The organism is Lacrimispora sp., assembly GCF_047605665.1.
Taxonomy (GTDB): Bacteria; Bacillota; Clostridia; order Lachnospirales; family Lachnospiraceae; genus Lacrimispora.
In genome coordinates this window covers 57672-102454 of record NZ_JASGFH010000018.1, presented here as the reverse complement: position 1 = coordinate 102454, position 44783 = coordinate 57672, and the positions used below count along the sequence as shown (strand labels likewise).

Here is a 44783-nt window from a genome sequence, read left to right as displayed (position 1 = left end):
CCTGAGCGCCGGTAGCACCGGTTGCGCCAGTAGGTCCGGTTGGTCCCTGAGGTCCGGCAGGTCCCTGAGCGCCGGTAGCGCCAGTTGCGCCAGTAGGTCCGGTCGGTCCCTGAGGTCCGGCAGGTCCCTGAGCGCCAGTTGCGCCAGTAGGTCCGGTTGGTCCCTGAGGTCCAGCAGGTCCCTGAGCGCCGGTAGCACCGGTAGCGCCAGTAGGTCCAGTTGGTCCCTGAGCGCCGGTAGCACCGGTAGCGCCAGTAGGTCCGGTCGGTCCCTGAGCGCCGGTAGCACCAGTAGCACCGGTTGCGCCAGTAGGTCCGGTCGGTCCCTGAGGTCCGGCAGGTCCCTGAGCGCCGGTAGCGCCAGTAGCACCAGTTGCGCCGGTAGGTCCAGTCGGTCCCTGAGCGCCGGTAGCACCAGTTGCGCCAGTTGGTCCGGTAGGTCCAACGGGTCCCTGAGGTCCAATTTCACCGCTAGGTCCGGCTGGCCCAGTTGGTCCCTGAGCGCCGGTAGCACCAGTTGCGCCAGTTGGTCCAATTGGTCCCTGAGCACCGGTAGCACCAGTTGCGCCGGTTGGCCCAATTGGTCCCTGAGCGCCGGTAGCGCCAGTTGCGCCGGTAGGTCCAGTCGGTCCCTGAACGCCCTGAGGTCCAGCGGGTCCTACAGGTCCCTGAGCGCCAGCAGGCCCCTGAGGTCCCTGAGGCCCCTGAGGTCCGGTAGGTCCAGTTGGTCCCAAAAATCCTCTTGGTCCCTGAGGTCCTGTTGGTCCAGCGAATCCCCTTGGTCCCTGAGGTCCGGTTGGTCCTATGCAGCCTCTGGGCCCTTGGGGACCGGGACAGCCTCTAGGCCCCTGAGGTCCTGTTGGGCCGCAGCAACCGCAGTTGCGGTTATCGTCCCAATTTCTACAATTACTCATTAGAGTTCCCTCCTGTCAAGGTTTAATATTGTGATTTTCTTATCCGCGTGGTGAGCTGTAGAGCGGAAATCATAATATAAAGGGTTCTTGCAATCCTTTATAGTTTATGATATGTGGTTTATATCAAGTTTGTTAGAAAGTAAATAATCATGATGGTGCTTAAATATTCGCATAAAAAAGCCGCTCCGCTGATTCCAATCAGCAGGGCAGCCTTATGGTACCTTAAAAGCTGCACTCCCGCAGCGTACTCTATCCGCCATGATCAATAGACGCTGCTCTTGATGGCGCCAATCAATGCATTAAGCCCCAGTTCATTGCAATCGTTGATCAGCCCCATAACAATAAATTTGCTCAGGGATTTTTTTGTCTCTGCAAGATCGTTGAGGCTAAACTGCCGGATCGTTTCTTCAATGAGTTCTGCAATTTCTTTGTTCGCTTCATTTTTATGGGTGAAGCTTACAAATAATTTCTGCAGTTCCTTGATCACCTGTTCGTTTGCTCCTCTTGCCACTACATTGAGCACCTGTATTTCTTCTCTGACTTCCTTTGGCGGTTCTTCGCTGATGACCTTTCCGTCACCTGCAAAGCTGAGCTGAAGATTTGCATCCCCTCTGCCCCCTGCGATGGTTTCACTGATCAGTTCATAAGCCTGGAGGGTAAATCCGTCATTTTCTGAAAGAAAGGTGTAGACCTTTCCGGAATAGCTCTCAAAATGAATGCCTTTAGTACTCTTCTTTTTTCCATTCCGGTAAGACCAGGATGCCAGGTATAGAGCAAGAACAGCCAGCATACCAATGATACTGACGGGATTGGAGCCGGATAGGGCTATGAAGAGCAGGAGCAGCGAAAGACGGACCGGAAAGCTTTCCTTTTGCCCATTTCCCATCCATACCTGAGAAATGGTCGAGGTCTTCAGCATGTGATTTTCCCATCTGACGGTATTTCCTTCGATAACCATAGTAGAATCCTTAAATACCATATTCTTTTGACTTGTCATGAGATTCCCCCTTATATTATTTCACTGTTCATTTTCTATAATAAATGCAGCAAGGACGGGATTTGTAATCATCACAGTGCCTACCGTGTCAAATCCCATGACTTCTATGCGTATGCTGTAGTTGCAGCATTCAGACGTCATCGAGTCTAAGTCCCAGGCTGTTAATGAAAACGGGTTGGTTTCAGTGCTTTCTTCATTTCTTGTGAAGATGAAGCCAGAGCCAACGGGAAACGGATTGGTCTGATTTTTTTCTTGTTTAAATAACTGGAATTTTAGATGCAGCCTTGCCCCGGTTGCAGCAACGCTGCAGGAAAAGTTAAAATGCATGATAAAGTTCTTATATTCAGAGGTATCAAGGTTGATGGAAGCTACCGTGTAAACCGCATTTTTATCTGTATTTTCCGGCAGAAAAATACCTCCGGAAGAAGAACCCTTTAACATCATCTTGTTTGGAGCAGAAACAACCTCCAGGCTTTCAGGAAGACTTTGTACCATCAGCTTTTGGTCGAACTGTCTGGCCGGAACAGGGTGGTGGGTCCGGTTGAACGTGTTGCGATATGGGACATTCCTGGGATAAGGCATACCAAATAAGCAATGATTCATGTCCACAGCTCCTTAAATGAAAGCTCATAGATAGAGCATTCAGTAAAATCACCAAATACCCTATCTATGAAAGAAGTTAGTTTATGCAGCTATTTGTATCAAAGGCTCCAATTAATAGCAATCTGTGTTATCTACAACGATTGCAGAAAGAGTAGCGTTATTGATAGCAGTAACACCAACAGTAGCAACACCGGCAACCGTAGCGACTACGCTGTAGGTGCAGCACTCTTCGTCACAGATATCGCAATCGCAGACGAAGAAGGAGAAGCTATTGCTGTCCGTAACGGCTACAAGGCGGGCAAATGTCCAGATCGGTCCTACTGGAATAGGAGTGAGCTGGCCTTTACACTGTTTGAACACCTGGAAGTTAAGAGAAATAACTGCTGCGGTGGTTACAACGTTACTGGCGAATTCAAACTTGATACATGGGTTCTTTAAGCCCCTGGTATCTACGGTTACAGTAGATAAAGTAAAGGCAGCGCCTGCAATAGTAGCTAATGGGAGAGTTACGGCTCCCTGGCTTCCGCATTTTAACATTGATCTGTTTGGCTTGGGGTATTTCTTTTTGCGCTCACATGTGCAGCTGCAGTTGCATGTGCAATCCTGCTGACACTCGTCACAATCGCATTCGCACATTCTCATATCTTGATCCATCATGATGTGACCTCCATTTTGCTTAATAAGTTAGGTTGTTTAATTATACCTTCTTGGTATACTATATTATATTAAGGAGAAAAGATTGTGCTACAACCCAGTTTCAATATTACACCGGCAGGGCAGGAGGGGATGGGGGGATTAAAAAATCACCTCCCTTTTTTAAAGGGAAGTGATGGAAACTGCAGAACTGAAATAAAGAATAATAAAAAATATCAGATTGAGCAAAGTAAAAGTTGTCAGATAAGAGCGCATATTAAAAGGCATTTCCTTCATATAGAATTTCAGAGAAATCAGGCTCGCCAGAGATGCGATGGGAGTGCCTAAGCCTCCTAAATTGGTTCCTACAAGCAGGGCTTTCCAGTTCTCCGTAAAGCCGGAGAGAAGGACGGCAGCCGGAACATTGCTGATGAACTGGCTGGCGGCAGCGGAAAACAGGACAGGGTTTATCTTTAACATGCTTCCAAGGATACGCTTCATTCCTTCCATCTGCCCCATATTGCCTGCAAATATGAAAAATGCCACAAAAGTCAGTAAAAGCAGGTAATCGGCGGCCAAAAACAGATGGCGGTCAAAGATGAAAAGACTTAAAATCACGGCTCCCAGGACGATTTCATAAGGAAGGACCCGGAATACGGACAATAAGCATAACAGAAAAAGAAAAGCAAAGAGCAGAAGCTTTCCGGAAGATGGCAGAGAATTTCCGGTTTCTTCAAAATGAATTTCCATGGACTTTTTGGGAAGCCCTAAAACCGACAGAGTCAAAAGCAGAAAGCTTAAACCGGTGAGGGGCAGCAGCAGGGCGAAAAAGCTGCCCGCCGAAATAGCATACTTTCCATAGAGAAACAGGTTCTGCGGATTGCCTATGGGAGTTGTCATGCTGCCTAAATTGGCCCCAATGGTCTGAAGCACCACGATCTGAGCCAGGTGTTCTTTTTGTCCCGTCATTTTCAATATGAGAATGGCAAAGGGAACAAAGGTGATGAGAGAAACGTCATTGGTGATCACCATGGAACTGAAAAACGGCAGCATAATCAGCATCCAGGCAAGAAGGCGCAAGTTGTTGTTTCCGGAAAGAAGCTTTCTCGCCGCAAAAACAAAAAGGCCGCATTCCTGAAAGCCTGCAACCACTGCCATAAGGCAGAACAAAAGGGCCAGAACCTTGAAATCAATATAATCAATATAGTCTCTTGATGGGGGAACGAAGATCATGGACAACAGGGCGCAGATGGTGGAAACGGATAAAATGGCATCTTTTCTGATCCACCCTTTAAGCAGTGTTCCCATACGGGCAAAGCGGTATATCATATGTAAATCTCCTTCTGAGTGTGAGTGACGAAATAGCCGGGGCTAAATCCAAATACAAAGGTAGCTTATTTCTTATAAAATGTCAATAAGAAAGCGGAAGCTGTTTTTCCGGATATTTCAGCGGCTGTTGATAAAAATAATCAGGAAATTTGACCCATATTGTACTATAATATGATTTGACCGGAAGAAAACCAATTGATCAAGCATGAGCAGAAATGGAGGATACAGAAATGTCAACTGCAATTATTTGTATTATTTTAGCTGTACTTTGTTTTTTCGGAGTGAGAAGCACCATAAAAAGGACGAAATACGGATGCTGCGGAGGCAGCGGCGGCGGTGAAGAGAAGAAGGTTAAGGTAGCAGATAAAGATATTTCCCATTACCCCTATTCAAGCACCGTAGAGGTGGATGGAATGACCTGCGGAAAATGTCAAAACAGAGTGGAGAACGCTTTTAACAGCCAGGATGGAGTCTATGCTTCGGTGGATTTGGATAAAAGGCAGGCAGTGGTCCGCATGAAAAATCAGATGTCTGAGGACGAACTGAAAGAGATCGTAAGAAAGGCTGGCTACATGCCGGGAGCCGTAAAATAAATGAAACGGGCAGAGATAGAACCGCGGCTTTGACGGGCTGCGGTTAGATGGGAAACATTTAATGAGAAAGCCGGTATAGCACATTAAGTTATGCCGGCTTTCTCTCTTTTGGTGTTTCGCAAATTTTGGTTTACTTACGCCGTCTTACAAAAGTGACAACGCCGATAACGGCAGCGGCCACGATAGCGGCAACAGTGATAACAGCAGGGTTCATGGTGACTCCTCCTTTCGTATTTTTGCAGCTTTATTTGGAAAGCAGACCGTTTGCTTTTTCACAAATCTCGTAAATCTCGTCATACTTTCCGTCAATCAAAGGCGTTACTTTCTCCGCCTTTTTCTTGCTGATATGGACATAGCATAAATAAGGGATGATCCAGCCGACAAAGCCGGGAATTGCCAGAATGACCATCAAAGGAAGCATATCTGCTAAATATGCAAATACCGAACCGGCCATGAAAGCAGTGCCGATTACGCCCGTCACATAAGCCACCGTGGCGGCGGCAATGACCTTTGAATTTTCCAGCGCAATGATTTCATTTACGCAAGCGTCAAACTGCCGCTGCAGGCGGGTCAGTTCCGCTTTATTGCGGATTTTGCGGTCACGTTTTAATTTCAGGGTAACCGCACCGACCTTTTGTACAGGGTGAGAAGTCCCTTCCAAAACCCAGCCAAAGTTGGTATATCCGTCTGTGTATACGGAAACCATGTCATCTTTAACTGTCACATCTTTATATTCATAGCCGATAAAAGCGTTATCGCCCATAAATGCTTCATTCACCATAATCACTCCTGTTCATCGTCATCGCTGCTTTGCGTCCCGGTTTCGGGGCCGCTCTCGTCCGGCGTCAAAAAAGCATCAACAAATTCATTTTCGATTTTTTTATATTTCGTTACAACGGTATCTTCAATTTTCTGATAGCCGGACACCACGCTGTTTTCAATTGCTTTATAACCGCCAACCACAGCTTTTTCGATTTTCTTTTGAGTTCTCATTATTTTATTCATAAAACCACCTCCTGTTTAAACTGTTTTAATTCCTTTGATAAGCGGAATAAGTGAAAGTAACGCGATAATACCGACGATACCAACGACGATACCCAGGACCATCTTTCCCCACACCATTGCAAGGCACATGCCAACACCCAGTACGAGTGCACCTGTCACACCGAGAATGCCGGCCAGAATTGTTTTTCCGTTTAAGCGTATTGGGGATTTGTGTTCCATCCTGCGCCATGTGGTCACTGCCGCAAGCAGTACAGCCAGTCCGGCACACCCTATCACCACCCCTGGCTTAAATGCATTCCATTCAGGCAGTAAGCTCATGCACATGCCGATGGCAGTTAAAATACCGCCGATTGTTCCCATAATCATTGCTATAAAGCTGCTTTTTTTCATTTCTTTCATCTCCTCATTTGGTTTTGATACCCATACTTTACCTCGCTGTTGTTTGCGAGATAATGAAATATTGTTTGCAAAATATTAAAATGAAAAACCGGCGGTCACTCCCAAAGGAAATGAACGCCGGTTTCTTCTGAATATGATGTCAATAATTTAAAGGGATTGTCACCGTGAATGTACTGCCTTTTCCTGGTTCACTGGTAACGTTCAACTGTCCCCCTGATTTCTCAATCACCCTGTATGCGAGGGCGAGCCCCAGGCCGTTGCCCTCGCTGGAATGGGAAGTATCGCCCTGGTAAAATTTGTCGAAAATATGCCGCATGGTATCTTTGCTCATGCCGCAGCCTGTATCAGAAACGGAAACAGTTATGGTGTCATGGTCAGAGGTTTGCACCAAAGAAATCCTGCCTCCCGTTTCCGTGAATTTAAGGGCATTGGAAAGCAGGTTCTGCCATACAATTTCCAGCATGCCTGCGTCTGCCCGTATCATAGCCTTATCCTCAATATCAGCGGTAAAATCAATGTCTTTTTCTTCCCATAGATTTTCAAGCTGCAAGGCACAGTCACATAATTGCTTGCATACGTCGTAAGGCTCTTCCGGCAAGGTGATATTCTGATTGTCCAGCTTATTAAGGCGCAGGATGTTTATAACGAGAGTATTCAGCTTCTGAGAAGCGGTAATAATGGTATTGCTATAGTCTTTTCGCACTTCCTCCGGCAGACTGTCATTTTGCAGGGCAGCGGCGTAATTCTGAATGATGGACAAGGGCGTTTTGATTTCATGGGAAACATTCGCAATAAAATCATTGGTCAGGGTTTCTATGCTTCCAAGCTCTTCAACCATTTTGTTAAAGTCCGTATACATGACATCTACATAGTCGTATTGATCCGAAGTGTGAATCGGCTCCAAGTATACAGAAAAATCACCTTCGGCCACTTCTTTTGCTGCTTTGCTTATTTTCCGCATGGGTGCGTCAAACTTGATGCGTATCTGTCTGTGGGTGATCAGGATAAAGGAAGCGGACACAAGCCCCCAATAGCCCAGCATGCCAAAAATATATTCCATGGGCATTGTTCCAAAGTCTATATATTCAGCATAAATCAGCCATTGACCGGCTGAAAGGACGAGCAGAACAAAATAGGTTATCAGATAGGCTTTTAAGGAAAAATGTATGGATTTAATGCGTTCATCCGGACGTTCTTTCACTTTCTTCATTTGAGCACCGCCTTATATCCAAGCCCGTGAACCGTAACAATCTGAAAATCCTCACAAACCGAAAACTTATCCCTCAACTTGGTAATATAAACATCGACGGCACGCAGGCTGGTATCACTGTCGACTCCCCAGAACTCGTCCATGAGCTGCGCACGGGAAAACGTCTTTTTGGGATAGGACAGCAGCTTGAACAGGATATTGAACTCACGGACAGTTACCGGGATTTCTTCGTCATAAATGCTTGCTGTAACTGCATCGGCATCTAAAGTGAGGCTGCCGACAGTCAGCTTTTTTTCGTCCATGATGTTTGCACGGCGCAGGAGTGCAGCAACCCGCAATACGAGTTCGTCCAAATTAACCGGCTTAACCATGTAGTCATCAATCCCGGCGCGAAAGCCCTTTTGTTTGGAGGCAATATCATCACGTGCCGTCATAAACAGGATGGGGATCGTTTTATTCAGAGAGCGCACGGTTTTAGCAAATTCAAAGCCATCGATCTCCGGCATCATAATATCGGAAATAATCAGGTCATATAAGCTGCCGTACATGAAATTATATGCCTCATTGGGATTAAGACAGCCTTTTGCAGCATATCCGTTGTCAGAAAGATAAGCGCATACGATTTGATTCAGTTTTAAATCGTCTTCTACTACTAATATATTTATCATTATGAAACCTCCGGTATAAAGAAAATTAAATGATTATATCATGATGTTGTTTGAGAATTGTTAAAGTTTCTTTGCCCCTTTTAACGGCTCTTTTGCAATACCTCTATTAAAATTATACTGCTGATAAAAGAAGATTACAAACGATTATAAAATCTCAGGCTCAGACGGCCGGCGGAAAAGGGATTGACCGGACCGGTGAAATGCAATAAAATAGAAGGCGAGGTGAAAAAAATGACAGAAGGTGCATTGGTTTTAGAAGGCGGCTCTTTAAGAGGAGTATTTACCGCCGGAGTTCTGGACGTATTTATGGAAAAAGGAATCAGCCTGTCTTACGTAAATGGTGTGTCAGCCGGCTCCATGGCAGGAATGAGCTATGTAAGCGGCCAGATCGGGCGTACCATAAAAGTGGATTTGGATTATGTCAGAGACAAACGGTTTTTAAGCTTTCGGAACATGGTGAGAAACCGTTCCATCTTTAATTTTGATTTTCTCTTCGGGGAGCTCAGTGAAACCCTGGTCCCCTTTGATTATGATAGTTTTTGGAAATCTCCTCAGAAGTTTGAGGTGGTTGCCACCCGTTGTAAGACGGGAAAACCGGAGTATTTTGAAAAAAGCTCCAGTGATGATTTCATCAGCGTGGTCAAGGCTTCCAGCAGCATTCCCATCCTTTCCGGGATGGTCAATGTCAACGGAAAGAAGTATTTGGACGGCGGCTGTTCCATGCCCATTGCCTACCAGAGGGCCATTGATTTAGGATATGAGAAAATCATTTTGATTCTGACCAGGGAAAAGGGATACCGGAAGCCGCCCTTGGATAAATGGACAAAAAGAGGGTATGAGCGTTATTTTGCGCCTCTTCCTGAGTTTTTAAAAGCCTTGAAAGAGGTTCCGGACCGGTATAACCGGATGCAGGATGAAATTGACAAGCTGGAAGAGGACGGAAGGATTTATGTGATCCGCCCGGATAAGCATGTGACGGTACAGAGGACGGAACAGGATAAGCGGAAGCTGGAAGCTCTTTATGAGGACGGGAAACGTCTGGCAGAGGAGAATCTGGCAAAATTGAAGCATTATCTGGGAATTTCAGAGTAAGGGATGCCTTGCAGGAAGGAAAAACGGTATAGTTTATGAGCATTTATGATACATTGAATCCAATGCAGAAGGAAGCGGTACTTCAAACCGAAGGCCCGCTTCTTGTGCTGGCAGGGGCCGGGTCGGGAAAGACCAGGGTTCTGACCCACCGCATTGCTTATCTGATAGAAGAAAAGGGGATCAACCCATGGAATATTCTGGCAATCACCTTTACCAATAAGGCGGCGGGAGAAATGAGGGAGCGTGTGGACCGTCTGGTTGGCTTTGGTGCCGACAGCATATGGGTTTCCACCTTTCATTCCTCCTGTGTCCGCATTCTGCGGCGGCATATTGAAAGCCTTGGATATACGACCAATTTTACCATCTATGATTCTGACGATCAGAGAACCCTGATGCGCCTTGTTTTAAAGAACTTGGACATTGATCCCAAGCTTTTTAAGGACCGGGCCATGCTGGGGCTTATTTCCACGGCAAAAAATGAACTGATAACAGCCGACGAGTTTGAAAAAAATGCTTCCTCTGATTTCCGGCAGAAAAAAGCGGCTTCGATCTATAAGGAATACCAGAGCCAGTTGAGAAAGAACAATGCTCTGGATTTTGATGATCTGATCATGAAAACCGTACAGTTATTTCAGCAGAATCCGGAGATACTGGATTACTATCAGGAACGGTTTAAATATATCATGGTGGATGAGTACCAGGATACTAATACGGCTCAGTTTGAGCTGATCAGCCTGCTGGCCGGAAAATATAAAAATCTCTGCGTGGTGGGAGATGATGACCAGTCCATCTACAAGTTCCGGGGGGCGAATATTGAAAATATTTTAAATTTTGAAAAAGCTTATCCCGGTGCAAAGGTGATCAAACTGGAGCAGAATTACCGTTCCAGCCAGAGCATATTGAATGCTGCCAATGAGGTGATACGCCATAACAGAGGCCGGAAGGACAAGACCCTTTGGACTGCCAATGATGAAGGACCTCTGGTGCAGTTTAAGCAGTTTGAAAATGCCTCTGAGGAAGCGGAGGCCATTGTACGGGATATTTTAAACAGCGCTTCTGATTATCAGGACAATGCAATCCTTTACCGGACCAATGCCCAGTCCCGTCTGCTGGAAGAAAAGTGCCTTCAGCACAACGTTCCTTACCGCATGGTAGGAGGTGTAAACTTCTATCAGAGAAAGGAAATCAAGGACGTGCTGGCTTACTTAAAGACCATTGCCAATGGAAGGGATGATCTGTCGGCTTTGAGAATCGTCAATGTGCCAAAGCGGGGCATTGGAGCCACCAGTTTGGGAAAAGTGCAGGCATTTGCATCGGAACACGATTTTTCCGTTTACGATGCCTTTTGCCGGGCAAAGGCTGTGCCGGGGCTGGGGAAGGCTGCGGACAAGATTCTGGGCTTTACGGCTCAGATCGAGGACTTTCGGGGAAGGCTGGAAGAAGAGGCGTATTCCATCCATGATCTGATTGAAGATGTTTTGGATGAAACGGGATATTTAAAGGAGCTGGAGGCAGAAGGGGAAATCGAATATCAGACCCGTCTGGAAAATATTGAGGAATTGGTCAATAAAGCGGTCAGCTTTGAGGGAGAGCATGAGCATCCCGACCTCAATGAATTTTTAGAAGAAGTGGCTCTGGTGGCTGATGTGGACCGCATGGACTCGTCGGAAAACAGGGTGACTCTTATGACTTTACATAGTGCCAAGGGGCTGGAATTCCCGCGGGTGTATTTAAGCGGGATGGAAGATGGACTGTTCCCAAGCATGATGTCCATATCTTCGGATGATAAGGAAGATGTGGAAGAAGAGCGGCGTCTCTGCTACGTTGGAATTACGAGAGCCCAGCAGTTTTTGATGATGACAGGGGCGAGACAGCGCATGGTCAATGGGGAAACCAGGTATTCAAAAGTAAGCCGCTTTATCGAAGAAATCCCGGCACACCTTCTGGATTCTTCCAAACTGGAGTCCAGACTTTTCTCCACCCGGAGCGCTTCGGATTTTGACGACAGCGCTTTGCCCTGGGGGGGCGGGAAAAGTGGGGGACGGCCTCTTGGAGTCAACCGCTTTGGACCGGATCATGGAAGTTCCGCCCAGCCTGCCTTTGGAAAGGCTTTTACAGTGGAAAAGGCCGGCTCTCTCGATTATAAAGAGGGGGACCGGGTCAGACACATGAAATTCGGAGAAGGTCAGGTCATGGAGATCAAGGACGGCGGAAGGGATTTTGAGGTGACAGTGCAGTTTGATCAGGCCGGAGTGAAAAAGATGTTCGCTTCCTTTGCAAAGCTGAAACTGGTGTAAGAAAGAGCTGTAATACGATTTTTACAAAATTTATAAAATTTATAAAAAAAGGCAAAAATGATAGTAAAATAATCAATATAATGGTATAATAACTGCGATAGGCAGAGAAACTAAAACTTTGCCGGAAGGTAAGGAAAACGCCTTACAGCATATTTTAAAGCTTTGAAAAAGGGCAAAAAAAAGAAAGCAGGGCTCTCAGAAAGGACGTGGACACATGAACAGATTTGATGCAATGAGCAAAGAAGCGATGAGCAAACTGGAAGATATGATAAATTCAAGCAGAGTGAACGAATTGCTTCATAGGAGGGAACAGGAAGAAAAGAAGAAAAACTGCATCCTTTGGGTATTGGCTATCATAGGTGCAGTGGCAGCAGTGGCAGGAATTGCCTACACTGTATACCGCTTCTTTACACCGGATTATCTGGAAGATTTTGAAGACGATTTCGATGATGACTTTGACGATGATTTTTTTGAAGACGATCAGCCGGGCGAAGGTTCTGAAGAGTAAAATTTGCATTTAAAACGAGCAAAAGCGTGCCTCAGAAAGTGAGACACGCTTTTTTGCCTGAAAATTAAGATAGAGCAGGATAGGAGTCAGAAACGTGAAAAAGGGTGAAATATACGAAGGTACAATAGGAAGATTTGATTTCCCGGATAAAGGAGTTATTGAACTTCCTGAAGGAAAAATTGCGGTAAAGCACAGCCTTCCCGGTCAGAAGGTAAGGGTTATGATCAATAAGAAAAGAGGCGGGAAGTGCGAAGGACGGATTCTGGAAGTGTTGGAACGCTCCCCACTGGAAACAGCGGAGAATCCATGTTCTCATTTCGGAAACTGCGGCGGATGCACATATCAGACGATTCCATATGAAAAGCAGCTTAAGATTAAAGAGCAGCAGGTGAAAGCTCTTTTGGATGGGGTCTGCGAGGGTTATGAGTTTGAGGGTATTAAGGGCAGTCCCATGGAAGATGGGTATAGGAATAAGATGGAGTTTTCCTTTGGAGATGAGTATAAGGATGGACCTCTTGCGCTGGGAATGCATAAGAGAGGAAGTTTTTACGATGTGGTGACTACAGAGGACTGCCGGATTGTTCACCCTGATTTTTGTTGTATTTTAAAAGGGGTAAAGGAGTATTTTGAAGTCAGGGGAATTGGATTTTATAAGAAAATGCAGCATACGGGATATCTGCGTCATTTACTGGTGCGCAGAGCTGTAAAGACAGGGGAAATATTGGTGGATCTGGTGACGACTACTCAGGAAGAACTGGATTTGAAACCGTTTGCGGATATGCTTTTAGGGCTTGAACTGGAAGGGAAGATTGTTGGGATTTTGCATACGCTCAATGACAGTCTGGCTGATGTGGTGAAGAGTGACAGGACTGATATTTTGTATGGGCAGGATTTCTTTTATGAAGAGCTTTTAGGATTGAAATTTAAGATATCGCCTTTTTCTTTCTTTCAGACGAATTCTCTTGGGGCAGAGGTATTGTATGAGAAAACCAGGGAGTATGTGGGGGAGACGAAGGACAAGGTCGTGTTTGATTTATATAGCGGAACAGGAACGATTGCGCAGATCGTGGCTCCGGTTGCTAAGAAGGTTGTGGGAGTGGAGATTGTGGAAGAGGCTGTGGAAGCGGCGAAGGAGAATGCGAAACTTAATGGGTTGGAGAATTGTGAGTTTATTGCCGGAGATGTATTGAAGGTGATTGGAAGCCTTGAGGATAAACCGGATCTTATTATTCTGGACCCGCCGAGAGATGGGATTCATCCGAAGGCTTTGGGGGCGATTATTGATTTTGGGGTGGATAGGATGGTTTATGTGTCTTGTAAGCCTACCAGTTTGGTTAGGGATTTGGTGGTGTTGCAGGAGAGAGGGTATCGGGTGGAGAGGGTTTGCTGTGTGGATATGTTTCCTTCTACGGCTGGAATTGAGACAGTTGTTGAATTGTGCCGAAATTAGTGTTATAAGTTACTTATCATTGTATATGGGCCAATATTATAAAACAAGGGGCAGGAATCATAATCTGTGCCTTGTTTTTAATTGTATCACCGTAAAAATGCCCCCTGCTATTCTTGCAGAAAACTGGTTGAACGAGTTGTAAAAGAATATTATTCAGGTAAAACTCTTTTTTGTATAAAGGTAACTTTTTTTGATTATATATGGTTTAAATTGTGATTACACCGGTTTTTGAGTCTAAATAGTTTAATTTCTGCTAAATTGATTTTCCTTAAGTATATTTTAAAAATCCAGATAATACATTAACAACAAAAGCGTTGATGAAAGGCATCCATATATGTCTGATCAAACAGTTAATTATCTGACAAATCCAAGTGATTCTACAAGATATGAAATATTAAGAAATGCTTTTACAAACGCGGGCCGGCCAGAAGATTTTGAAAATGTTGTTGAACTATTAAATCCCCCGCCTGATATTACCTCTTATGCGGCTCCCGGAGCACATAAAAATATTAAAGTAGGTATAATCGGTGCAGGTTTGGCAGGTTTATCCGCTGCCTTTGAATTAAGAAAAATTGGAGTAGAAGTTACTCTGTATGATGCCATGGAAGACCGCATAGGTGGAAGGGTATATACTTATTATTTTGATCAGGACAGGCGGTATTATGGAGAATTTGGTGCTATGAGAATCCCTCTGTCCCATGGCACAACCTGGCATTATATAAATTTGTTACATCTGAATACCATTTCGCTTACTTCACCTTTTCCCAACAACTTTATATACGTTCATAATACCAGAATACGGAGAGATCGGGACGGGAGTAATATAACGAAATATTTATATCCCTTATTTAATCTTACGGATTATGAAAAGTCTTTGCCATGGTCAGAGTTAAATGATTATGCCTTTGATTCTGTCTTACGAAGCCTGGCTCCGTATACCCGGAGAGAATTGCTGCAGATTCTGCCGGCGTATTCGCCAGAGTATTCCTTTTATATAAACAACAGTATCAGGGATATACTGGAGATGCGCGGTTTAAGTCAAGACGCCATAAACTTGATAGCCAGTGTGGACCCTCTGATCGGAGGACTGCTTAACACCAGTTACAGTGAATCCCTGCAGGAGTTATATTCCATGGATTTTCTGAATACTTACCGAATAGCTGGAGGTATGATCAACCTTCCTTTGGCTTTTTATAATTCGCTTACGTCCCCCAATCCGGGAGAATATGATATTGCACCGGATCTGCTTGGGAATGTTGATATTAAACTTGGTCATAATGTAACCGGAATTTATCAGAGTTCCCCTGAAAGTAAAGTTATTCTAAGATATAATAACACTTACATGACAAATGCATATGAAGAATTTGATTACGTTATCTGTGCCATCCCATTCTCCACTTTACGGGAAGTAGATATAAAACCATTTTTCAGTAATCAGAAAATGCAGGCTATCCGGGAATTATTTTACACGGATTCCCTTAAGGCTGCCTTTTTCTGTAATCGGCGTTTTTGGGAGGAAAATACGATATATGGAAACATGAACGGAGGTATTTCTTTTACTGATCTGCCGATTCAGTCCATTATATATCCCTCCGACCATATCCAATGTACGGAGCCCTTATCCTGCTCACCATTAGAACCCGGTGTATTAGTTGCCTCTTATAATGTGAATCAGGATTCTATACGGGTTGCGAATCAAAGCGAAAGCAGGCGTTTTTCGTTGATTAAGAGAAATGTGGAAGAGGTACATGGACTGCCGGAGAATTTCTTGGATTCTATTGTGGAGCATTATAAAGTTGTAGATTGGAACCACCAGCAGTGGTTTCGAGGGGCATTTGCTGTAAATCTCCCCGGTCAAAAGATAAATTTCGCCCATACCATTCTTGAACCGGAATATAATAACCGTGTATTTTTTGCTGGAGAACACACTTCTGTAAAACCTGGCTGGATGCAGGGAGCCTTATATAGCGGTATGCTGGCGGCTAATACACTGGCGATGAATCTGAGATAATATAGAATTGGAATATTAAATATAAACATATACAATATAGCTTTCCAATAATTATTCTAATGTTGTATTTTAGCGCTGCTTTTTTAACTTTATTAATCTTGATAAATTGATTGAGGAATATCAAAGTTTTAAATCAATTATGGATTACTTAAATTGTAATGATAAATGATAATAGAATCAGAGAAGGTGTTTTCAACTGAAAACTGCCAGCAATAAAACCCTCATCAGTATGCTGAGGGTTTTATTGCTGGCAGTTTTTATCTTTATTAATATATATCGATAAATAGGAGCTGCTATGTTATAATTAGAATAGTTGACTTATAAAAAAAGGGTATGAGCGTCAGAATTATAGCAACAAGGAATGTTGAGACGTTATTTACCGTGCTGATGAAAAGCCGACAATCATTGTAATTGATATTGATTTGGAAATAAACAAAAGTATCCGAAGTCGATTGCCTCTTTTGAGTGCTAGAAGAACGGACCTATACAAAGTTGAGGAAATATAGACTAAGCTATATGCATCCGATGTAACAGAGTCATTCAAAAAGAGACTTAGAATCTATTTTTTGTGGAATAGTAAGTGGTTCGCCAAGGCCAAACCACGCCTTTCGGGAATCAGAGTCACAGCTTCAACAAATACAGAGGTCTGCTGCCTTTTGAAAAGGAGATAAAAACATGAAAGAAGTAAATAAACCTTCTGTTAAACTAAAAACGTATTTAAGTGAAAAAGATTACGAACTAATCGCTGCGCTTGAGAAAGAGTGCACCCAAAATGACCAGACGACTTTAAAGCTTGAGCTTGATTATAAGCTTGGGGTTGCTTTGTCAGATACAGGGAATCTTGATAATAAAGAAATTAATGAGTTCCTTTACTTTAACGGTCAAAAGCTGATCGGCTATATAGGAATATGTGGTTTCGGCGGAGCGGGAACGCCGCTCGAAATAACTGGCATGGTACATCCGGAACATAGACGTAAGGGTATTTTTACTAAATTGTTTGAATTAGTCATGGCAGAATGCCAAAAAAGAAATTCAGACGGTGTTCTTCTACTCTGTGACCGCAAATCTGCTTCTGGTCAGGGCTTTCTGAAAAGGAACGGTGCAGACTACAAATATTCCGAATTTGAAATGTACCTTATGGCGGAGGTATCTGCAGTTTCGCAAGAGCATATGTGTGGCATTACTTTAAGAAAAGCGGTAAATTTTGATGCTCGTGAGATTGCAAGGCAAAATGCCATTTACTTTAGTGACACTACAGAATTTACAAATTCTGATCTAGAAGAAAACGACTCAGATTTAGTCATGCCTGAAGAAGAGGAAAAGCGGGGGATGACGATTTATCTTGCTGAGAAAGACAAGCAAATAGTCGGAAAAGTTCACATGCAAATCAATGCAGCAATTAGTGGTATTTATGGACTGGGCGTGCTGCCGGAGTTCCGCGGAAAGGGCTTTGGGCGGGCGATACTTTTAAGTGCGGTGAAAAAACTTAAAGAATCACAGACAAACACAATTATGCTTCAAGTTGCAGCAGAAAACGCAACTGCCTTAAATCTCTATAATTCCTGTGGATTTAAGGAAACCTCGGTAATGGATTATTTCTGTTTGAAGTTATAATGCGTACAGCACCTGGTAGAACACCATTTGAATCAATATAGGAAAGAGGTAATTATGCAAACAAAAACTGTTATAGCCCCCCATCATTCTAATATTAATAAAATTCTTGAATTTGTTGAAATACGCACTAAAATTACAAGCGTGTTTCCATTTTTCATGTCTCTGGCTTACCTGTTTTACCGCAGACAGCCGGTGAATGCAGAGCGCACGCTTTTGTTCTTTAGCTCCATGTTCCTGTTTGACCTGACTACAACTGCAATCAATAATTATATTGATACCAAAACCAATGGTCAGAAACTGCCCTTCTCCCGCAGCATGGCAAAGCTCATCATATATCTGCTGCTTGGCATAAGCACTGCTTTAGGCCTTGCGCTGGCATATCGTACGGATCTGGTAGTGCTCCTCCTTGGAGGGGTGTGCTTTCTTTGCGGAGTGTTCTACACCTGGGGACCAATACCTATTTCCCGTTTACCCTTAGGCGAAATTTTTTCGGGACTGTTTTATGGTTTGTTTATTCCTTTTCTGATGCTTTACATGAACATGCCTGCCGGAACGTTCCTGGCCTTAGCGACAGACTGGCATGTAGTCCGGCTGGACTTAAACCTTGGTTTTATGATTTTCCTGCTTTTGTTTTCCGCTGGCCCAATCTGTGCCACAGCCAACATTATGCTGGCTAATAATATCTGTGATGTGGAAAAGGATATTACTGTTGGACGGTATACCCTGCCTTATTATTTAGGCAAAAAAGCGCTGAGTGTTTTTGCTGGTCTATATTATATTACTTATTTGACATGGGCAGCGTTGGTAGCGTTAGGATTCCTGTCCCCGGTCTGCCTGCTGGCATTGTTTACCATAATTCCTGTTTATAAGAACAACTGCCGCTTTAAGAAGGAACAGATCAAAGAAAAAACATTTGTCCTTTCGGTGCAGAATTATGTCATCATTGTGGGAGCGCAAACGGTGACGATATTTTTAAGCGGTTTGATTCTTTGATAATTCTCCTGCTGTATTGCAATCATCAGAGGAAAAGGAAAACAGACGACGAGACTTCGGGATTGCTCATATATAAAACAAAAGATACTGTAATGGCCGAATTACTCATTAGAGGCAAGCGGTCAACCCGTTAGTATTTTGAAATATAAGCTGAAAGATTTATTTCCGAATGATTATGAGAGTAGCCTGCCTTTTATAGAGGAAATAGAAAAATCTTTAAAAGATTTATGGGAATAAAGATTTAGCATCTAGTGCAGAAGTAAGATTTCATAGAAGTTATATTCTAATATGAGTATCGGTTAATTTTATTAAAGAATAATTAACAAAGATTCAGTTGTTAGACAACATGCTTCCTGATATGATTAAATCAGTAAAGGCCATTACTTATTGAACTAAAATTCAGGAGATCATTGATATGCAGATTGGTGAAGTAATACGGAAACACAGGAAAATAAAAAATATAACTCAGGAAGAAATGGCAAATATTCTGGGAGTGACGGCACCGGCAGTTAATAAGTGGGAAAATGGAAACTCAAATCCAGATATTATGTTATTAGCTCCCATTGCAAGACTGCTTGATATTACCCTGGATACACTGTTATGTTTTCAAGAAACACTTACAGAGGAAGAAATAAACCATATTATATATGAAATAGACTCCAGGCTGAAATGTGAACCTTTTGAAGAAGTATTCCAATGGGCAAAAGGTAAAATCGAACAGTATCCTAATTGTGAACAGCTAATTTTGCAAACAGCAGTGATTTTTGATGCATGGCGTCTTACAAGAGATATTCCAGACTCGGAAAAATATAACGATTATATTAATCAATGTTATGTCCGCGCACTGGCCAGTGAAGATGAAACGACCAGGATTCTTGCTGCGGATTTCCTGTTTGAATTCTATTCAAGAGAGGAACAATACGAGAAGGCAGAGGAATATCTGGCTTACTATTCAAAACAAAATCCAGAGCGGAAGAGAAAGCAAGCAGTTATTTACAGCAAGACCAACCGAATGAACGAAGCATATAAAACATACGAAGAATTATTATTTTCAGGTTATCAGATGATAAATATGATATTTCACAGTCTGTATATGCTGGTAATGCGTGATAAAAACATGGAAAAGGCTCATATGTTTGCTGAAAAACAAAGAGAACTGGCGAATCTTTTTGAAGTAGGGGAGTACCATGCGGTTCCCGATGCACTTGATCTGGCAACAGTAGAAAAAGATGTAAAAGCTACAATAGAAATAATGGAGCGGCTGATAGCCAGCCTGGATAGTATATGTGATTTTACGAAGTCAGCTCTTTATGAACATATGGAATTTAGAGAAACAGGTAAGGAGTTTAGCAGAGAGCTGCATGAGAACTTGCTGACGTGTTTCAGGGATGAGGAAACATATGACTATATGAAAAAGAATCAGCGTTGGAAGGAACTGGTAAGGCAGTAAACCGGTATTATGATAATGATGCTTATCAAAATATCATTCATGCGGATTTTGTATACAAATAGTAGGAGGTAAGTATGGATATTACAATTTGCCAAGCGACTGAAGACCAGGCTGAAGCGGTATGGCAACTGATGTATGCTCTTGATTTTGAAACAAAATATATGATGTACGAACCAGGTGAAAGATCAAAAGACATTGAACGGGTAAAAGATATTATTAATACGGCTGTCCATGGAGATAACCTCTTTCTGGTAGCTGAAGATAAAGGCGAATTAATTGGATATCTTTTAGCACAAAGAGGCAGATGTAAAAGAGTATATCATTCAGCATATATCGTTGTAGGAGTTCGTGCTGCATACCAGAATTATGGGATTGGTTCAAAGCTTTTTGCTGAATTGGATTACTGGGCGAAGAAGAATCATATTACCCGGCTTGAACTGACAGTTATGTGTCAAAATGAGGCTGCAAAGCATCTCTACGAGAAAAATGGTTTTACTGTTGAAGGGATAAAGAAACAGTCTATGATTGTAGACAATGAATATGTTGATGAGTACTATATGTCTAAGCTTTTTTAGATTATAAATACAAAACTGATCAATTCTGATTTGCAGAGGATATGAGTCATGAGCAAAAGAACTGTTATGATTTTTCCTGAATTTGAAAACATCGATATTATTAATCATATCCGCAAGAAATATGACCCATTGGCAGATTTAGTATCACCGCATATTACTTTGGTTTTTCCTTTCGATAGCCAGTTAACGAAAGAAGAACTGCATTTACATTTAAAAGAATGTTTAAGTGATATAGAACCATTTAAAATTAAATTAAAAGGATTCAGTACGCATATAAATGAATATGGAAATTATTTGTTTTTAAATATAGTAGAGGGAAAAGATATAATTAGAAGTATTCATGATAGGTTATATAATGGAGAACTAAATCAATCTGATGCGTCGTATCATTATGTTCCGCATATGACAGTTGGGAAAGTACCTTCCGTGGAGTCTCTCGATGAAGCATTTGATGATGTGAACCAATGTGATACTGAATTCAATACCGTGGTCAAAATGATATCAGTTGAAATGATTGGTGAGAATGAAGAATCAATTATTATAGAAGAGTATGAATTGCATAGCTAAACCCAAATTTTTCACTTTGCAGAAAGGCAATGATGCATATAAAAAGAAGGTTCAGTTTGCTGTTAATCAGCCTGTTGGTACTGGTTCTTTGTTCCTGTTCCAATAATGGAACTGTCAGGAACGGGGTACCACATCCCCCTAATCAGAACAGAACAACCAGTTGATGAAGTCCATAAGTCCAAGGAAATGACAGATTTAGATGATTCACTTGGAATCACGGTATATAATTATCCTGTCATTAATGGCTCAATTTCAACATTAATTTTTGTACAGGCTATATATCAGGAAATGTACAGTGAAGAAGGATATACAGACAGTATATACTCTCCAAAAGCGTCTAAGACCGTACCATCTTACCTACATTTGATCGGTGGAGATATGGTCATGTTATAATCAATACAAACCTGGATTTTGTAGGCAATAGATGGACAGACGTTTTTCCTCTCAGATTAACTTAAGGCGTGCTTTTGCACTTAATTGAAGTGAGATATGTTTCCGATTACTGTGGTGGGATAGGGAAAGGAAACGTTTTGGAAAAAATAGATAAGTAATAAACTGTAGAAACACCAGTCCTGTTTAGGCATATGACTGGTGTTTTATTATAGTTGTGTGAGCTGCAAGCCAGAGTGAATTGACTCGCTATTATATATTTTAGAGTTATCAGAAAATATTGATAACATCCATGTCCGAAAATTGCCAGATATTTTGAATTAGTATGATATACTTAAATAAAGTTAACTCTCAAGAGAATCCATTGAATGAAAGAAGTATATTATTATGTAAAAATGACCTTACGTAAGCAGTCACTCAAAAAAAGAGTAACTTCCATGTTCATAACAGGAGAAAATAAAGAAATGAAAAATGATGTTGGATTATATGCAGCATTTAAAGCAAAGGACGTAAGATTTGATGGCCGCTTTTTTATGGGAGTATCATCAACAGGAATATATTGCCGCCCCGTATGCGGAGCGAGAATGCCAAAAGCCGAAAACTGCACCTTTTATTCTTCCGCAGCCGAAGCAGAACATGCGGGATACCGCCCCTGTCTGGTATGCAGACCTGAACTGGCACCAGGGGTATCCATAACGGATGCTTCTTCTGTGTTGGCGCAGCGTGCAGCAAGAATGTTAGAAGAACACTGCGGTAATGGAGAAAAGATGGAAGTATTGGCTGGACAACTTGGGTGTACCGGCAGGCATCTGCGGCGCGTATTTATGGCGGAATATCATGTTACACCGATTCAATACCTGCAAACCTGCCGTTTGCTGCTTGCCAAAAAGCTGCTTACAGATACAAATTTACCGGTAATTGATGTTGCAATGGCTTCCGGGTTTGGGGGATTGCGCCGGTTTAATGATTCATTTAAAGAACATTATCATTTGACGCCCACGGATTTGCGGAAAAAGATGTCGAAAGAAAAAAGACAGAGCGATAATATCACCGTTTATCTGGGATATCGTCCGCCTTACCGTTGGAATGAGATTCTGCGTTTTCTTGAAAACCGATCTATTCCAGGAGTGGATTTTGTCAGAGATAATATGTACTTCAGAACGGTGCACATAGTCAGCAGTAAAAAAGAAGACATTTATGGTTGGGTTAGGATTAGCCATATATTGGAAAAAAATGTGTTAGGGGTCACCATAGGCGAGACTTTACTGCCTGTTTTACCCCAAGTTCTTGGAAAAATAAGAAATATGTTTGATTTGTATTGTGAACCCGAAACCATCTACCAGGCGCTTTCAACCATGAATGATATTCGTCCGGGGCTTTGTTTGCCCGGAACTCGCCTGCCGGGCTGTTTTGATCCATTTGAGATGTCAGTGAGGGCGATTTTGGGGCAGCAGATTACTGTTAAAGCTGCAAGCACACTGGCAGGGAGGATTGTAATGGCGTTCGGAACACCGGTACAGACAGGAATTGACGGATTATTCCGCGCATTTCCCACTCCAGAAAATATAGCTGCTTTAGAAGGACCTATTGAGAATCACCTGGGACCTTTGGGGGTGATCGCTTCACGGGCAAAAACGATTGCAGCTTTGGCTAAGGCTTTTATACAGGAAGAAATAAATTTTGGATTCTGCCCTGAGCCGGAGGAAGAAATGAAAAAGCTGTTATTGATTCCTGGGATTGGCAATTGGACGGCACAGTATATTGCAATGCGTACAATGGCCTGGCCGGATGCATTTCTGGAAACGGACGTTGGTATAAAAAATGCATTGCCAGGATATACACCGAAAGAGTTGCTGAATATTGCAGAGCAGTGGCGTCCCTGGCGCAGTTATGCCACATTGAATCTTTGGAATTCACTATAGGAGGTTTTTTATGTATTATACAACGGATTATAGTTCACCTTTGGGGGTGATTACACTGGCTGCTGATGACAGGGCTCTTGTGGGATTATGGCTGGAAGGGCAAAAGTATTTTGGCGGTACAGTAAAAGAAGAAATGAAAGAGGATCATAGCCGCTCTGTTTTTAGAAATGCAGAGGATTGGTTAGACCGGTATTTTGCCGGTAAAAAACCTGCGGTTTCCGAATTGACGATAGCCCCAATTGGAGGCGAATTCAGGCAGGGAGTGTGGGAAATCCTTTGTCAAATTCCTTACGGCCAGGTGGTTACTTATGGCGATATTGCGAGAAAAATGGCAGAAAAGATGGGGAGAAGCAGCATGTCCAGTCAGGCGGTTGGCGGGGCAGTTGGCCATAATCCCATTTCTATCATCATTCCCTGTCACCGAGTTGTGGGAACCAACAGGAGCTTGACCGGGTATGCAGGCGGCATTGATAAGAAGTTAGCGCTTCTCACGATAGAGGGCGTGAATGTGGAACGCTTTTTTATTCCGAAGAAGGGGAGCGCATTATAGTAAGAATGGAAGGAGGGGGATTACATTCAGTAATCAATTGAAGATTTATTTACATATCGGTTTAGATGTGGTAAAAGTTATTCCATCTGAACTAGTCAATAAGAGTTTTTGCTATGTAATATAAAATTACTGATTGCGGGAATGTGGAGCTTGTAGTTGAATTGTGCTAAAAATAAAAAAGATGAACGGATATAATAAAGGCGTGAGCAATTATGTTTACGTCTTTATTATATCTATCGGTAAATGATTACGAATAGTATTATGGAAAAATAGATATAAAAATAGTAAGAAGCATTACTTTTCAAATAAATATCATGATATAATGTGGCTAGTGCTATTGACTACGATGAAATCAAAAATACTTGGAATAAGTTAAATAGTGTCTTTCCAATGATGAAAGATTGGTTTTTTGAATGGATATGAATATTTGATTTATGAATCATTGGAAAGATAGTAAATGTAATAGATTTCGCTTTTGAAGAGTTCAGTTTATCTGAATGATTAACAAATTAAAAAATCATGAATTAACTGAGATGAGGTATAAGTATAATGATTGAAACAGAAAGATTAATAATGAGACCATTTAATCAAGATGATTTGGACATTATTATAGGGCTTTATTCTAATGAAGAAATAATGAGATATATGCCAAATGATGTCATGAATGCAGAGAAAGCTCAAAAACATTTAAATAAAATTATATGTGACTGGGAAGAGAAACCACAAGTGAACTTTGAAATGGCAGTAATTTTGAAAGATAATCAGGAAAAAATTGGCCGTTCCAGAATTCACTTAGATTATGAAAATGATACAGCAATAATTGGTTGGCTTCTATTAGAAAAAAATTGGGGAAAAGGTTATGCAACAGAGATGACAAGGGCATTAATTGATTATAGTTTTGATGTATTAAATGTGCATAGAGTTTGTGCACTATGTCATCCTAAAAATATTGGTTCATGGAGAGTTTTAGAAAAATGCAATATGCGTAGAGAAGCACATTTTATACAAAAATGTAAATATATTAAGGATAACAATATAATCTGGGAAGATGAATTGGAATATGCCATATTAAAATCGGAAAGATAAATTCCAATATGGCGGTAGCATTAATACAGGAGAACATACACGAGGAATATTACATGGAATGCGGATAAATATACAGAAGACTTTTCATTCGCAGGAAGTTTTGTATAAGGACGACAAATGGTATGCAGATTATATGAGAATTAAAATGAAAGTCATTAAAGAATAGTATAAAAATGCAGATTATTTCTATAGAACGAAACGGGAGGGACAACAAATAGATAGAATAGGAGGCTAAATTGTAATTAATTAAAAATGATTGCAATTATCGCCATGACTATCGACCATATTGCATGGCCTATTTTTCCGGGATACCGAACAGACGTGTCACATTAATAATGCACACAATCGGACGGCTTACCATTCCGATTGTGATGTATTTCATTGCTGAGGGCTATAATATACTGGGGTTGCTTTGGCTGTTCCTTTTCTCAAAATATACAATGATCAGCGTGGTAAATGGAAAGGTATGAAGTGGTTTTTTATGTTTACTATCCTGCACCTTTAGTCATGTCATGTTTTATAAAAACATATCTTTATCTTTAATAATTGGCTTTACATCAATAATACATAGCTGGAAAATTCTAATTAAGCAAGTTTTCTCTATTGTTCATTTGATGCAAATAAGAAAATATTGAATCATGGGCCCCATCTTCTCTTTTTTAACTATTTTAAAATAAGGCATTAACATTGTCTCAAATTCATTATTTGATATATTATATCGATCAGTTCTGCCCAGATACTCTTCAATGAGTGCTGTGATTTGAAATTCAGGGCTTCCTGCATCTGGAATATCAAGTATATATTTACCGTCAGGTTTCATTATCCTATGAGCTTCTGCAATTGCCTGCGCCACAAAGTCCTTTTCAAAATATTCCAGCGAACCAATACATGCGCCGATATCAAAAAAACTTTCAGCGTATGGTGTTTCATGCATACTGCCCCAAAATAAAGAGCCAATCTCAATGTTATTATTGTGAACAAATTCCTGCAACAGTTCTATGGTCTTTTCACTTATATCAACACCATAATACGTCGATGTCCATTCATGATATCCTCGAAACATTAAGTTCAAACAACACCCAAGGTCAATAAAGTTCATACCTTTTTGGGGGGCCAGATATTCCACTATTTCCTTTTGACTGCTGTCTGAAAGTGTTTCATCCATCCGCATTTTCAGATATAAGGGGTAATTGGGGTCATTAGTAATATGTGGAGGGAGACTCTGATAAGAATCAATCCCTTTTCGTCCTAAATCAATTCCTTTATCATACGATTTGGCAACTAACTCCAAATGATCTTTCATTGTGTCCCCCCTGACTAAATTCTGATATATTTTGTTTAATAATACAACACCCTCTTCTAACTATCAATATCAAGTTTTCAATGTGTACTAATACGCCAAACCCTACCTTATCATTGAGATAGAATACTTTACGGATTTGAAAAACACCAATAGGAGGCGCGTTATGGTGGAGAAAGCAATATATTTAATTACTGGTATTATGGCATCTGGAAAATCAACAGTTGCAGAACTGCTCGCTTCAAAACTTGAGAACAGCGTGCATTTACGCGGTGATATATTTCGCACAATGATTGTATCAGGACGTGCAGAAATGTCCCCGCAGCCGTCCGACGAAGCAGTACGGCAGTTGCATCTGCGCTATCGTTTGACTGCAGATGTGGCCGGAACTTATTATGATAATGGATTTTCTGTTGTTATGCAGGATAATTACTACGGAGAAGAATTTTCCCGCGTATTAGATATGCTCGGTGATAGAAATGTTCATGTAATAGTGCTTTGCCCAAATGTGGAAACAGTAAAAAAGCGTGAGGCACTGCGGGGAAAGGTTGGATATATCGGTTTTACTCCGGAGGCTCTGTATGCGGACTTTATGAAGGAAACTCCCCAAATTGGATTTTGGATCAATACCTCAGATCAGTCACCGGAGCAGTCGGTTGAGGATATTTTATTACATTTCAAAGAGCAATAGAATTGGAAAAACAGGTTCCAATTCATTGAGCAGGCAGACTCCTTTTGAATGAGTCTGCTTTTCGTACGCCTACCTGCATGCTGCACCTCCTTAGCACATCACCCGGATGCTTTCCGGCACGAAGCGCAGCAGTACATAATCGAGAGCAGTACAGCCTTTTTGCTGAACTGAGGTATGGTTCATAGTAATGGACCAACCACACTCACTTTAGAAGTTATTTATTACAGAAATAAAAAATATATCCCTGAAATAATTAATGAAGTTTGATAATATCTACAAAAATGTGGATGAATTAGTGAAAAGAGTATCTGTCACAATCAGAGACTAGTGGCTGCTTTATTGGTAGAAGAGGTATTCATAAACACCTGAAGATTTATAAAGAGTGGCTACAGGAAAGCTTTGGCTAGCAGATAGAATCCGATAAAGAGCTATAAAAAGTTGATAATAATCGTAATGAACAGGACAGGCATAGATGGGATTTTGATGCTTGTACTGTTTCTCTCTCTATAATATATTTGCATCAACTAATTACACATGAAATTGAATTACTCTGTATTGTTGTAACCAACTGCAGAATAAAATTATAAACGAAATCTCTGCAGCCACACCAAATTGCATTTGTGCTTCTGCAAAATTTAAAGCAGTAGTTTATTGTAAGTATATAAATGTAGTGATATCATAGGGATAATTTCAGGATTACCTGGATGAATTAAAATTCAAACTTGAAAAGGGAGGGCATCATGTATATATATTCTAAATACATGATATAAGAAGATTATGATTCGTTTCGCCACAATAGGAACAAACTTTATTGTCAGAAGGTTTCTTGATGCTGCAGCCAAGAGCAGTGAACTTTTATATGCAGTTTCGTATTCAAGAGAAGAGGAGAAAGCAAAAGCATTTGCAACAGAATACGGTGCATGCAGATATTGTACCGATTTACAGGAACTTGCGGAATCAGAAGATGTGGATGCAGTATATATTGCAAGCCCTAATAGCTTACATTTTGAGCAGTCAATCTTAATGCTTTCTCATGGAAAACACGTGATGTGTGAAAAGACAATTACCTCCAACAGAATGGAACTCAATAAGTTGACAGAGGTTGCTGACAAAAACCATGTAGTTTTATTAGAAGCCATGCGTTCCGTTTTTGACCCCGGATTCGCAGTGATACAAAGAAATATAAAACGATTGGGAAGAATTCGCAGAGTCAGCTTCCAGTATTGCAAGTATTCTTCCAGATATGACAAATTTAAAAATGGCATTATTGAGAATGCATTTAACCCTGCTTTTTCTAATGGGGCTTTGATGGATATAGGAGTTTACTGTGTCCATCCTTTGGTTAAACTTTTTGGACTGCCAGAGAAAGTTATATCTGATGCGATCCTTCTGCATAACGGAGTGGATGGAGCAGGAACCATTATAGCCCAATATGAGGGAATGCAGGCAGAACTCATTTACTCCAAGATATCGGACAGTTATGTTCCCAGTCAAATTCAAGGAGAAGATGGAACCCTGGTTATTGAAGATATACCGAATCCGAGGAAAGTAACATTTTATAGAAGAAATGGTGAAAGTGAGATTTTAGTATCTCGTGGGTCGGATTCAAATATGATTTATGAAATCCAGGAATGGATTGAGCAGATTAAAGGACACAGGGACTGGCATGACCCGATGAAAATCTCACTCATGGAACTTCAGGTTATGGATGAAGTCAGGAATCAGCTTTCTATAAAGTTTCCTGCAGATGCGGAGGAGAAATGGAAGAAATATTAAAAAAGATTGAAGAGATCAAAAAGCAGCAAGAACAACTTGTATTCCAGGATTTTCAAGAAGAGACTGCATGGATAATTGGCTCTGGAATTCGGGAACGGGCAGTGGAAAAGAACTATCCAGTTTCTATTTGTATAACCTTGAACCGAAGACGTTTATTTTACTGTTCTATGCCTGGAACAGCCCCTATTAACGATGACTGGATCAGAAGAAAAGAAAATACAGTATATAAGTTTCATAAAAGTTCTTATGAAATGTCTCTGTACATGCAGCTAAAGCAGGATGAAATCGGCCGAAGGTATGGGCTTGATTGTAGTGAGTATACGGCTGCAGGAGGGGCAGTGCCTCTGATCTTAAAAAACAGCGGAGTGGTAGGAGCTATCACTGTATCGGGATTAACCGAAGGGGAGGATCATGAGTTAGTTGCAGAAGTAATAAAAGACTATTTACTTGCTCTTTCAATGGAGAGATTATAATGATAGCCGGGAAATGTTCTTGTTTTATATTTAAAAAATAATTCTCCTCTTGTATCACCATCATATTTTTACGAGTGCATATTTATTAAGTGCTTCTCAAAAGAAAATAAGTGATGATATCTCAAACAAACGAAAAGTATTAAGTTCAGTTTTAAATGAATTTAATGAAAAACAATAAAGACTATGATATAATAATAAACAATAAAGATATCATATCGGCCTAAAGCCGGAGAATGAGAGGGGATTACCGTGTTTGCAGAAGAACGCCATGACGCTATTGTTTCATTAGTCAATAAGAAAGGTTCCGTCCGGGTAAAGGAGTTAAGTGAGAAATTTGATGTGACAGAAGACAGCATCCGAAAGGATTTAACCCAGCTTGAAAAAAAGGGACTGCTAAAGAAAACCTACGGTGGAGCTATGAAAATCCGCATCAATGTTCATGATCTGGATGTGGCTCAACGGAAGGACAAGAATATTGAAATGAAACAGATGATAGCCCGGAAGGCCCTGGAGTTGATTAAAGACGGGGACATGGTTTTCCTGGACATATCAACTGCAAATTTAGAGCTGGCGAAGCTGCTGACAAAATCCATGCTCCGAATCACCGTGGTCACGAACATGATTGATGTCATGCAGACGCTGACCGCCGCCCCGACAGTAAAAGTCATATTCATTGGAGGGACATTCAGCCGTGGTCATGATGGCTTTGTAGGCAGCATTACCATTGATCAGATTGTCAATTACCGGTTCGACATCGCCTTTGTAGGGGCGGTAGGAGTGGATTTAATTGATAACAGTGTAGCCACTTATATGGTGGAAGACGGTCTGACGAAAAGTGCGGTCATAGAGGTCAGTAAGAAAGCGTATATGATGCTGGAGACCAGAAAATTTAATATGGATGGGACATATAAATATGCCAAGGTGGACAGTTTTACCGGGGCGGTTATGGATGGGAAGCCTCAGGAAGATATTGAGGAACAGATGAAGGAATATGATATCGAGTGGATTTATTGATGAAATGGATAATCTTAAGTGCCGGTGAAAGCCAGGCTTAAGATTATCCATTTTTATTTTACTTTTACATAAATAGCAATATGGAAAAAATAATAAAAATAAATAACAAATATGTTGACAACAATAATAAAAAAGAATATTATATTAATGATAAATGATGGTAACAAATAAAAAACAATAAATATCAATTAATAAGAAGGAGGAGAATCTATGACATTGGTTATGACCGACAGAATTGAAAAGCTGAAAGAAAAGATGCTTTCCCAGCCCCGTTATGCATCCATTGAGCAGGCAAAAATCATCACAGATACCTATAAGGCCAATGAAGATAAGCCCAGGATCATTCAAAGGGCCCTTGCGCTGAAGGCGGCATTGAAAAATCTGGAAATCAGTGCAGAACCGGAAGAACTGATCGTGGGAAACCGTACTGCAGGCGTCCGCTACGGAGTGGTATTTCCTGAGAGCGGAAGCACATGGGTGGATAAGGAATTTGAGTCCCTTCCGACCCGCCCCCAGGATAAGTTTCAGGTCAGGGAGGAAGACATTCACTATTTTCGCAGCGAGATCAAGCCATACTGGCAGGGGAAATCTCTGGAAGATGTATTGCGAAGCAGGTACGGAAAAGAGATTGATGAGATTGCAAAGGTAGTGAAAATTAATCAGAAAGATCATGCTCAGGGACATATTTGCCCCAACAGCGTGGAATGGCTTCACAAGGGTCCGGCAGCCATCAGGGCGGAAGCAGAGGCCAAGATGAAACTGACCTATGGAGAAAAAAGAGATTTTTATGAAAGCGTATCCATTGTCATGTCAGGAACACAGGATTTTATGGTCCGGTATGCCAGGCTTTTAGAAGAAAAAGCAGAACAGGAGCAGGAAGCTGACAAAAGAAACAACATGCTTCACGTCGCAAAGATTTGCCGTAAGCTGTCAGAGCAGGCTCCGGAAACTTTTCACGAGGCGGTTCAGTCCCTTTGGTTCCTGTTTGCTATCCTCCATATGGAATCCAATGCATCTTCCTTTTCACCTGGACGTATGGATGACTATTTATGGGAATATTATGAACGGGATTTGAAGAATGGTATCCTGGACCAACAGGGGGCACTGGAAATTTTAGAATGCATGTGGTTGAAATTTAATCAGATTGTATACTTAAGAAATGCCCACAGTGCCAAGTTTTTTGCAGGTTTTCCCATTGGCTTTAACATAGCCATAGGGGGGCAGGATAAAGAAGGCAATGATCTTGCCAATGATTTATCATTCCTCCTCTTAAAAGCCCAGGAGCATCTTGGTCTTCCCCAGCCTAATTTATCCGTCCGTCTTCATGAGCATACGGGTGATGAACTGTTAAAACAGGCTATCCGTGTTGTGGCAAAGGGGAGCGGTATGCCTCAGTTTTTCAATGATAACGCGGTGATTCCATCCATGGAAAAGCTGGGAATTTCCAGGGAAGATGCCAGGGATTATGCCATTGTAGGCTGTGTGGAACTGACCACCCAGGGAAACAACTTGGGCTGGAGCGATGCAGCTATGTTTAATTTAAACAAGGTTCTGGAGCTGACCTTAAACGGCGGAAAATGTCTGATTACCGGTGAGCAGCTGGCAGAAAATTACGGGGATATCACCACATATCAGACCTTTGAAGAACTGGAAGCTGTGTTCCAGCGATATCTGGATGAATACATGGATAAGATGATAAAAGCCTGCGAAGAGGTAGAAAAGGCCCATATCGACCTGCTCCCATCTCCATTTTTATCATCAGTCATTGATGACTGCACGGTAAAGGGAATTGATGTGACCGCCGGAGGCGCTTATTATAACTTTTCTGGAATTCAGATGATACAGGTGGCTAACTTAGCCGATAGCATGGCTGCTGTGAAGAAGATTGTGTTTGAAGATGGGAAGATCGGAAAACAGGAACTTTTAGATGCCTTGCGTGCTGATTTTAAAGGATATGAGATACAGCGTACCATGCTTTTGAACAAAAGCCCCAAATACGGCAATGACGTAGACTGGGTGGATGAATTAGGTGCAAAATGGGCCGGGTATTTCAAAAACCGTCTGTCCCGTTATACCAATTACAGGGGCGGAAAATACCATACAGGAATGTACACCGTATCAGCCCATGTGCCCATGGGGGAAAATGTGGGTGCTTCTCCTGATGGGCGTAATGCCGGGAAGCCTCTGGCCGACGGAGGTATGTCGCCGGTATACGGAAGGGACATTGCAGGACCAACTGCCGTTTTGAAATCCGTATCAAAGCTGGATAAGGATTTAACCACCAATGGCGGGCTCTTAAATATGAAGTTTTTGCCGGAATTCTTTAAGAATGACACGGGAATCGACAAGTTTGCAAAGTTTCTGCGGACGTTTGTGGATTTGGAAATTCCTCATATTCAGTTCAATGTTGTGCGCAAGGAGGATTTGATTGCGGCAAAGAACAATCCGGAGCAGTACAGAGGACTGACCATCCGGGTGGCAGGATATACGGCCTACTTCACGGAACTGGCAGGTGAACTGCAGAATGAGATCATTGCGAGAACCAGCTATGGAGATATATAGAGAACGGGAGCCGGTATATGGACAGTAAAAACGTACAGGGAACCATATTTGACATCAGAAGATTTTCCACACATGACGGCAGTGGGATACGCACAACTATTTTTTTAAAGGGCTGTCCCCTTGCCTGCGTATGGTGTCACAATCCGGAAGGCATATCGGTGAGGCCAAGGCCCCTTTATTTCCCCAATAAATGTATCCGATGTGGGATATGCGCTGCCATGGCCCAAAATGGCGGCGCAGTGCTGGAAGAAGGTGGGGTGAAGCTTCATCCGGAGAAAGACGAGGACTGGAACCGGATTATAGATGCCTGTCCTTCAGGGGCTCTGGCCTGGGACTCCAGACGGATGACAGCCCATGAAGCGGCAGAGGAACTGATGCGGGATGAGCCATTCTTTAAATATGGCGGGGGTGTCACACTATCAGGAGGAGAGCCTCTCTTACAGGATGAATTCGCTTCGGCTCTTCTTAAGGAATTAAAATCACGGGGGATACATACTGCCGTTGAAACTGCCCTTCATGTGAAACAGGAAGTGTTAGCAAAAGTGATCCCATTTTTAGATTTGATTTATGCGGATTATAAGATTTCTGACCCGGAAGCCCATAAAAAATACACAGGCGTGTCCAATGAACTGATAAAAAGCAACATTCGTTTCCTGCTGGAATCAGATAAAAGGGAATCCGTCATTATAAGAACGCCTATGATTCCCGGATTGACGGACAGCACTGAAAATATTTCTGACATCAGCCGTTATATATCAGAGATTTATCCGGAGGTTTCTTATGAGCTTTTAAATTATAATCCTCTGGCAGCGGCAAAATACCATTTGATTGACAAGGATTACTATTTTAAAGAAAATCCCAGACAATATTCCGGGGAGGAAATGGCTTTATTTGCGGAAATTGCAGCACTTAACGGAGTGAAAAATATAATCATGGAATGAGTGAGAAAGGATATTATTATGAAATTAATTATTGACGATGCGGATATCAAAAAGATCAAGGAACTTTACAGTATATTTGCCATAGACGGTGTTACCACCAATCCCTCCATACTGGCCAAAAATGGAAGACAGCCCTATGAGACCCTGAGGGAGATTCGGGAGTTCATCGGAGGAGAGGCGGAACTTCACGTCCAGGTGACGGCTGAGACTGCAGAAGGGATGCTGGAAGATGCCCATAAGATTCAGGAGGAATTGGGAAGAAATACTTATGTAAAAGTACCTGCCACATCAGAAGGATTAAAGGCAATGAAGGCTTTAAGCGCAGAAGGCGCGAATATTACAGCAACCGCTATATATACCCAGATGCAGGCATTTCTGGCAGGTAAGGCAGGCGCTCATTATGCGGCTCCGTATGTGAACCGGATTGATAATCTGGGGGCAAACGGAGTGAAGACGGCCAAGAGCATTCATGATATTTTTAAGAAAAACGGATTAAAGACAGAGGTATTGGCTGCAAGCTTTAAAAATTCCCAACAGGTCCTTGAACTTTGTGAATACGGAATCGGGGCATCCACCATTTCCCCTGACGTAATCGAGGGACTGATTAAAAATGATTCTGTTACCATGGCTGTGGCCGGTTTCACAAAAGACTTTGAGGCTCTTTGCGGAACCGGAGTGACCATGAAAAATTGCAAATAGGAGGTTCTCATGTTATCTGATAAGGCGATCCGCATTTTAAAGATTTTGGTCATCAATAATAAAGAGCCAATTACAGTAAAAATGCTGGGTGTTTGCCTGAACATGTCAGAACGGTCTGTGAGCATGTACTTAAAGGAAGTCGGTGATTTTTGCCGGCGCCACCATATCGTTTATGTGAGTAAACGGGGCTGCGGCGTTTACCTGGAACTTTCCGATGCAGATGCTTTTGTGTTGAGGGATTTGTCGGAGCCTTCCTATTATGACGGAGAATATCGGATCAGCTATATCAAACAGATTCTTTTGGAGGGCTGGGAAAGTTATACCATTTCTCTTTTATCAGAGGAACTGTTCACCTCCAAATATGTGATCGGAAGTGATCTGGATTCGGTTGAAGCCTGGTTTAAGGAGTATGGTCTGACGCTGGTAAGAAGGTCCAAAAAGAAGCTTTCCATTGAGGGAAGTGAATGGAACCGCCGCCGCGCCATCATAAGCTGGGAGCACTGGAAAAAAAGCAGGATAAAAGATGAAAAGCAGGCTGTATATGACAAGCGTTTAGATGGCTTAAGTGCTGCAATGCTGGAAGCTTACTGCGGTCCTTTAATATGCATGCGCATCTGCCGGGCCATAGAGCAGTTTGAAACAGAGGCAGGAGTCATTTTTGTAGATTACAGCTTTATTATGATGGCAGAATATCTGTGTGTTCAATACAATAGGATTCATGCCGGTAAATATATACCGGATGGGGAACTGGGATTTTCCTGTCCACAAAAATCTTTATCAGAATATGTGAAGATATTGACAAAAAATGTGGAACAGGCCATGGAAACGGAGCTTAAGGCAGGAGAGCTGGATTATCTGTGTCTGATTCTGGCAGGAGCGGAGTTCCAGCAGGCGGAGGAGGAGAAAAAACGGGAATTTTTACTGGTTTCCTCTCAGGACATATGCGAAATAAGCAGACAGATTCTGCTGTATTTATCGGATATTTCAGGATTGGAATTTGGCGAAGATGAGTGCCTGTACAGCGGGTTAGGGTCTTTTTTGCACCGCTGCATCATACGTACAAAGTTTGGACTGGAAATCTGCAATCCGTTTCTGGAAGAGGTGAAAAAAAGTTACAGTGCAATTTTTACAACGTGTTTCACCTTGGGAAATTATATCCGGAAAGAGACCGGGAACATGCCGTCGGAGCATGAAATTGCATTTCTGACTCTTCTGGTTGGCGGCGCCTTAATCCGAATGGAAAAGCAGATAAGAGCCGTGCTCATTGGGGCGGGAAGTCTTCTTCTGGCGGAAATGACTGCAAAGAAAATTGAGCAGAGAGTGTCCTGGATTAAGGTTATAGCTGTTCTTCCCATGGACTGTGCCTGTCAGACCAGCCACCTGGACTGTAGTCTGGCCATTACAACAATACCGGACTATGAAACCGAACTCCCTACGGTCTATGTGACGCCGATTATCAGTGACCGTGATGTACTAAAACTGCAAAAGGCAGTCAACCAGCTTTACACGGGCCGTTTGGGGCATCCGGAGCCCTTTTCTCTTTGCCCTTATCTGAGGCCGGAATTCATTCTGATGGATGCAGAAGCGGCTTCAAAAGAGCGTTTGATTGAACAGGGATGCAGCATCATGGAAAAGGAGAATTATGTAACAAAGGAATACTGCAGGGAGGTTCTTCACCGGGAATCCATCAGTTCAACAGAAATAGGCAACGGTGTGGCCATTCCTCACGGTATCGAAAATACAGTCAGAAAGCCGGCGGTTTTTATCATACGTTTGAAAAATAAAATGGACTGGGGAAATGGTTCGGTGGATATTATCTTTATTCTGGCGCTGAATTTCAATGATGTAGACGTCACCAGGAAATTTTTTAATTTGTTTTATGAAAAGATCGGAAATGAGGAAACCGTGGAGCAGATCAGAATAGCGGGAACAAAAGAAAAAATTATATCCATTCTGCAGTGACAGGAAAAGAGATAGATGAAGGGAGCAGCCCCGATTTTATCTCTTTTTTTGAGTTTATCTCTTTCAATCATAAAAAATGCAGTTGTATTAATGCAAAAATGGAAAGATTCATGCATTGAAAATAATACAAAGTTAGAATAAAATGATATCAATAAATAAAGAAAAATAAAAATAAATCCGAAATAAGAGAAAGGAATAGGAAATGAAAACAATCGAAGTTCACAAAAGAGCAGAGAGCCACAGGCATGACCAACTTCATCATTGGGTTGGCAGGCATTACAGAAGCAGGGATCGGCATTATAGTTGGCACGTTGATTCTGGGATTATCCAGAAAAACGATAGATGAATCATAAGGAGGGTTTCCATGGAAAAGGAGTTAATGTCACAGGCAATCATCGTGTTTGATATGGTTGCGAAAAATAAGGAGGAGGTGATTTCACAGATGTCCTGTCTGATGGGGGCAGACGGGCGATTGCTGGACTTGAATGGATATGAGCAGGATGTACTGAAAAGGGAGGGGCAGGCATCTACTTGTGTAGGTTTTCTGACAGCTACGCCCCATGCAAAATCAAACCATGTAAAGTGTCCCTCTCTGGCATTTGCCAGGCTGAGTGAGCCGATTTGCTGGGATTGTGAGGAAGAAGAGGTGAGCCTGGTGTTCCAGGTTGCTGTTCCGGCAGAAGGACAGGGAGACCGTCATCTGGAAATTCTGGCAGGTTTGTTCCGTAAATTGATCTATGATGACTTCAGAGAAGAACTATTAAACGCAGATACCAAAGAAACTGTTTTAGGACTGATAGGAGAGTTATAAGGAGGAGAAGATGAAAGAATTAACAGGAATATTAAAGAATACAAGAGCACATTTGATGAATGGTGTGTCTTACATGCTTCCAGTGGTTGTAGGCGGGGGAATTCTGATGGCAGTGGCTGTTATGCTGGCAGGTGAAGGCGCAGTGCCTGAAACTGGCTTTACGGCAAAACTGTGGCAGATTGGAGTGAGCGCCCTGGGACTTATGGTGCCCGTACTTTCTGCATACATAGCGGTATCCATTGCTGACAGGCCGGGTATTGCTCCCGGACTTGCAGGAGGCGTGCTTGCCAATGCAGTCGGGGCTGGGTTTTTAGGCGGTATTATATCCGGATTGTTTGCCGGAATTCTTTGCCACTATTTAAAAAAGATACCGCTGCCAAAGGCGATTCTGTCACTGAAGTCCATCATCATCATACCGGTTGTCAGCGTTTTGCTCACCGGACTCATGATGCTGTACGTTATCGGCACTCCCATTGCAGGGCTTATGGATGGAATGACAGCATTTCTTACCAATATGAGTGAAGGAAACAAGGTCTTTTTGGGATTGATCATTGGAGCCATGATAGCCTTTGACCTTGGCGGTCCTGTCAATAAAGTTGCATTCGGTTTTATGGTGGCTACCATTGGAATGGGAATCTATTCTTATGCAGGTCCCTGTGCCATAGCCATTGCAGTACCGCCTTTGGGAGCAGGAACTGCTTCCCTGATTTTAAAGAAGAAGTTTACAAAAGAGGAAAGAGAAGCTGGAATCGGAGCCCTTGCCATGGGAGCCGTTGGAATTTCTGAGGGAGCGATTTCTTATACCAGTGCAGATCCCCTTCACATGATTCCCATTAATATGATAAGCAGTGCCATTGCTTCTGCCATTGCGTATGCCATCAACGTGAGCAGCAGGGCTGCCTGGGGAGGTCTGATTGTTCTTCCGGTGGTTGAAAACCGGATTGGCTATGTGATTTCCATGGGAATAGGTGTAGGTGTGTATGTGGTTTTGTGTGCTGTATTTAAGAAGAATGCGGCAGAAGTTACAAAAACAGCTGCTGATGACGATGATGTAGATATTTCATTTGAATAAAGGAGAAAGCTTTTATGAAAATTTTAGCAGTGACAGCGTGTCCGTCCGGAGTTGCCCATACTTATATGTCCGCAGAGGCCATTGTAAAAAAGTGTAAGGACAGGGGCTGGGAAGTGAAAGTGGAAACGCAGGGTTCCATTGGAATCGAAAATGCCATTACAGCGGATGATGTGAAGGATGCTGATGCAGTCATTCTCACAAAGGATATGCCTATTAAGAATGAGGAGCGGTTCCAGGGAAAGCTGATTGCCAGAGTTGGTATCAGCGATGCCATTAAGAAAACAGATGCGATTCTCAACAAGATAGAGACAATGGTTGATAAAAAGTAATCTGGTATAAAGTGGAAGGAGATTTGGAATGAGAAAAATTATTACTTCTCCAGGCAGCTATATCCAGGGAAAAGGCGAATTGAAAAACCTGTCAGAGCATTATAAGAAACTGGGTCAAAAGGGCGCTTATATGATTGTGGATAAGTTTATTTATGAGACTTATCACGATGAAATTGTAAAAAGCTTTGAAGATATACAGATGCCATACCAGATTTCAGTATTTGGAGGAGAGTGTTCGAAAAAAGAAATTGAACACCACGGATCACGTCTGGCGGAATGCGATGTGGTAATAGGTATTGGCGGAGGAAAGACCCTGGATGCTTCAAAGGCGGTTTCCTATTATGCACATATTCCGGTTATGATCGTGCCCACTGCGGCATCTACGGATGCTCCCTGCAGCCGCTTATCAGTAATATATAAGGAAAACGGGGAGTTTGAGTCTTACCTTCCTCTTACCTCCAATCCTGAGATGGTCATTATGGATACGGAAGTTATTGCAAAGGCGCCTGTCCGTTTTCTTGCGGCAGGAATAGGGGATGCCCTTGCAACTTATTATGAGGCGGCGGCCTGCGAAAAAGCAGGAGCAGTATCTATGGCGGGAGGCCATGTAACAAAGGCAGCCATGGCTTTGGCAGAGTTGTGCAGGAATACATTGTTTGAAGAGGGCTTAAAGGCTAAACTTGCGGTGGAAGCCAAAATTTGCACCCAGGCAGTTGAGAATATTGTGGAAGCTAATACTTATTTGAGTGGAATTGGCTTTGAAAGCGGAGGCTTGTCTGCCTCACATGCAGTTCACAACGGACTGACTGTTCTGGAGGAGTGTCATCATATGCTGCACGGGGAGAAAGTGGCATTTGGAACCTTGACACAGATGGTTTTGGAAAATCGGCCTTTGGAAGAACTTCAGAAAGTAATCCGTTTCTGTAAAGAGATTGGACTTCCCACAAATTTTAAAGATCTTGGAATTGATCAGGTGGGAGATGAAAAGTTACTGGCTGCAGCAACAGCCAGTTGCGGGGAAAATGATACCATGGGAAACATGCCTTTTGAAGTGACTCCGGAAGATGTACTGGCGGCTATGAAGGCAGCGGATCGTCTGGGATCAATGTAAAAGCCGATTGTTTTAAAAGACAAGAGTCTGTTTTTTGAATAGGGGAGTATATCAAATAGATAGACACGAAGTCGAATATGTATTGCAGAAGGAGTTATTTAACAACAGAGGTTTTATAAAAGCGACCTATTACTGTAGCCTCATAAAGCCATAGTCCTGCTGAGTTTTGGGACTATGGCTTTTTTACAATTTTTTATTATAAGGGAGTTTTAAGTAAAATCTCCTTTACTTTCTCAAATTTCGGAAAGTTTCAGAGAAATACTCAGTGAAAGTAATAGTATAATATTTATATTTTATAAAAAGAACTTTTAATAAAGTTATAAACTATTTTGGTGCATAATTTTACATCTTCAATTTTTCTCAGTTCTGTGATGATGTTATATCGTCCGTTGAAAAGAAGAATTATATTTTTACCAAAAAAACACAAGCGGCAGTCCATACCGCTTGTGTCCCATTAATATGCATCAATGCCGTTTCTTCACAGCAATGTAGGCTGGCAGACCGGCCAGCGTGATGGCGATACTGCCCAAAGAGAGCATCCGCGCACTTGGGCCGGACATGAATAACTGGCTCACGATCACGTAAATGCCGCTTAAAATGGCAAGCACGGGAATTACAGGATAAAACGGGACCTTGTACTTCCGGTCCAGGTCAGGCTTTGTCCGGCGCAGCTTCATCACGCAGGCAAAGGTCAGGGTGTAGAAAATCCAGCAGGAGAATACCGCCAGATCGGTCAGCATGTCAAATTTACCGCTTAAAGAATAGAGACATGCCAGGAAACCAACGAGAATGATCGAGTTGGCAGGGACCTGATTACCGTTTAACTGAGCCAGGCCCTTACTGAAGGGCAGGGTTTTCTGGAGAGCGAGCAGGTACACCACCCGTGAGCCGGACATCAAAAATCCGTTGGCCGCGCCGAGTACCGAGATGATGATACCGATTTTAATCAGTAGACCACCCGTAGGCCCGAAGACTTGCATTGCCACAGCCGAGGCGGGTGATTCCAGATACATGAGCTGATCGGCAGGCAGTACCCACAGATATGCCATATTGATGACGAAATACACTGCCATGATAATGGATACGCCGCCCACGATTGCCAGCGGCAGATCGCGTCCGGGATTTTTCATCTCGCCTGCTATGGCGCCGACGTTAGTCCAGCCTTCGAACGCAAAGAGCACTGCCAGAAGGGTGGAGCCGAGCACCGCGCCTGCATTTTTCCCTTCCGCCACCATGGGCATGAAAATGGGATTTTCTCCGCTTCCGACAAGAAAGCCGAAGATCATCAGTAAAAACAGCGGGATCAGTTTGCAGACCGTGGAGACAACCTGAATACCCCCCGCGGTTTTGGCGCCCAGTGTGTTCAGCGCCACCAAAACGATGATCACCGCCATCGCCACCGGCAGAGCGTACTGCTTGCCGATGAATTCACTGAGTTCCGAACCGACCTTCACCCCGTATCCGGCGAGGAAGGCAGGATAGAAGATCACCGTCTGCATCCACCCGGCAAGGAAACCAATCTTTTCATTGTATACTTCGCCCAGATATGCCACCATGCCGCCGGTTCGGGGGATCAGCACCGCCACTTCGGCGAAGGTGAGTGCCGCCAGGATGCTGGCGATACCGCCGAAAATCCACGCCAGCATACCCATACCGGGAGCGCCGCCGGTTGCCTGATAGATGGCGTAGGGCTTGAAAAATACGCCCGCACCGATGACACATCCCACCACGATTGACATCGCTGTTGCAACACCCAGATTTTTTTTGAGGCCTTGATTATTGTCCATGGTAATTGTCTGCTCCTTTCGGCGTGGCTCTATGCGGCCCGCCTGCAAATATCTCCATTATAGTGACCGTCTGAATGTTTGTCAATATCTGGATATAGTGTGCAGGATGTGGAAAATACGGCTTATTTACAAGGAACCGGTCAACCCCATAATTTCCATTAATCATGAGTATTAATCCCTTATTCTTATTTTACTCACTGTATTTTAAGACTCATCAACGGCATTTCGCTGCATTTCTTCACTGATGGGCTGCGTCTCTTCTGCGAAACAGAACAATCCCAATTCCAGCCAGTATGATTGTCACAACACACAGTGCCGGCGGCGCGATCATTGGCTGCACTGCTTTCAACGGTGTAATCCAGGAGAAAGGGGAAAAAGCGTAGAGTACTTCGGGAAGCTGTTGCTGCTCCCAGAAGATCTCCATAAGGAGAAACAGAGTGAGCACGCCATAACTGATTCCGCTCATCCATCTTGGCAGCGTACCGAAAAGCAACAGGGCGATACCGCCAATAGTCCAGATTGCCGGAATCATCCCTGCCATTTCAAAGAAAAGCCTGGAAAGTGCTGTGCCATCCCCAGTACCGATTACCGCACCTAAGCCAGCGCAGAATCCAGACATCAGCATAATAGCCGCCGAACCACCGAAGATGTAGACCATATGGCTCTGGACCAGCCTTTCCCGCTGTACTGGCAAAGATAATAATGTTTCGCCTTTTGCTGACTCTTCCCGGCGAAGAATACCTGCCGACATCATCACATAGATAGAGATGAGCATCCCGAAAATATACAACATAAGAGATAAAAACGCCCGGTTTATACCGCCCAGCCGCTCAATCAGACTTGTCAGAGCTTCTGCTGAGCTGACGGCGTTCACCATCAAGTAACTGGCGTAGCCCATGGCGAAGGAAAAGATTCCGTAAAAGCAAAACCATGCGAGAAACAGACTCTTTTGCGTACGCCAGGCAAGACCACTAAGATTACAAAGCCCCGGCTTTGCAAAAGCTCTGCCCGTCCGTTGGGGTACAAGTCCCGCGCCAACATCCCGATGCATCATCAACCACATAGACAGGGCCGCCAGCGCCGCACCCAACACAAGCGGAATCAAAAGCACTATGAAATGCTCTCCGGCAAAAGGCCGTACCAACAACGGCCATTCCAGCGGATTGAAGTAAGCGAGAAGATTTTGTCCGCCGCTCACATTCCACATAATATGCAGGCCAAACAGTGCTCCCAGCAGTCCAAAGGACATCCCCCGTGCCGCCGTGGCACTTACAAAGAACTGCGCGGCTGTTCCTGCCAGAATCCCCAACACAGAGGCAGAAGCAAAGAAGCCCAGGCAGTGGGCCAGTGAACCAATAACCTCCAAACCGAGTGCAACCATTGCAAATATGGTCAGCACCGCCGCGATGGCGTTCGTGATGATCATATTTAAAAATGCCGCCGTCAAGGTTGCAAGGCTGCCGGTAACATTGGCTTCCAGCAGCTCCCGCGTGCCTTGTTCTTCGGACAGCCGGGTGTGGCGAATCATGTGGATCATGCTGAAAATCCCGCCTAACAGCACTAAAAACACTTTGGTACGCCAAGTGATAAATCCGGCCACTGAAATATCCAGCAACGGCCCGTGCATGGCATTTGTCAATGGATCAATGAGACTGACACCCATCTCTGTCAACGCGTTCTGCGTAGGGAACAGCACTAGTGACGATATGGTGTTAATGGCCACCCATACTCCGGGCAGCAGAAGCCAGACAAGTGTGAAGATGCGGTTTTGCCGCAGGTATAGCTTGGTAAGAGAAAGTGTGCCGTGAAAATATTTCTTCACGTTAATCGCCCCCTTTCACAATCCCTCTTGTAGTAGTTCATAAATAATGCTTCCAATGTAGGCGGTTCTTGTTGATGGATGAGTGCTTTCAGTTCTTCCATACTGCATTCTTTGATCATTTTCCCTCCGCGGATGACGCCGATTTGGTCGCAAACGGCTTCCACCTCCGAAAGAATGTGGCTGGAGAGAAATACAGTCTTTCCAGCATCCTGCATCTCCTTGACGCACTGCTGGAATATGCCCTCCATCAGTGGATCAAGACCAGTTGTGGGCTCATCTAGGATAAGCAGCTCCACATCGGATACAAAAGCTGAGATCAGCGCCACTTTCTGGCGGTTGCCTTTGGAGTAGGTCTTGCATTTTTTTGTGGGATCGAGATCGAACCGTTCAATAAACTGCATCCGGCGCTCCCTGGAGTAGTTACCCCGCATCCGGCCGAGAAAATCGATGACCTCACCGCCGGTCATGTTATCCCAGAGCTGTACATCGCTGGGCACATAAGCCAAACGTTTGTGCAGTTCCACCGCATCCCGCCAAGGGTCGCCGCCAAGCAGTTTTACCTGTCCGTCGTTCTTTTTCAGCAAGCCAAGCAAAATACGGATGGTAGTGGATTTTCCTGCACCGTTGGGGCCGATAAAGCCGTAAATACTGCCCTGGGGTACGGAAAGATCAAGGCCATTCAGGGCGGAGGTCTTGCCAAACTGCTTGATTAAGCCATGTATTTCGATAGCGGACATATCATTTCCCTCCTTTACTGTTTATAGAAACATTTGCGCAGCACGTCCAGATACTCGTCAAAGTCAGCATTGAGGGCCTCAATGTCGATGTCTGCCACCTTTTTCTCTCCGATTAATTCGAGTGAACGGTTGCCGTAGTTCTCCAGCGCCCAGGAGATGAGGTCTCGAATTTTGTTGGCCGGTACGTCCTGCCGGAACAGAGATGTATCTAAATTGCCCAGCAGACATTCGTAGCCATAACTTATCATTTTTTCAAGCAGCTCTTTCAGATCGGCAGCGATTTCGGGTGACTTTTCCACGGTCAGCCGCTTGATAAACTCGAACATCGGGGGGTGACGCTGATAAACCGCTCCCTTAAGCATGGCGGCCCGGCGATAACGAATGAGCAGGTCGCCGCTGCAATAGCCAATCTGCTCGTAAAATTCCCTGCTGACAACCTCAAATACATAGTCACAAAGGAAGAAGAACAAATCTTTCTTGCTCACAAAGTAGTGGAACAGAGCTCCTTTTGAGATGCCTGCCGCCTTTACCATTTCGTTGGTGGAAGCCAGATCATAACCTTTTGCAGCAAATTCCAGCAGGGCCGAATTTATGATAATGTCCCGCTTTTCTTCTTTTAGTCCAATAAAGTTTTCGTGCATCGTTACCACGCTCCTTATATAAATTGACCGGATTGGTCGGTAATATCAATATAACACAACCGACCAGGCTGGTCAATATCCAGCTTCTGGCAATTACAAAAAATTGATGGAGTAATCACAAGTCAAATATTTCTCATATTTTAGAATTGCCATTTCAGAATATAAATTTAAAAATATCTATTATATCAGGGCGCCAGAAA

The 44783-nt window shown here is 43.0% G+C and carries 41 protein-coding genes and 1 pseudogene; 27 read left to right on the top strand and 15 right to left on the bottom strand.

Annotation, left to right across the window (positions count from 1 at the left end; translation table 11 throughout):
- The 5 genes and pseudogenes from QM657_RS15020 to QM657_RS15000 form a co-directional block, all read right to left on the bottom strand.
- A pseudogene (locus QM657_RS15020) lies at positions 1-913 on the bottom strand (collagen-like protein); the annotation flags it as partial.
- Between the two features lie 262 nt (positions 914-1175).
- Positions 1176-1910: a hypothetical protein gene (locus QM657_RS15015; RefSeq protein ID WP_415067514.1), complete on the bottom strand. Its 735-nt coding sequence runs from the start codon at positions 1908-1910 to the stop codon at positions 1176-1178.
- A 21-nt stretch (positions 1911-1931) separates the two neighbouring features.
- Positions 1932-2513, bottom strand: a complete 582-nt coding sequence (locus tag QM657_RS15010) for a DUF4489 domain-containing protein (RefSeq protein ID WP_415067513.1) — start codon at positions 2511-2513, stop codon at positions 1932-1934.
- A gap of 111 nt (positions 2514-2624) precedes the next feature.
- Entirely contained in the window at positions 2625-3050 is a 426-nt protein-coding gene (locus tag QM657_RS15005) for a DUF4489 domain-containing protein (protein WP_415067512.1), read from the bottom strand.
- A 279-nt stretch (positions 3051-3329) separates the two neighbouring features.
- Positions 3330-4475, bottom strand: coding sequence for an SLC13 family permease (locus tag QM657_RS15000; protein ID WP_415067511.1), 1146 nt, complete (start codon positions 4473-4475; stop codon positions 3330-3332).
- Positions 4476-4705: 230 nt separating this feature from the next.
- On the opposite strand from QM657_RS15000, the gene QM657_RS14995 reads away from it, so the two are divergent.
- Entirely contained in the window at positions 4706-5068 is a 363-nt protein-coding gene (locus tag QM657_RS14995; RefSeq protein ID WP_415067510.1) for a heavy-metal-associated domain-containing protein, read from the top strand.
- A gap of 244 nt (positions 5069-5312) precedes the next feature.
- Here QM657_RS14995 and QM657_RS14990 read toward each other — a convergent pair whose 3' ends face one another.
- From QM657_RS14990 to QM657_RS14970, 5 genes are all read right to left on the bottom strand, one after another.
- On the bottom strand, positions 5313-5849 hold the full coding sequence (locus QM657_RS14990; protein WP_415067509.1) for a hypothetical protein: 537 nt from the start codon (positions 5847-5849) through the stop codon (positions 5313-5315).
- A gap of 2 nt (positions 5850-5851) precedes the next feature.
- Positions 5852-6073 carry a hypothetical protein gene (locus tag QM657_RS14985; RefSeq protein ID WP_415067508.1) on the bottom strand — a complete coding sequence of 74 codons (222 nt, stop codon included), beginning with the start codon at positions 6071-6073 and terminating at the stop codon, positions 5852-5854.
- Positions 6074-6088: 15 nt separating this feature from the next.
- Positions 6089-6463 carry a hypothetical protein gene (locus QM657_RS14980; RefSeq protein WP_415067507.1) on the bottom strand — a complete coding sequence of 125 codons (375 nt, stop codon included), beginning with the start codon at positions 6461-6463 and terminating at the stop codon, positions 6089-6091.
- Between the two features lie 148 nt (positions 6464-6611).
- Positions 6612-7682 carry an ATP-binding protein gene (locus QM657_RS14975; RefSeq protein WP_415067506.1) on the bottom strand — a complete coding sequence of 357 codons (1071 nt, stop codon included), beginning with the start codon at positions 7680-7682 and terminating at the stop codon, positions 6612-6614.
- Entirely contained in the window at positions 7679-8350 is a 672-nt protein-coding gene (locus tag QM657_RS14970) for a response regulator transcription factor (RefSeq protein WP_415067505.1), read from the bottom strand. Before QM657_RS14970 ends, QM657_RS14975 begins: the two co-directional genes overlap by 4 nt.
- Positions 8351-8581: 231 nt before the next feature.
- On the opposite strand from QM657_RS14970, the gene QM657_RS14965 reads away from it, so the two are divergent.
- The 14 genes from QM657_RS14965 (at position 8582) to QM657_RS14900 (ending at position 24855) form a co-directional block, all read left to right on the top strand.
- Positions 8582-9442, top strand: a complete 861-nt coding sequence (locus QM657_RS14965; protein ID WP_415067515.1) for a patatin-like phospholipase family protein — start codon at positions 8582-8584, stop codon at positions 9440-9442.
- 35 nt (positions 9443-9477) lie between these two features.
- A complete protein-coding gene (gene pcrA, locus QM657_RS14960; protein WP_415067504.1) occupies positions 9478-11739 on the top strand; it encodes a DNA helicase PcrA in 2262 nt (753 codons plus the stop codon).
- Positions 11740-11953: 214 nt separating this feature from the next.
- Positions 11954-12247, top strand: a complete 294-nt coding sequence (locus QM657_RS14955) for a DUF4366 domain-containing protein (RefSeq protein ID WP_333651658.1) — start codon at positions 11954-11956, stop codon at positions 12245-12247.
- 94 nt (positions 12248-12341) lie between these two features.
- Positions 12342-13697: a 23S rRNA (uracil(1939)-C(5))-methyltransferase RlmD gene (gene rlmD / locus QM657_RS14950; protein WP_415067503.1), complete on the top strand. Its 1356-nt coding sequence runs from the start codon at positions 12342-12344 to the stop codon at positions 13695-13697.
- 334 nt (positions 13698-14031) lie between these two features.
- Positions 14032-15708, top strand: a complete 1677-nt coding sequence (locus QM657_RS14945) for a flavin monoamine oxidase family protein (RefSeq protein WP_415067502.1) — start codon at positions 14032-14034, stop codon at positions 15706-15708.
- Positions 15709-16383: 675 nt separating this feature from the next.
- The gene (locus QM657_RS14940) at positions 16384-17322 is read left to right on the top strand and encodes a GNAT family N-acetyltransferase (RefSeq protein WP_415067501.1); all 939 of its coding nucleotides are present in this window, start codon (positions 16384-16386) and stop codon (positions 17320-17322) included.
- A 156-nt stretch (positions 17323-17478) separates the two neighbouring features.
- Positions 17479-18315 (top strand): UbiA family prenyltransferase, encoded by an 837-nt coding sequence (locus tag QM657_RS14935; protein ID WP_415067500.1) that lies wholly within the window; start codon positions 17479-17481, stop codon positions 18313-18315.
- A 415-nt stretch (positions 18316-18730) separates the two neighbouring features.
- Positions 18731-19765, top strand: coding sequence for a helix-turn-helix domain-containing protein (locus tag QM657_RS14930; protein ID WP_415067499.1), 1035 nt, complete (start codon positions 18731-18733; stop codon positions 19763-19765).
- Between the two features lie 74 nt (positions 19766-19839).
- Positions 19840-20340 carry a GNAT family N-acetyltransferase gene (locus tag QM657_RS14925; RefSeq protein ID WP_415067498.1) on the top strand — a complete coding sequence of 167 codons (501 nt, stop codon included), beginning with the start codon at positions 19840-19842 and terminating at the stop codon, positions 20338-20340.
- A 48-nt stretch (positions 20341-20388) separates the two neighbouring features.
- Positions 20389-20907 (top strand): 2'-5' RNA ligase family protein, encoded by a 519-nt coding sequence (locus QM657_RS14920; protein ID WP_415067497.1) that lies wholly within the window; start codon positions 20389-20391, stop codon positions 20905-20907.
- A 186-nt stretch (positions 20908-21093) separates the two neighbouring features.
- Positions 21094-21300: a hypothetical protein gene (locus QM657_RS14915; protein ID WP_415067496.1), complete on the top strand. Its 207-nt coding sequence runs from the start codon at positions 21094-21096 to the stop codon at positions 21298-21300.
- 365 nt (positions 21301-21665) lie between these two features.
- On the top strand, positions 21666-23219 hold the full coding sequence (locus tag QM657_RS14910) for a DNA-3-methyladenine glycosylase 2 family protein (RefSeq protein ID WP_415067495.1): 1554 nt from the start codon (positions 21666-21668) through the stop codon (positions 23217-23219).
- Between the two features lie 10 nt (positions 23220-23229).
- Entirely contained in the window at positions 23230-23769 is a 540-nt protein-coding gene (locus QM657_RS14905; protein WP_415067494.1) for a methylated-DNA--[protein]-cysteine S-methyltransferase, read from the top strand.
- A 549-nt stretch (positions 23770-24318) separates the two neighbouring features.
- Positions 24319-24855, top strand: coding sequence for a GNAT family N-acetyltransferase (locus QM657_RS14900; RefSeq protein WP_415067493.1), 537 nt, complete (start codon positions 24319-24321; stop codon positions 24853-24855).
- 607 nt (positions 24856-25462) lie between these two features.
- Here QM657_RS14900 and QM657_RS14895 read toward each other — a convergent pair.
- A complete protein-coding gene (locus QM657_RS14895; RefSeq protein ID WP_415067492.1) occupies positions 25463-26158 on the bottom strand; it encodes a class I SAM-dependent methyltransferase in 696 nt (231 codons plus the stop codon).
- Positions 26159-26321: 163 nt separating this feature from the next.
- On the opposite strand from QM657_RS14895, the gene QM657_RS14890 reads away from it, so the two are divergent.
- The 12 genes from QM657_RS14890 (at position 26322) to QM657_RS14835 (ending at position 39596) form a co-directional block, all read left to right on the top strand.
- Positions 26322-26846, top strand: coding sequence for an AAA family ATPase (locus QM657_RS14890; RefSeq protein WP_415067491.1), 525 nt, complete (start codon positions 26322-26324; stop codon positions 26844-26846).
- Positions 26847-27623: 777 nt separating this feature from the next.
- Complete coding sequence (locus QM657_RS14885; RefSeq protein WP_415067490.1) at positions 27624-28622, top strand: Gfo/Idh/MocA family protein; 999 nt, start codon at positions 27624-27626, stop codon at positions 28620-28622.
- Positions 28607-29095 (top strand): heme-degrading domain-containing protein, encoded by a 489-nt coding sequence (locus QM657_RS14880; protein WP_415067489.1) that lies wholly within the window; start codon positions 28607-28609, stop codon positions 29093-29095. Before QM657_RS14885 ends, QM657_RS14880 begins: the two co-directional genes overlap by 16 nt.
- A gap of 249 nt (positions 29096-29344) precedes the next feature.
- Positions 29345-30109, top strand: a complete 765-nt coding sequence (locus tag QM657_RS14875) for a DeoR/GlpR family DNA-binding transcription regulator (RefSeq protein WP_415067488.1) — start codon at positions 29345-29347, stop codon at positions 30107-30109.
- A gap of 210 nt (positions 30110-30319) precedes the next feature.
- On the top strand, positions 30320-32671 hold the full coding sequence (locus QM657_RS14870) for a glycyl radical protein (RefSeq protein WP_415067487.1): 2352 nt from the start codon (positions 30320-30322) through the stop codon (positions 32669-32671).
- Between the two features lie 17 nt (positions 32672-32688).
- The gene (locus QM657_RS14865; RefSeq protein ID WP_415067486.1) at positions 32689-33612 is read left to right on the top strand and encodes a glycyl-radical enzyme activating protein; all 924 of its coding nucleotides are present in this window, start codon (positions 32689-32691) and stop codon (positions 33610-33612) included.
- Between the two features lie 18 nt (positions 33613-33630).
- Entirely contained in the window at positions 33631-34311 is a 681-nt protein-coding gene (locus QM657_RS14860) for a fructose-6-phosphate aldolase (protein WP_415067485.1), read from the top strand.
- Positions 34312-34320: 9 nt separating this feature from the next.
- Entirely contained in the window at positions 34321-36273 is a 1953-nt protein-coding gene (locus tag QM657_RS14855; RefSeq protein WP_415067484.1) for a BglG family transcription antiterminator, read from the top strand.
- Between the two features lie 364 nt (positions 36274-36637).
- Entirely contained in the window at positions 36638-37084 is a 447-nt protein-coding gene (locus QM657_RS14850) for a PTS sugar transporter subunit IIA (RefSeq protein WP_415067483.1), read from the top strand.
- Between the two features lie 10 nt (positions 37085-37094).
- Positions 37095-38156, top strand: coding sequence for a PTS fructose transporter subunit IIC (locus QM657_RS14845; RefSeq protein WP_415067482.1), 1062 nt, complete (start codon positions 37095-37097; stop codon positions 38154-38156).
- 14 nt (positions 38157-38170) lie between these two features.
- Positions 38171-38485: a PTS fructose-like transporter subunit IIB gene (locus tag QM657_RS14840; RefSeq protein ID WP_415067481.1), complete on the top strand. Its 315-nt coding sequence runs from the start codon at positions 38171-38173 to the stop codon at positions 38483-38485.
- A gap of 28 nt (positions 38486-38513) precedes the next feature.
- Positions 38514-39596, top strand: a complete 1083-nt coding sequence (locus tag QM657_RS14835) for a glycerol dehydrogenase (protein WP_415067480.1) — start codon at positions 38514-38516, stop codon at positions 39594-39596.
- 464 nt (positions 39597-40060) lie between these two features.
- On the opposite strand, the gene QM657_RS14830 is transcribed toward QM657_RS14835, so the two are convergent.
- The 4 genes from QM657_RS14830 to QM657_RS14815 form a co-directional block, all read right to left on the bottom strand.
- On the bottom strand, positions 40061-41383 hold the full coding sequence (locus tag QM657_RS14830) for an APC family permease (RefSeq protein WP_415067479.1): 1323 nt from the start codon (positions 41381-41383) through the stop codon (positions 40061-40063).
- A gap of 238 nt (positions 41384-41621) precedes the next feature.
- Positions 41622-43205, bottom strand: coding sequence for an ABC transporter permease (locus QM657_RS14825; protein ID WP_415067478.1), 1584 nt, complete (start codon positions 43203-43205; stop codon positions 41622-41624).
- Complete coding sequence (locus tag QM657_RS14820) at positions 43202-43942, bottom strand: ABC transporter ATP-binding protein (protein WP_415067477.1); 741 nt, start codon at positions 43940-43942, stop codon at positions 43202-43204. The genes QM657_RS14825 and QM657_RS14820 overlap by 4 nt, the downstream gene beginning before the upstream one ends.
- Before the next feature lie 14 nt (positions 43943-43956).
- Complete coding sequence (locus QM657_RS14815; RefSeq protein ID WP_415067476.1) at positions 43957-44583, bottom strand: TetR/AcrR family transcriptional regulator; 627 nt, start codon at positions 44581-44583, stop codon at positions 43957-43959.
- Positions 44584-44783: the final 200 nt, after the last annotated feature.

Excerpts from the sequence above, each read along its gene's own strand:
- QM657_RS14985 (WP_415067508.1), bottom strand. The coding sequence starts at position 6,073 with ATGAATAAAATAATGAGAACTCAAAAGAAAATCGAAAAAGCTGTGGTT.
- QM657_RS14900 (WP_415067493.1), top strand. The coding sequence starts at position 24,319 with ATGATTGAAACAGAAAGATTAATAATGAGACCATTTAATCAAGATGAT.
- QM657_RS14925 (WP_415067498.1), top strand. The coding sequence starts at position 19,840 with ATGGATATTACAATTTGCCAAGCGACTGAAGACCAGGCTGAAGCGGTA.
- QM657_RS14885 (WP_415067490.1), top strand. The coding sequence starts at position 27,624 with ATGATTCGTTTCGCCACAATAGGAACAAACTTTATTGTCAGAAGGTTT.
- QM657_RS15000 (WP_415067511.1), bottom strand. The coding sequence starts at position 4,475 with ATGATATACCGCTTTGCCCGTATGGGAACACTGCTTAAAGGGTGGATC.
- QM657_RS14820 (WP_415067477.1), bottom strand. The coding sequence starts at position 43,942 with ATGTCCGCTATCGAAATACATGGCTTAATCAAGCAGTTTGGCAAGACC.
- QM657_RS15015 (WP_415067514.1), bottom strand. The coding sequence starts at position 1,910 with ATGACAAGTCAAAAGAATATGGTATTTAAGGATTCTACTATGGTTATC.
- QM657_RS14815 (WP_415067476.1), bottom strand. The coding sequence starts at position 44,583 with ATGCACGAAAACTTTATTGGACTAAAAGAAGAAAAGCGGGACATTATC.
- QM657_RS14835 (WP_415067480.1), top strand. The coding sequence starts at position 38,514 with ATGAGAAAAATTATTACTTCTCCAGGCAGCTATATCCAGGGAAAAGGC.
- QM657_RS14930 (WP_415067499.1), top strand. The coding sequence starts at position 18,731 with ATGCAGATTGGTGAAGTAATACGGAAACACAGGAAAATAAAAAATATA.
- QM657_RS14995 (WP_415067510.1), top strand. The coding sequence starts at position 4,706 with ATGTCAACTGCAATTATTTGTATTATTTTAGCTGTACTTTGTTTTTTC.
- QM657_RS14955 (WP_333651658.1), top strand. The coding sequence starts at position 11,954 with ATGAACAGATTTGATGCAATGAGCAAAGAAGCGATGAGCAAACTGGAA.
- QM657_RS14845 (WP_415067482.1), top strand. The coding sequence starts at position 37,095 with ATGAAAGAATTAACAGGAATATTAAAGAATACAAGAGCACATTTGATG.
- QM657_RS14905 (WP_415067494.1), top strand. The coding sequence starts at position 23,230 with ATGTATTATACAACGGATTATAGTTCACCTTTGGGGGTGATTACACTG.
- QM657_RS15010 (WP_415067513.1), bottom strand. The coding sequence starts at position 2,513 with ATGAATCATTGCTTATTTGGTATGCCTTATCCCAGGAATGTCCCATAT.
- QM657_RS14880 (WP_415067489.1), top strand. The coding sequence starts at position 28,607 with ATGGAAGAAATATTAAAAAAGATTGAAGAGATCAAAAAGCAGCAAGAA.
- QM657_RS14910 (WP_415067495.1), top strand. The coding sequence starts at position 21,666 with ATGAAAGAAGTATATTATTATGTAAAAATGACCTTACGTAAGCAGTCA.
- QM657_RS14970 (WP_415067505.1), bottom strand. The coding sequence starts at position 8,350 with ATGATAAATATATTAGTAGTAGAAGACGATTTAAAACTGAATCAAATC.
- QM657_RS14980 (WP_415067507.1), bottom strand. The coding sequence starts at position 6,463 with ATGAAAAAAAGCAGCTTTATAGCAATGATTATGGGAACAATCGGCGGT.
- QM657_RS14855 (WP_415067484.1), top strand. The coding sequence starts at position 34,321 with ATGTTATCTGATAAGGCGATCCGCATTTTAAAGATTTTGGTCATCAAT.
- pcrA (WP_415067504.1), top strand. The coding sequence starts at position 9,478 with ATGAGCATTTATGATACATTGAATCCAATGCAGAAGGAAGCGGTACTT.
- QM657_RS14830 (WP_415067479.1), bottom strand. The coding sequence starts at position 41,383 with ATGGACAATAATCAAGGCCTCAAAAAAAATCTGGGTGTTGCAACAGCG.
- QM657_RS14915 (WP_415067496.1), top strand. The coding sequence starts at position 21,094 with ATGACAGATTTAGATGATTCACTTGGAATCACGGTATATAATTATCCT.
- QM657_RS14965 (WP_415067515.1), top strand. The coding sequence starts at position 8,582 with ATGACAGAAGGTGCATTGGTTTTAGAAGGCGGCTCTTTAAGAGGAGTA.
- QM657_RS14865 (WP_415067486.1), top strand. The coding sequence starts at position 32,689 with ATGGACAGTAAAAACGTACAGGGAACCATATTTGACATCAGAAGATTT.
- QM657_RS14940 (WP_415067501.1), top strand. The coding sequence starts at position 16,384 with ATGAAAGAAGTAAATAAACCTTCTGTTAAACTAAAAACGTATTTAAGT.
- QM657_RS14890 (WP_415067491.1), top strand. The coding sequence starts at position 26,322 with ATGGTGGAGAAAGCAATATATTTAATTACTGGTATTATGGCATCTGGA.
- QM657_RS14860 (WP_415067485.1), top strand. The coding sequence starts at position 33,631 with ATGAAATTAATTATTGACGATGCGGATATCAAAAAGATCAAGGAACTT.
- QM657_RS14920 (WP_415067497.1), top strand. The coding sequence starts at position 20,389 with ATGAGCAAAAGAACTGTTATGATTTTTCCTGAATTTGAAAACATCGAT.
- QM657_RS14990 (WP_415067509.1), bottom strand. The coding sequence starts at position 5,849 with ATGGTGAATGAAGCATTTATGGGCGATAACGCTTTTATCGGCTATGAA.
- QM657_RS14895 (WP_415067492.1), bottom strand. The coding sequence starts at position 26,158 with ATGAAAGATCATTTGGAGTTAGTTGCCAAATCGTATGATAAAGGAATT.
- QM657_RS14840 (WP_415067481.1), top strand. The coding sequence starts at position 38,171 with ATGAAAATTTTAGCAGTGACAGCGTGTCCGTCCGGAGTTGCCCATACT.
- QM657_RS15005 (WP_415067512.1), bottom strand. The coding sequence starts at position 3,050 with ATGTTAAAATGCGGAAGCCAGGGAGCCGTAACTCTCCCATTAGCTACT.
- QM657_RS14945 (WP_415067502.1), top strand. The coding sequence starts at position 14,032 with ATGTCTGATCAAACAGTTAATTATCTGACAAATCCAAGTGATTCTACA.
- QM657_RS14850 (WP_415067483.1), top strand. The coding sequence starts at position 36,638 with ATGGAAAAGGAGTTAATGTCACAGGCAATCATCGTGTTTGATATGGTT.
- QM657_RS14870 (WP_415067487.1), top strand. The coding sequence starts at position 30,320 with ATGACATTGGTTATGACCGACAGAATTGAAAAGCTGAAAGAAAAGATG.
- QM657_RS14975 (WP_415067506.1), bottom strand. The coding sequence starts at position 7,682 with ATGAAGAAAGTGAAAGAACGTCCGGATGAACGCATTAAATCCATACAT.
- QM657_RS14935 (WP_415067500.1), top strand. The coding sequence starts at position 17,479 with ATGTCTCTGGCTTACCTGTTTTACCGCAGACAGCCGGTGAATGCAGAG.